Annotated in this window: 47 protein-coding genes and 2 tRNA genes (1 of these 49 running past the window's edge); 19 read left to right on the top strand and 30 right to left on the bottom strand. The window is 66.1% G+C overall.

The window, feature by feature from the left end; translation table 11 throughout:
• Positions 1 to 617: 617 nt before the first annotated feature.
• The 3 genes from H5T73_05705 (at position 618) to H5T73_05715 (ending at position 2,871) form a co-directional block, all read left to right on the top strand.
• On the top strand, positions 618 to 1,100 hold the full coding sequence (locus H5T73_05705) for a zinc ribbon domain-containing protein (protein ID MBC7247255.1): 483 nt from the start codon (positions 618 to 620) through the stop codon (positions 1,098 to 1,100).
• 162 nt (positions 1,101 to 1,262) lie between these two features.
• The gene (locus H5T73_05710; protein MBC7247256.1) at positions 1,263 to 1,985 is read left to right on the top strand and encodes a zinc ribbon domain-containing protein; all 723 of its coding nucleotides are present in this window, start codon (positions 1,263 to 1,265) and stop codon (positions 1,983 to 1,985) included.
• A 214-nt stretch (positions 1,986 to 2,199) separates the two neighbouring features.
• Complete coding sequence (locus H5T73_05715; protein ID MBC7247257.1) at positions 2,200 to 2,871, top strand: hypothetical protein; 672 nt, start codon at positions 2,200 to 2,202, stop codon at positions 2,869 to 2,871.
• A gap of 170 nt (positions 2,872 to 3,041) precedes the next feature.
• On the opposite strand, the gene H5T73_05720 is transcribed toward H5T73_05715, so the two are convergent.
• Complete coding sequence (locus H5T73_05720) at positions 3,042 to 3,530, bottom strand: metallophosphoesterase (GenBank protein ID MBC7247258.1); 489 nt, start codon at positions 3,528 to 3,530, stop codon at positions 3,042 to 3,044.
• 235 nt (positions 3,531 to 3,765) lie between these two features.
• Between H5T73_05720 and H5T73_05725 the strand changes: the two genes are divergently transcribed.
• From H5T73_05725 to H5T73_05740, 4 genes are all read left to right on the top strand, one after another.
• Complete coding sequence (locus tag H5T73_05725; GenBank protein MBC7247259.1) at positions 3,766 to 4,365, top strand: 5-formyltetrahydrofolate cyclo-ligase; 600 nt, start codon at positions 3,766 to 3,768, stop codon at positions 4,363 to 4,365.
• A 147-nt stretch (positions 4,366 to 4,512) separates the two neighbouring features.
• Complete coding sequence (locus tag H5T73_05730) at positions 4,513 to 5,787, top strand: Nramp family divalent metal transporter (GenBank protein MBC7247260.1); 1,275 nt, start codon at positions 4,513 to 4,515, stop codon at positions 5,785 to 5,787.
• Positions 5,788 to 5,865: 78 nt separating this feature from the next.
• Entirely contained in the window at positions 5,866 to 6,441 is a 576-nt protein-coding gene (locus H5T73_05735; protein MBC7247261.1) for a hypothetical protein, read from the top strand.
• 289 nt (positions 6,442 to 6,730) lie between these two features.
• Positions 6,731 to 8,650: a PKD domain-containing protein gene (locus tag H5T73_05740; GenBank protein ID MBC7247262.1), complete on the top strand. Its 1,920-nt coding sequence runs from the start codon at positions 6,731 to 6,733 to the stop codon at positions 8,648 to 8,650.
• Positions 8,651 to 8,813: 163 nt separating this feature from the next.
• On the opposite strand, the gene H5T73_05745 is transcribed toward H5T73_05740, so the two are convergent.
• Complete coding sequence (locus H5T73_05745; protein MBC7247263.1) at positions 8,814 to 9,929, bottom strand: fructose 1,6-bisphosphatase; 1,116 nt, start codon at positions 9,927 to 9,929, stop codon at positions 8,814 to 8,816.
• The gene (locus tag H5T73_05750; protein ID MBC7247264.1) at positions 9,926 to 10,237 is read right to left on the bottom strand and encodes a hypothetical protein; all 312 of its coding nucleotides are present in this window, start codon (positions 10,235 to 10,237) and stop codon (positions 9,926 to 9,928) included. The genes H5T73_05745 and H5T73_05750 overlap by 4 nt, the downstream gene beginning before the upstream one ends.
• A gap of 43 nt (positions 10,238 to 10,280) precedes the next feature.
• Between H5T73_05750 and H5T73_05755 the strand changes: the two genes are divergently transcribed.
• The gene (locus tag H5T73_05755) at positions 10,281 to 12,986 is read left to right on the top strand and encodes a cation-translocating P-type ATPase (GenBank protein MBC7247265.1); all 2,706 of its coding nucleotides are present in this window, start codon (positions 10,281 to 10,283) and stop codon (positions 12,984 to 12,986) included.
• A gap of 213 nt (positions 12,987 to 13,199) precedes the next feature.
• Here the strand turns inward: H5T73_05755 and H5T73_05760 are convergent, their stop codons facing one another.
• The 3 genes from H5T73_05760 to H5T73_05770 form a co-directional block, all read right to left on the bottom strand.
• Positions 13,200 to 14,879 carry a putative glycoside hydrolase gene (locus tag H5T73_05760; GenBank protein ID MBC7247266.1) on the bottom strand — a complete coding sequence of 560 codons (1,680 nt, stop codon included), beginning with the start codon at positions 14,877 to 14,879 and terminating at the stop codon, positions 13,200 to 13,202.
• Between the two features lie 33 nt (positions 14,880 to 14,912).
• Complete coding sequence (locus H5T73_05765; GenBank protein ID MBC7247267.1) at positions 14,913 to 16,058, bottom strand: polysaccharide deacetylase family protein; 1,146 nt, start codon at positions 16,056 to 16,058, stop codon at positions 14,913 to 14,915.
• A 149-nt stretch (positions 16,059 to 16,207) separates the two neighbouring features.
• Positions 16,208 to 16,441: an Lrp/AsnC ligand binding domain-containing protein gene (locus H5T73_05770; GenBank protein MBC7247268.1), complete on the bottom strand. Its 234-nt coding sequence runs from the start codon at positions 16,439 to 16,441 to the stop codon at positions 16,208 to 16,210.
• Between the two features lie 347 nt (positions 16,442 to 16,788).
• On the opposite strand from H5T73_05770, the gene H5T73_05775 reads away from it, so the two are divergent.
• The 4 genes from H5T73_05775 to H5T73_05790 all read left to right on the top strand — a co-directional run bounded on the left by H5T73_05775 (position 16,789) and on the right by H5T73_05790 (position 20,910).
• Positions 16,789 to 16,863, top strand: a tRNA-Ala gene (locus H5T73_05775).
• Between the two features lie 435 nt (positions 16,864 to 17,298).
• Positions 17,299 to 18,354, top strand: a complete 1,056-nt coding sequence (locus tag H5T73_05780; protein ID MBC7247269.1) for an NAD(P)-dependent oxidoreductase — start codon at positions 17,299 to 17,301, stop codon at positions 18,352 to 18,354.
• 3 nt (positions 18,355 to 18,357) lie between these two features.
• Positions 18,358 to 19,809 carry a hypothetical protein gene (locus H5T73_05785; GenBank protein ID MBC7247270.1) on the top strand — a complete coding sequence of 484 codons (1,452 nt, stop codon included), beginning with the start codon at positions 18,358 to 18,360 and terminating at the stop codon, positions 19,807 to 19,809.
• Positions 19,810 to 20,241: 432 nt separating this feature from the next.
• Positions 20,242 to 20,910, top strand: coding sequence for a hypothetical protein (locus tag H5T73_05790; GenBank protein ID MBC7247271.1), 669 nt, complete (start codon positions 20,242 to 20,244; stop codon positions 20,908 to 20,910).
• On the opposite strand, the gene H5T73_05795 is transcribed toward H5T73_05790, so the two are convergent.
• The 3 genes from H5T73_05795 to H5T73_05805 form a co-directional block, all read right to left on the bottom strand.
• Positions 20,907 to 21,992: a hypothetical protein gene (locus H5T73_05795; protein ID MBC7247272.1), complete on the bottom strand. Its 1,086-nt coding sequence runs from the start codon at positions 21,990 to 21,992 to the stop codon at positions 20,907 to 20,909. The genes H5T73_05790 and H5T73_05795 overlap by 4 nt on opposite strands.
• Positions 21,989 to 23,149: a hypothetical protein gene (locus H5T73_05800; protein MBC7247273.1), complete on the bottom strand. Its 1,161-nt coding sequence runs from the start codon at positions 23,147 to 23,149 to the stop codon at positions 21,989 to 21,991. Before H5T73_05800 ends, H5T73_05795 begins: the two co-directional genes overlap by 4 nt.
• 350 nt (positions 23,150 to 23,499) lie before the next feature.
• A complete protein-coding gene (locus tag H5T73_05805) occupies positions 23,500 to 23,799 on the bottom strand; it encodes a TIGR04076 family protein (GenBank protein MBC7247274.1) in 300 nt (99 codons plus the stop codon).
• 569 nt (positions 23,800 to 24,368) lie between these two features.
• Between H5T73_05805 and H5T73_05810 the strand changes: the two genes are divergently transcribed.
• Positions 24,369 to 25,163, top strand: a complete 795-nt coding sequence (locus H5T73_05810) for a GerMN domain-containing protein (protein MBC7247275.1) — start codon at positions 24,369 to 24,371, stop codon at positions 25,161 to 25,163.
• Positions 25,160 to 26,173 (top strand): M28 family peptidase, encoded by a 1,014-nt coding sequence (locus H5T73_05815; GenBank protein MBC7247276.1) that lies wholly within the window; start codon positions 25,160 to 25,162, stop codon positions 26,171 to 26,173. The genes H5T73_05810 and H5T73_05815 overlap by 4 nt, the downstream gene beginning before the upstream one ends.
• Here H5T73_05815 and H5T73_05820 read toward each other — a convergent pair.
• Complete coding sequence (locus H5T73_05820) at positions 26,170 to 27,399, bottom strand: zinc-dependent metalloprotease (protein ID MBC7247277.1); 1,230 nt, start codon at positions 27,397 to 27,399, stop codon at positions 26,170 to 26,172. The genes H5T73_05815 and H5T73_05820 overlap by 4 nt on opposite strands.
• Positions 27,400 to 28,296: 897 nt before the next feature.
• Between H5T73_05820 and H5T73_05825 the strand changes: the two genes are divergently transcribed.
• Positions 28,297 to 29,436, top strand: coding sequence for a hypothetical protein (locus tag H5T73_05825; protein ID MBC7247278.1), 1,140 nt, complete (start codon positions 28,297 to 28,299; stop codon positions 29,434 to 29,436).
• Between the two features lie 288 nt (positions 29,437 to 29,724).
• On the opposite strand, the gene H5T73_05830 is transcribed toward H5T73_05825, so the two are convergent.
• The 4 genes from H5T73_05830 to H5T73_05845 form a co-directional block, all read right to left on the bottom strand.
• The gene (locus H5T73_05830) at positions 29,725 to 30,435 is read right to left on the bottom strand and encodes a response regulator transcription factor (GenBank protein ID MBC7247279.1); all 711 of its coding nucleotides are present in this window, start codon (positions 30,433 to 30,435) and stop codon (positions 29,725 to 29,727) included.
• On the bottom strand, positions 30,432 to 32,033 hold the full coding sequence (locus H5T73_05835; protein ID MBC7247280.1) for a GAF domain-containing sensor histidine kinase: 1,602 nt from the start codon (positions 32,031 to 32,033) through the stop codon (positions 30,432 to 30,434). Before H5T73_05835 ends, H5T73_05830 begins: the two co-directional genes overlap by 4 nt.
• A gap of 32 nt (positions 32,034 to 32,065) precedes the next feature.
• Positions 32,066 to 33,100 (bottom strand): hypothetical protein, encoded by a 1,035-nt coding sequence (locus tag H5T73_05840; protein MBC7247281.1) that lies wholly within the window; start codon positions 33,098 to 33,100, stop codon positions 32,066 to 32,068.
• Positions 33,101 to 33,378: 278 nt separating this feature from the next.
• Positions 33,379 to 33,465: transfer RNA gene (locus H5T73_05845), tRNA-Leu, on the bottom strand.
• A gap of 487 nt (positions 33,466 to 33,952) precedes the next feature.
• On the opposite strand from H5T73_05845, the gene H5T73_05850 reads away from it, so the two are divergent.
• A complete protein-coding gene (locus H5T73_05850) occupies positions 33,953 to 34,237 on the top strand; it encodes a nucleotide pyrophosphohydrolase (protein ID MBC7247282.1) in 285 nt (94 codons plus the stop codon).
• 110 nt (positions 34,238 to 34,347) lie between these two features.
• Here H5T73_05850 and H5T73_05855 read toward each other — a convergent pair whose 3' ends face one another.
• From H5T73_05855 to H5T73_05905, 11 genes are all read right to left on the bottom strand, one after another.
• Positions 34,348 to 35,415 (bottom strand): hypothetical protein, encoded by a 1,068-nt coding sequence (locus H5T73_05855; protein ID MBC7247283.1) that lies wholly within the window; start codon positions 35,413 to 35,415, stop codon positions 34,348 to 34,350.
• A 203-nt stretch (positions 35,416 to 35,618) separates the two neighbouring features.
• A complete protein-coding gene (locus H5T73_05860; GenBank protein ID MBC7247284.1) occupies positions 35,619 to 37,094 on the bottom strand; it encodes a B12-binding domain-containing radical SAM protein in 1,476 nt (491 codons plus the stop codon).
• Positions 37,095 to 37,627: 533 nt separating this feature from the next.
• Positions 37,628 to 38,830: a geranylgeranyl reductase family protein gene (locus H5T73_05865; protein MBC7247285.1), complete on the bottom strand. Its 1,203-nt coding sequence runs from the start codon at positions 38,828 to 38,830 to the stop codon at positions 37,628 to 37,630.
• Between the two features lie 236 nt (positions 38,831 to 39,066).
• Complete coding sequence (gene pknB, locus H5T73_05870) at positions 39,067 to 40,854, bottom strand: Stk1 family PASTA domain-containing Ser/Thr kinase (protein MBC7247286.1); 1,788 nt, start codon at positions 40,852 to 40,854, stop codon at positions 39,067 to 39,069.
• Positions 40,855 to 41,156: 302 nt separating this feature from the next.
• On the bottom strand, positions 41,157 to 42,506 hold the full coding sequence (locus H5T73_05875) for a PASTA domain-containing protein (GenBank protein MBC7247287.1): 1,350 nt from the start codon (positions 42,504 to 42,506) through the stop codon (positions 41,157 to 41,159).
• Positions 42,507 to 42,867: 361 nt separating this feature from the next.
• Positions 42,868 to 44,298, bottom strand: a complete 1,431-nt coding sequence (locus H5T73_05880; protein ID MBC7247288.1) for a hypothetical protein — start codon at positions 44,296 to 44,298, stop codon at positions 42,868 to 42,870.
• On the bottom strand, positions 44,291 to 45,769 hold the full coding sequence (locus tag H5T73_05885) for an FtsW/RodA/SpoVE family cell cycle protein (protein MBC7247289.1): 1,479 nt from the start codon (positions 45,767 to 45,769) through the stop codon (positions 44,291 to 44,293). Before H5T73_05885 ends, H5T73_05880 begins: the two co-directional genes overlap by 8 nt.
• Positions 45,754 to 46,539 (bottom strand): Stp1/IreP family PP2C-type Ser/Thr phosphatase, encoded by a 786-nt coding sequence (locus tag H5T73_05890; protein ID MBC7247290.1) that lies wholly within the window; start codon positions 46,537 to 46,539, stop codon positions 45,754 to 45,756. The genes H5T73_05885 and H5T73_05890 overlap by 16 nt, the downstream gene beginning before the upstream one ends.
• 83 nt (positions 46,540 to 46,622) lie before the next feature.
• On the bottom strand, positions 46,623 to 47,069 hold the full coding sequence (locus tag H5T73_05895; GenBank protein ID MBC7247291.1) for an FHA domain-containing protein: 447 nt from the start codon (positions 47,067 to 47,069) through the stop codon (positions 46,623 to 46,625).
• Between the two features lie 133 nt (positions 47,070 to 47,202).
• Positions 47,203 to 47,946 (bottom strand): DUF3662 domain-containing protein, encoded by a 744-nt coding sequence (locus H5T73_05900; GenBank protein ID MBC7247292.1) that lies wholly within the window; start codon positions 47,944 to 47,946, stop codon positions 47,203 to 47,205.
• A 77-nt stretch (positions 47,947 to 48,023) separates the two neighbouring features.
• Positions 48,024 to 48,500 (bottom strand): hypothetical protein, encoded by a 477-nt coding sequence (locus H5T73_05905; protein MBC7247293.1) that lies wholly within the window; start codon positions 48,498 to 48,500, stop codon positions 48,024 to 48,026.
• Positions 48,501 to 48,761: 261 nt separating this feature from the next.
• Here H5T73_05905 and H5T73_05910 point away from each other — a divergent pair, with 261 nt between their 5' ends.
• Positions 48,762 to 49,940, top strand: a complete 1,179-nt coding sequence (locus H5T73_05910; protein ID MBC7247294.1) for a hypothetical protein — start codon at positions 48,762 to 48,764, stop codon at positions 49,938 to 49,940.
• On the opposite strand, the gene H5T73_05915 is transcribed toward H5T73_05910, so the two are convergent.
• Together H5T73_05915 and H5T73_05920 are read right to left on the bottom strand one after the other, a co-directional pair.
• Positions 49,937 to 50,590: a PHP domain-containing protein gene (locus H5T73_05915; GenBank protein ID MBC7247295.1), complete on the bottom strand. Its 654-nt coding sequence runs from the start codon at positions 50,588 to 50,590 to the stop codon at positions 49,937 to 49,939. The genes H5T73_05910 and H5T73_05915 overlap by 4 nt on opposite strands.
• A gap of 19 nt (positions 50,591 to 50,609) precedes the next feature.
• Positions 50,610 to 51,563: an LCP family protein gene (locus tag H5T73_05920; protein ID MBC7247296.1), complete on the bottom strand. Its 954-nt coding sequence runs from the start codon at positions 51,561 to 51,563 to the stop codon at positions 50,610 to 50,612.
• A 132-nt stretch (positions 51,564 to 51,695) separates the two neighbouring features.
• Here H5T73_05920 and H5T73_05925 point away from each other — a divergent pair, with 132 nt between their 5' ends.
• Both H5T73_05925 and H5T73_05930 read left to right on the top strand, forming a co-directional pair.
• On the top strand, positions 51,696 to 52,364 hold the full coding sequence (locus H5T73_05925; GenBank protein MBC7247297.1) for a phosphatase PAP2 family protein: 669 nt from the start codon (positions 51,696 to 51,698) through the stop codon (positions 52,362 to 52,364).
• Positions 52,365 to 52,367: 3 nt separating this feature from the next.
• Positions 52,368 to 53,651, top strand: coding sequence for a hypothetical protein (locus H5T73_05930; GenBank protein ID MBC7247298.1), 1,284 nt, complete (start codon positions 52,368 to 52,370; stop codon positions 53,649 to 53,651).
• Positions 53,652 to 53,704: 53 nt separating this feature from the next.
• On the opposite strand, the gene H5T73_05935 is transcribed toward H5T73_05930, so the two are convergent.
• The 3 genes in view from H5T73_05935 to H5T73_05945 are tightly spaced (at most 35 nt apart) and all read right to left on the bottom strand, a layout consistent with a single transcriptional unit that may run on beyond the window.
• The gene (locus tag H5T73_05935) at positions 53,705 to 55,078 is read right to left on the bottom strand and encodes a TldD/PmbA family protein (GenBank protein ID MBC7247299.1); all 1,374 of its coding nucleotides are present in this window, start codon (positions 55,076 to 55,078) and stop codon (positions 53,705 to 53,707) included.
• Positions 55,079 to 56,479 carry a TldD/PmbA family protein gene (locus H5T73_05940; protein ID MBC7247300.1) on the bottom strand — a complete coding sequence of 467 codons (1,401 nt, stop codon included), beginning with the start codon at positions 56,477 to 56,479 and terminating at the stop codon, positions 55,079 to 55,081. It lies immediately after the preceding gene.
• A 35-nt stretch (positions 56,480 to 56,514) separates the two neighbouring features.
• On the bottom strand, positions 56,515 to 57,671 hold the end of the coding sequence (locus H5T73_05945; GenBank protein ID MBC7247301.1) for a GAF domain-containing protein. 1,171 nt of this gene lie beyond the right edge of the window; 1,157 of the gene's 2,328 nt are visible here — the last part of the coding sequence; its start codon lies off the right edge, out of view; its stop codon occupies positions 56,515 to 56,517.

Consider the following 57,671-nt stretch of genomic DNA (forward strand, 5'->3'; position numbering starts at 1 on the left):
CGGCCTTGGTCGGGTGGAAATATGGAGGCCGCTTGCGATGTCCCTCGCCCGACCCCCGGACCCGGCCTTGGTGGGTGGTTCAGTAAAGGCTCGCTGCGACCGACCCGGTCGTTCCCGGCCTTGGTCGGGTGGAAATATGGAGGCCGCTTGCGATGTCCCTCGCCCGACCCCCGGACCCGGCCTTGGTGGGTGATTCAGTAAAGGCTCGCTGCGACCGACCCGGTCGTTCCCCCGGGAAGGTTGGGTGGAAATACGTCCTCCTTCCGACGGCCGGGCCGGGGCTCGTGCTCGCTCCGCGACGCGCGGCCTCGCGATGGTTTCTCCTTTTAATGCAGGTGCTCAATCCATGCAAGGGTTTACCATATACCTTCCTGGTCCGGAGGCCGCTTGCGATGTCCCTCGCCCGACCCCCGGACCCGGCCTTGGTGGGTGGTTCAGTAAAGGCTCGCTGCGACCGACCCGGTCGTTCCCGGCCTTGGTGGTTGCGTGTAAGGAGGCCGGGCCGCCGGCTCGGGGTAACGGTTCATGCGGTATCGACCTCCTGGATGTTCTATAATTACGGGGAGGATGGTCGCGGGAAGGGAAGAAGATAAGACGTGAGGAACGAGGTGGGTTGAATGGGATTTTTTGACAAGTTGAAGGAACAGGCATCCAGTATCGGTGCCCAGCTGGACCAGGCACTTGACGGCACCAAGCAGAAATCACAGCTGAACTCCATGCGCAAGCAGAGGGAGGGGATGGTGGCGCAACTGGGGGAGGCCCTCCTGAACCAGTTCAGGGAGGGGCAGGTCAACGCGGAGGCGCTGCGTTCCCAGGTGGAACAGGTGTTCGACCTGGAACGCGAGATGATAGAGCTGGAGAGGCAGATAGAGGCCCAGAAGCAGGCGGCAGCCCAGGCGCAGGCGGCCGCCCAGGCCCAGCCGCAGGCCGGGGCACCGGCTCCCGCGGCGACGGCCGCTCCGCCCCCGCCCCCGCCGACGGCCGCTCCGCCCCCGCCCCCGCCGTCTCCCGCGGCGGCGTCCACGGCCTGTCCGTCCTGCGGGAGCGAGATCCCGGAAGGATCGGCCTTCTGTCCCAACTGCGGGAACAGGATAGCCTGAGGGATAGCGGAAGAAGCGAGGAAACCGCTTACCCGCGAGAAGCGTCTCAAGGTGGGAAGGGCAGGAAGCGCCGGAGGTACTGGCAGGTCCCCTCCCCGAAGGTGCGAAGGTTGAGCCGGGGGAGGACACGGGCGATGGGACGCTGGCGAGAGGAGGTATCGGTTGCGCTGTCCCAACTGCGGTTACGATAACCCCGAGGGTCGCCGCTACTGCGAGGAGTGCGGCGAGAAGATAGCGCGCCTGGAGGCGGAGAAGGCGCGGGCGCGCCGCAAGGCCCTGCGCGAGGCCGCGCGCCTGCGTCTGGAGCTGGAAAAAGAGGGACTGAGCCGGGAGGAGGTGGAACGGCGCCTGCGCAGGGCGAGGCGCCGCACCACCCCCATGATGGGCGTTCTCCTCCTGCTGGGACTGGTGGTCCTGGCGGTGGTGCTGATCGTTGTCCTCTCCGGCGGCGAAAGCGAGCCCGAGAAGGCGGTCAAGGCCTTTTACCAGTCCATAAAGGACAAGGACGTCCTCACCTACCTCAAGCATACCGAGCCTGACGTGTTCAAGATGGCCAGGAGCGGCGAGTACCAGCCGGATCCGTACACGGAAGGGATAGACTACGACTACTACGTGCTGGAGGACCTGCGCACCCGGCTGGTGAGGGAGGAGGGGGAGTACGCCGAGGTCGAGGTCACGGGCGGTTTTTTCGAGGGCTTTTACGACAACGGCGTCAACAGCGGAGGCGTGGATTTCGGGCAACACCCCCGCCTGGTGAAGCTGGTGAAGGTGGAGGGAACCTGGATCGTGCAGGAATACGCCACCGCCAAGCTTCCCTATCCCGTGGAGGAACTGGGCCCCGCCGGGCCGGAATTCCCCGAGGCGGAGGAGGGGGAGGGCGGCTGACATCCAGGCTCCCTTACCCTATACTGGTGAGGATTGCGCTGTAGCGGTGGGGACGCCGCGGGCGTCGGCGCGCCGGTGGCGGGAAGCGCGCCTGCTCGTCCCGCCGCGGGATGGCCCGTGGGCTTGCCGCGGCCGAGCGGTACGGGCGGGACGGACGCCGGCATCGGGAGCGCCGGCGACGTCGGCGCCGTGGAACCGGCCCGGGAGGTAGCTCTTGAGACGCGAGGGTTTACTTGAGCGGAAGGCCGCCGTACGGCGGCGAAAGGCGGGGTGGCGAAAGATCGCCGTATACCTGGCCGCCGCCGTTCTGTTGCTGCTCGCCGCGGGATGCGGGTGGCAGAGCGGGGCCTCTTTCCTGGACGAGTTCGACCCCCAGGACACGAGCCCGGTGGCTGCCGTGAAGAAATGGTTCAGGTCCATGGAGTGGAGGGAGAACGAGGACGGCGTCCGCAACCCCGACAACGGGCGCGATTTCGCGCTCTTCCTGCAGGTGGTTAACCCGGATACGCTCCTGGACAGCAACGGCCAGTTCATCGGGCTCGAGCAGTTGAAGTCCCTGGAGGAAAGGTGGAACTCCAAGGACTGGGAGGTGGAGTTCAAGGAGGTCCGGCTGGAGGAAGGGAGCGTGAGCGGGGACGAGGCGGTGGTCAAGATCGTCGGCGGAGGCATCCGTTACATCGGCAAGGACATGTTCGGTACCGTCGAGTACAAGATGGACAGCTTCGGCGACAAGGAGGGCGAGGTCCGCCTGCGCTGGTACGAGGACCCTGCCAACGATCCCCTCCTCCACGTGGAGGGCTTTCAGGACATCGCCGGCAAGGGGCGCTGGGTGGTCCTGGGGGGGCTCGACCTCTCGGAGAAGGAAAGCTGGGGGGTGGCGCCCTGAGGGCCCCGGGAGGCGTCCGCTGCTCGGGCACGGAGAGGTAATGCCCCGGCTTTAAGCCCCGGTTCCCGGGGACCGCATGTCTGCTGTTCCAGCCGCACCCCTTCAGCGAGAACGATGAGAACGATAAGATATATGTTCTAAACGGGAACCACGAATGCGCAACACGTGGACTAATCCAGCCACACCACTTCCGCGTCCAAGCGTCCGCCGTCGACGACGATGACGGCGTAGGAAAGGCGCTTGGAGAAACGCCGGTCGTTGGGGGTCCCCGGGTTCACCAGGAGCACCCCCCTTCTCTCCTCCACCAGCGCCGCGTGGGTGTGCCCGAAGACCACCACGTCCACCCCGGAGAAGCGGGAAAGCACCCTCCGCTCTATTCCCAACGGGGGACCCCATCCGTGGGTCAACCCGATGAGCTTCCCCTCCACCTCCACCACCCTCTGCTCGGGGAGTACGGCCTTCACGGCCGGGTAGTCCATGTTGCCCGCCACCGCGACCACCGGCGCCAGCCCGCGCAACTCCTCCAGCACGGGAAGGTCTACCAGGTCCCCGGCGTGCAGGACGAGGTCCGCTCCCCGCATGGCATCCAGCAGCGCCGGGGGCAGCTCGCTTCCCACCTTCGGGATATGGGTGTCGGAAACGACAACCACCCTTTGCATTTCCCGTACCGCCTCCTTTCGCGTGCTCCTCCCGTCGTGCAAACTACGCCATGCCTTTGCGCCGTCGCCCTCCGCCGACCACGCTCCCACTTATCGTTGGCCGCCTCCCCTCCTCCCGGGAAGCGGGGCCCGCGCCGCGCCCTTCACGCCTTGCTTGCTTTCGACCCCGCCTTAAATATTATAATCTTGCCGCGGGCCTGGACCCGCTCGTTTCCGCGGACCGAGGGAGAAAAGGATGATCCACAAGAGGAAGAAGGAACTGCGCAAAAAGGTCCAGGAACTGCGTGACGCCCTGCCGCTCGAAAAGAGGGAGGAGCTCTCCGCGCGCATCGCCGAGAACCTTTGGTCGGTGCCGGAATTCGCCGCGGCGGAGACGGTGCTCTTCTTCATCTCCTTCCGCAGCGAGGTGAACACCCTGCCCATGATCGAGCGCGCCCTGGCGGAGGGCAAGCGTGTCTGCGTGCCCTGCACCGACATGAACGACAAGTCCATGACGGCCTCCCGGCTGCGCGACATCTCGCGGGACCTCCAGTTGGGAAATTATGACATCCTGGAGCCACGGCCGGAATGCCTTGACCCCGTGCCCGCGGACGAGATCGACGTCGTGCTCATGCCCGGGGTGGCCTTTGACCTCACGGGAGGGAGGCTGGGGTACGGGGGCGGCTATTATGATCGATTCCTGGAGAAATGCAACCCTCGCTGCCTGCTGGTGGCCCTTGCCTTCGAGCTGCAGGTAGTGGAGCACGTGCCCTGCGCGGACCACGATCACCACATCCACAAGATCGTCACCGAGAGCCGGGTGATCGACTGCCCGGCGTCATGCGCCCTGCACTGAGGAGCCGGCCCCGACGCGGCCTTCGTGACGCCCGGATGGAAGGATTTCCCCGCGTTGTTTTCCCGCTTTACCCCGTGAGGTATAATCAACCAGGACTTTCATCGAAGCATCCTGAAAGCAGGGGTGATAAAGGGTTGGAGGAGAGTCATGCCCGGCAGGCAGGGGCGCCCGGGAAGGCGGCTGGGCCGCAGGGAGATCCTCATCTTCCTGGCCGTGCTGGGCCCCGGCATCATCGTCAACATGGTGGACACCGATGCCGGGGGCATCGCCACCTACTCCGTTTCCGGCGCCCGCTACGGGTATAACCTCCTCTGGGTCCTCACCGTAACCGCGGTATTCCTCGCCCTCATCCAGGAGATGATCGTACGCCTGGGCACCGTGACCGGCAAGGGGCTGGCCGCCTTGCTCAGGGAACGTTTTTCCCTGCGCATCACGGCCTTACTCATGCTGGCCCTGCTTTTCACCAACTTCGCCAACACCGTTTCCAACTTCGCCGGACTGGCAGCCAGCCTGCAGCTCTTCCACCTTCCGCCCCTCATCGCCATACCCCCCCTTGCCTTTGCCGTGTGGTGGCTGGTGGTCAAGGGGACCTACAAGAGGGTGGAAAAGGTCTTCCTGGTGGTCAGCCTGGTGTACATCGCCTATTTCATCTCCGCCCTCATGGCCAGGCCGGACTGGTCGGAAGTGGGGCGATCCCTGGTGGTGCCCCGTTTCAGCATGGAAACCTCATACCTTGTGCTCGCGGTGACCAACATCGGGACCACCATCGCCCCGTGGATGCTCTTCTACCAGCAGTCGTCCATCGTGGACAAGGGGCTGGACGCCGAAAAGATGGCCTACGAGCGGGCCGACACCCTGGTGGGCGTGTTCTTCGCGGTGGTGGTGGGGATGTTCATCATCATCTGTTGCGCGGCGGCGTTCTACTACAAGCCCGGGATCGGGGCGTTCAGCATCACCTCGGCCGAGGAAGCAGCAGCCGGACTGGCGCCGGTGGCGGGAAAATACGCCTCCTACCTGTTCGGTTTCGGCCTCTTCGCCGCCTCCCTTTTCGCCGCGTCCATACTGCCGCTGACCACCGCATACACGGTTTGCGAGGCGTTCGGGTGGGAAGCCACCCTGGACCGCCCCTACCGCGAGGCGTCACAGTTCTACCTCACCTACACCCTGTTTATTGCCGGCAGCGCCCTGCTGGTGATGATCCCCCGCATCAACCTGGTGCTCATCATGGTCGCCTCGCAGACCCTGAACGGGGTGCTCCTTCCCGTGATAGTCACTTTCATGATGATCATGGCCAACGATCGCGAGCTTATGGGAGAATATGCCAACAGCTCGCGTTTTAACGCGGTCATGTGGTTGGTGCTCGCCGTTCTCTATGCCATTAACCTGGCCATGATCGTTTCCACCTTTCTTCCGTCCGGCTGAGGGAGGTGAAGGAAACGGCCGCGTTGCGCTGGAAACCTTCACCGAGGAGTTCTTCCTTCTCGAGGAGGGGGTGATGGCTTGAAGGAAGACGACCACTTCATGCTGGCGTCCCTGCTCAAGCGCGAGGTGAGGGACGCGGAGGACCGCGAGGTGGGACACCTGGAGGACCTGGCCTTCGACATGGGCGCCAGCCCGCCGGTGGCCACGGGTATCGCCGTGCACCTCGCGTGGACCGACCGTATCGGGAACCTAGTGCTCCCCCGCCCGGTGGAGGACATCGTGCTTCTCCTTCCCTGGGAAGAGCTGGAATCCATCGATGACGAGGCCTTCCGCCTGCGTCACGCCCACCCCGACTTCGAGGTGGTTTCCAGCGAGGGGAGACTGCTGCTGCGGCGGGACGTCCTGAACAAGCAGATCGTGGACGAGGAGGGCAACCGCCTGCAACGCGTGGACGCGGTGATCCTGAAGAGGGAGGGTATCCTGCTCTTCCTTGAGGGGCTCCAGGTGGGGATGGAATGGTTTCCGGCCGGGAAAAGGCTGCAGAAGCTGGTCGGCAAGCTGCGCCGCCGTTACAACCGCGCGGGAGAGGTGAACGTGATACCCTACGAGGCCATCCTCAGCGTGGACGAGGAGGCCGTGGTCATAAGGGTTTAGCGTTCAAGCCCCGTCGCGGTTGCCCGCGGATGTAACGCCTCCGGGTAGCGGCGGGAGGACCCGCGGCCGGTTGCGGCGCATCGCGTGCGCGGCATGGCCGCATTGATGCGGCTTGTCCGGCTGTGATAGATTACCCTTGGGCGTTCGCTCCCGTGAAACGGCGCGCAAGGGAGGGAAGCGCGGGAGCAGGGAGATACGGGACGGCGCAATCAGGTTTGCTTGCAAAAACCGCCGGAAAGACATGGGGGAGGGGGATGCGGTGATGGTTCGTCTTCTCAAGAAACGCGGCATGCTTACTTCCTGTGGCAAATCGTTCTCCCTGGCTCTCGTCATTTTTCTCACCTTCGCCTTGCTCGCGCCCTTCGCGGTAGCGAACGCCGGGGTCGTGGCGGCATCCAACCACCGCCCGGTGGCCCGCATATCGGCACCCGCGGAGGCGCTGCAGGGGGAACGGGTGGAGCTGGACGGCACCGCGAGCTCGGACGCGGACGGCGACGCCCTTACCTACCGGTGGTCGCTTGCGGGCAGGCCGGCGGGCAGCGCTGCGGTGATGGAGGAGGCCTCCTCGCCGAAACCCTGGTTCGTCGCCGACGCGGAGGGGCGCTACCTCGTGACCCTGGTGGTGAGCGACGGGAAGCGTGCAAGCCGGCCGGCGACGGCGGAGATCGAGGTTTTATTCGGCCGCCTGTCAAACCCCGTATCGGATGACGACTACCGCCCGCTGGCGCGTTACGGAAGATCGTACCTGGCGCAGAACGGTGCGGGAAAGAAACTTCTCTACCTGGAGGGAAACGCGCGCGAGAGGGGTTACGCCACCGGTTTCCTGTGTCCCCGCTCCGTGCACCGCATGACCCACGATTTCGTCACCAACATCGTGGGGGAGATGCTGCCGACGGTGGGCATCGATCTCGATCCGAAGGTGCTCGGAGAGTTGCTGAGGCTGCTGTGGCCCCTTCTACAGGTGGTGGCGACGGCCAACATGGACGCCGTTCCCGCGGAGTTCCTGGAGGAGATGCGGGGCATCTCGGAAGGTTGCCGGAGAAAAGGATATGATGTCACCTTCCTCGACGTCCTCACCCTCAACCTTGGATTCGACGTGCTGGAGAGCATCTTCGTGTCTTTCGCCGCCCTCTTCTGCAATGAGTTCGCGGTGGCGGGAGGGGCTACGCGCGGTGGGCGGCTGTATCACGGCAGGGATTTCATGTTTCCCACCGGAGGGGGCGTTTTCTCCGACGAGGCCTTGCTCATAGTGCAGAAGCCGGACAGCGGTTATCCTTTCATCGCCTCCGCCGCTCCCGGCTTCGTGGGAGTGCCCACCGCCCTGAACTCCCGGGGGGTGAGCTGCGGCATGGACATGGTGGCCTCCGTCCTCGCGCGGCCCATCATAACCGGGGAGGGTTCCCTGCTCCTCTGCCGCAAGGCGGTGCAGTACGGGGAATCCCTCGAGGAGGCGACGTCGCTGATCAGGGACTCCGACCGGGCGGTGCCCTGGCTGTACATGATCGCCGACGGGAAGCAGGGCGAGGCCGTGGTGCTCGAGACCACGGCCGCGAGCCTCCTCCCCCCGGCGGAGCGGAGCAAAGCGTTTCTGAGTCGCCTCGTCGCGGGCATCCTGCGGGTCCTCTTTCCCTGGCTCGAGGCGAACGGCGCGGGGGCCGGCGCCTCCTCCGGCCGCTCGTGGGAGGCGGCGGTCCCGAACGGCGGTGATGTGCGGGCCCTCCTGGACGGCAAGAACGAGGTCCGTGACCAGCGGGGGGTCATGGTCAGGGGGATGGAATACGTGGATCCTTCGTGGCTGGCCGACTTCATCTCTTACATGGAAAGATTTGGCAACACCGCGATGGGAAAGATCCTTCCCCTGCAGGATGAGAGATACCCGGACCTGGTGGCCATGACCAACCATTACGTCCTCCCCTGGAAGGCCGTCACCTATCCCTCCACGGGTTCGAAGAAGGATGATTCCCTGTGGAGATACGAGACCATGCTCGCCCTGCTGCTGCAGGCCCACGGGAAGATCGACCGTACGAGGGCCATGTGGATCATCGATTTCCTCAACCCCGCCCGCTGCGACTATTACGGGACCGATACCTCGCAGGCCGTCAGGGGGCACCACGTGCTCATGGACAATACGGGCAGGGAGATGTGGTCGCTGCACGGTTACTACGACGAGGCCTGGGCCCACGCGGACCTGGACGATTTTATCAGGTGAGCGCGCAAAGAGCCGGGCCAGCGCGGCCGGAACGCGCCCCGGTCACGCGGAAAGAGAGGAGGGCCGCCTCGCGCGGCCCTCTCATCGTCAAGTCCGTGAGGTGTTCGGACTCCGGTAGCGGGTAACCGGGAAGGAGATCCCCCGGCTCCTCCGCGTCTCGTTCTCAGTGGTCCCTCTCGTCTCCCACCAGCGGGATGAAGCGGTCCTTGAGCTTCTCCACCACCGCCGGCATGGTGGTGTACTCCATCTCGTCCAGGGGCAGGCGGTGCGGCTCGAAGGGACCGTGGCGGCGCAGGTAATCGGCGATGTCCAGGGCCTGGCGCCGCGCGTTGTCGTAGCTGGGGTCGGCGAACATGTCCCGCGGGCCCACCAGCCTGCCGTCCTTGAGCTGGAAGCCCAGGGCCACCACCCGCGGAGGCCCGTCGAAACGCGTGGGGGTGTCCCACTGCGAGCCCACCGGCATGAAGGGACCGTGGTGGCTGCCGCGCATCCAGCCGGCGACCGTGTAGGGGAAGGCGAAGGGCTCCAGCACCTCGCCCACCGCGGGGAGCCCGCTCTGGCAACGCACCGCCATAACCGGGTCGTCCTTGCCCACGTAGCGCCCCGCCATGAGGAAGAGGCGCTGCGTGGAGGTGACCGCGACCGGCTCGTCGTCGCCCTTGCGGAAGACGTGCTTTATCACGTAGCGCGAGGGTGCGCCGATGAAAACGAGCATGTCGTAGAGTTCCTCGGGACAGCTGAAGACGATCTTCTTCTCCTCGATGAGGTCGTGCACCTCGAAGCGGAATCCGTCGTGCATGGAAGGGTCGATGACCAGCCCGGCGGTGTTGAAGGGGTCGGCGAACATCTTGTAGAGGGGGAAGTTCCAGGAGCCGGGCTCCGTCTTGTCCGCCAGGAAGCAGATGACCGGCTCCGACTTGCGCTCCTCGAACTCCATCTCCGCAAAACCGGGGCCCATGCCGCGCAGGTTGCCCGAGAAGGCGTCGGTGAGAAGGTCCTGGCCCGCGCCGTACTGGCCCAGCTCCTTGGCGATCTCGGTGATGGCCTCGAAGGTGTTCCAGGCGAAGCGGTGGATCTCCTCGTTGTCGGGCCCCTTGTCGTGGGTCATGATGAGGGCTATGTCGTCGCCGCACTTGGCCTGGCAGTAGTCGATGAGCAGCCCCTTCTCCTTGGCCTCCGCCAGTGCTTCCCTCGCCTTGCTGAGCATGGCCGGATGGACGTCGGAGTGACCGACGTATCCTCCCACGTCCGCCTTGATTATGCTCAAAGTCACCTTCATGCCGATACCTCCTTCTTAACTCCTGTAACCATCTTCTTGTCTCCCCTTATCTCTCTCGCCTCTCTTCTCGGATCTCCGACCACGCGGACGCGGAGAGCTGTTCCGCGGAAGTCCCTCCGCCCGCCGGCTTCCCTTGTCGATATTACAGGCCGGCTTCCCGTCCGCGCAACCGCATGCGGACACACGTCAACTGGCGGCCGACAAACATTATCAGTAATATCGTTGTCGGTGACAACAACCGGCGACACCGCCGGCGGACGTGCAGCATCGGCGCCCGGGACCGGCGCGGTGTCCTCGGTTACCGCCACCCACCCATCTACTATTAATACCCTGCCAGGGGGGAGGTGAAACTTGCAGGTCGAGCGGGGCAGCGTGCGATGGCACCGGCTGGATGCGGCCGAGGCGGCAGAGCTCCTGGGCAGCGATCCCGTGCGGGGTATCGGCGAGGCAGAGGCGGAAGCGAGGTTGCGCCGGTACGGTCACAACAGGTTCCGCGAGGAGAGGCCCGCCCGTCCCCTCGTCCTGCTGCTGAGGCAGTTCCAGGACTTCATGATCTACGTCCTCATCGCGGCCGCGGCCGTCTCCGGGTTCCTCCTGGGGGAGCTGCTCGATGCCGCGGTGATCATGTTCATAGTGGCGGCCAACGCCGTGCTGGGTTTCGTGCAGGAGTACCGGGCGGAGAAGGCCCTGGAGAGCCTGCGGCGGCTGAGCGCCCCCACCGCCAGGGTGGTCCGCGGTGGGAGGGAGAGGGTGATACCGGCACGCGACCTCGTGCCCGGGGACCTCGTTCTCCTGGAGGCCGGCGACCGCGTGGCGGCGGACGCGCGGGTCCTGGAAGCCCACGGCCTGCAGGTCGACGAGGCGTCCCTGACGGGGGAATCCACGGGCATGGACAAGAACGCCGCGGCGCTTCCCGGCGAGGATATACCGATCGGGGACCGCAATAACATGGTCTTCGCGGGTACCCATGTCGTGCACGGACGGGGATCCGCCCTGGTGGTGGAGACGGGAAGGTACAGCGAGCTGGGGCGCATAGCGGAGATGATAGGCGAGGCGGAGGAGGAGATGACGCCGCTGCAGCGCGAGCTGGCCAGGACGGGGAAGAGGATCGCACTCCTCTGCCTGGCCACCTGCGCCGTGATCTTCCTCCTCAACCTGTGGCGCGGGCACGAGTGGTCGGAGGTGTTTCTCTTCTCGGTGAGCCTCGCGGTGGCCGCCATACCCGAGGGCCTGCCCGCCATCGTCACCGTGGCCATGGCCCTTGGCGTGCGGCGCATGGCGGAGAGGAACGCGCTGCTGCGGAGGCTTCCCGCCGTGGAAACGCTGGGCTGCGCCGACGTCATCTGCACGGACAAGACGGGGACCCTCACCCTCAACCGGATGGAGGTGCGGGAGATCCGTCCCCCGTACGGCCGCGCGGTGGAGATAGGAGACCTCCGCGAGGGCGATGAAGCCCTGCGAGCGGCCGCCTGGCCCGTACTGGCCACGGCCGTTCTCTGCAACGACGCCCGCGAGCAGGAGGGGGAGTTCATGGGGGAGGCCACCGAGGCCGGCCTGCTGCGCGCCGCCCGCGATCTCGCCTTCCCGCGGGAAGAGGTCGCACGCCTGCTGCCCCGCCGGGAGGAGATCCCCTTCGAAAGCGAGCGCAAGATGATGAGCACCGTTCACGCCGTGGAGGAACCCGGCGAAGCCGCCCTCTTCTTCCCCCCTCCCGTCCCGCCCTACATCCTCCTCGCCAAGGGGGCGCCCGAAGCCATCCTGCGCCGCTGCAGCAGGGTACTGACGCCAGGGGGTATCCATGACCTTTCCGGGGAGCAGCGCGCGCGCTTCATGGAGGAGGCGGAGGCCATGGCACGGCGTTCCCTGCGCACCCTGGCTTTCGCCTGCCGGCCCCTGCCGGACATGCAGGGAGAGCAGCCTCCGGGCGAGCTGGAAAGCGACCTCGTTTACCTGGGGATGGTGGGGATGATGGACCCGCCGCGGCCCGAGGTGCGGGAGGCGCTGGAGAAATGCCGCCGCGCGCACATACAGGTGGTGATGATAACGGGCGACCATCCCGCCACCGCCCGGGCCATCGCGGAGGAGCTGGGCATCCTGTCGCCCGGCAAGGAGCTGGTGAGCGGGGAGGAACTGGCGCGCATGAGCGACGGGGAGCTGGCGGATAGGGTGGAGAGGATCGCGGTCTACGCCCGCGTTTCCCCGGCGGACAAGGTTAAGATAGTGCGCGCCTGGAAGGCGAAGGGCAGGACGGTGGCCATGACCGGAGACGGGGTGAACGACGCCCCGGCCCTGAAGAACGCGGACATAGGCGTGGCCATGGGCATCACCGGTACCGACGTGAGCAAGGAGGCTTCGGACATGGTGCTCGCCGACGACAACTTCGCCACCGTCGTGGGAGCGGTGGAGCAGGGGAGGATCATCTACGACAACCTGAAGAAGTTCATATATTTCCTCCTCTCCTGCAACATGAGCGAGGTGGTCGCCATGTTCCTGGGCATGCTGGTCACATCGGTATCCCCCCTGCGCGCGGTACAGGTACTGTGGATGAACCTGGTGACCGACGGCCTGCCCGCCATGGCCCTGGGAGTGGACACCCCCGCACCCGACGTCATGAGCCGCCCTCCGCGCGATCCCGCACAGGGGATCCTTACCTGGCGGAAACAGGTGCACGTGATCATGCAGGGAGCCGTCCTCGCCTCCGGGGCGCTTGCCGCCTTCTTCGTCTCCCGTTACGTGCTCTTCCCGACACGCCTGGACGTGACGCAGACGGTCGTCTTCACCACCCTGGTATTCTCCCAGTTGCTGCACGCCTTCAACGCGCGGTCGGAGACACTTACCTTCGGCGAGATGTCCCATACAGACAACAAGGCCCTCATCGCCGCGCTTCTCGTCTCCGCAGCCATGCAGCTCCTGGTGGTGCTCTCTCCCCCCTTCATGCGCCTTTTCGGGACGGCACGCATGAACGGAGCGGCATGGGGCCTGGCCGTCGCGTGTTCCTTGCTGCCGGTGGTCCTCGCCGACCGCCTCAAGCTGCTGCTGCGCCGCCGCTTCGACTGACGCGCTTTTTGCCACGGGCCGGGGGCGACCCCCGGGGACGGGGGCTCCCGCTGCGATAAGAGCGACAGACCTTGGCGATGAACGGAGATCCGGTGACAAACGCGGTCTGCACTGAAAACATCCCCGCAGATAAGGGGGCCCGGTTTCATCTTCCCGCGGCGCGTCGTGCGCGTGGAGCCGGTTCCCGCTCCCGGGGCATGTCCGTAGGGCGCCCTATGTCTGGGCGGGCTGCAGGGCTTCCTCGGTGAAGGTGCAGTTGGGGTCCCAGAGTAGCCACTCCTTGATCCCCAGCTCGTAACAGGCGCGTATCTGCGCCTGCACCTCGTTCACGCCGTAGTTGATGCGCAGTGAGAAATCCTGCAGCCACGGGCGCAGCTTGCAGGCGGTGCCCTCCAGCTTTTTCTGGAAGTCGACCAGGCTCAGGTAAACGGTGTCATGCGGGTTGGCCTCGGGGTTGCCGATCTTGTACTCCCCCGGGTTGTAATGTGACGGGTAGACCATGGGGCAGAGGTAATCCAGTTGCCGGGCCATGGCGGTGATATCCTGCCCGATGCCCATGGAGCCCTGGTCGGAGGCGGTGAGGCCGAAGACGTCCGCGGAAAGGACCACGCCCATGGGCTTCAGGCCCTCGCGCATGTATCCCAGGAAAGCGACGATGGTTTCCTCCATGGGCCTGCCGTCATTGGCCGGGTAGACGCAGGTCGTGGTGTTGCCGTCGGAGGGAAAACGCACGTAGTCCAGCTGTATTTCCTTGAACCCCTTGCGCGCCGCCTCCTGCGCCAGGCCCAGCAGGTAATCCCACACTTCCCGGTTATAGGGATCCAGCCACTGCCCGTTGCCCCACAGCCCGCCCCCCGCAGAGTGCACCGCCAGGTCCGGACGCTTGGAGGCCACGATGGGGTCCTTGAAGCAGACTATGCGCGCGATGGGGTAGATGTCGTTGTACCAGCACTTGTCCATCACCCTCTCGATATCCACGCCGCCCCTGGTCAGCGGGCTTCCCACCTCCAACCCCAGGGGGACCTGGCTGGGATAGGCCACCCTGCCGCTCTCGTCCTTGACGTCTATCTGCATGCCGTTCAGCTCGCTTTTCTTCACCAGCTCGACCATCTTCTTGAAGAAGGGACGGTCGGCCGCGACCCAGATGGAGACGTGTATGCCCTTGATCTCGGGGGGCGGCGAGGTCTCCACCAGTAGCTCGCGGCGGTTGCCGGCGCCGTCCACGGCCACCAGGGTCACCGAGGAGCGCTCGAAGCGGTCCACCTCGAGGTGGAAGGCACCGTCGGGGCCGACCTTCACCCTGTGCCCGTCCAGGAGGAGTTCCTGCGCGCCCTCGACCTTCCCGTGCAGGACGGTCTTCCCGTCCTCCCTCAGCTCCCACTCGTCCACCTGCAGCACGGGAGGGGTGTTATCCACGCTGAAGCGGGAGGAGGCCTCCGACTTCCCTTTCACCTGCACCTCGAGCGAGTGCTCTCCGTCCGGCAGGGGGACCTCGAGGTGCAGCAGGCTGCCCTCCATGACCGCCTGCCCCGTCACATCCTGCCCGTCCAGCAGTACCGTGAGCTGCTCGAGGCCGACGCCTCCGCGCAGGGAAACTTCCATGCGCACGGGGGAGCCGCTCACGCAGGAGCCCTCCGCCGGCCACAATCCCTTCACGGGGGGCGAGTTCAGGAGCAGGGCGAGTAGGACGACGAGGAAGACGACCGTACCCATGCCCAGGAGGGCCCACACGGCTCGGGGCGTGAGCTTGAGCCTGCGCCGCCGCATGCGTGGCTGGGCGGAGCGGCCGCCCCCGCCAACACGTGCGCCGGTTATCTTGGCGCGTGGGACCAGCCGCGAGCGCAGGCGCCTGCGGGTGAAGATCCTGCTGCCGCCTCTCGGATAATGCGCCATTCGCGTCCCCTTAAACACCCCGGTGTCTTCGGGTCAATAGGTCCTCAGGCGCTTGTTCCCCAGCTTCTCCTTATCCACGCGTTCCTCCATGTGCTTGGGGATGGTGACCGTTGTGGGGTCGCCGTCGCTCACGTAGCGCCTTTCCGGGTTCTCCATGAAATACTGGACCCACGCGTAGAGTCCGCAATCTCCCGTATCCAGCGAGGGGTCGAGGGCCTGGATGCGGGGAAGGCGCAGCGGATCGAAGGAGCGGTCACAGGGGGCGGGGGCCGGATTCGCGCCCACCAGCAGGGAGGCCAGGAAGTCGATCTTCACGCCCTCGTAATCCCCGTACCTGAGGACGTTGTAGTCCTTGGGCTCCGAGCCGTTGGGGAGGGCGATGCTCGTCTGCTGGTATGCCGGCAGGTACCGCTGCACCATGGCGATGTTTCCGGAGAGCTCCTTCAGTATGGTTTCGGTCGAGGCTTCACCCAGGGAAACGTGGTTCATGGTATGGTTGCCGATGTCGTATCCGTGCTCCACGAGATAGGCTAACTTCGTCTCAGCGTACTCCTCCTGCCCGAAGAGCACCGGCAGCACGTAGAAGGTGGCGGTCATGTTGAAGTCGGGATGTTCCCTGGAAAACTCTTCCATGACTCCCACGGCGCAGCGGGGGTCGATCACCAGCTCTCCGTTCTCCTCTATGTAACGGAACTGGCTGGGATCGGAATCGTCGAAGGTTATCACCAGGGGGGTGTATCCCGCCGGAACGGAGATGTTGTTGGTGACCAGGTCCTTGAGGCTGATGCAGCGGTACCCCTGTTCGTAGAGGTACGCGAGGTCGGAGCGGAAGTTTTCCGGTGTGCGCGACCACCTTCCCTCCTCGGCGATGCGGTGGTATTCGAGTATCATCACCGCCCCCAGCTCGTTGACCTTCAGGCGGTGAAGCTCGCTCTCCATGAGGCCCACGGTGCCGGCGAGCTTCTCCTGGAAATCCCCGCCTCCCCCCGAGGAGGCCAGGGCCGCGACCAGGATGACGACCAGGACGGACAGCCCCAGGGATCCCACGAGGATGTAGAAACGCCGGGTGAACTTGAGGCGCTTGCGCGTGCGCCTGCTGCGCGATCTCGCGGGCGAAACGCGCCTCCGTGCATTGCGAGATGCGCTGTCAACCCGCGTCCCGCCTCTCTCCTCCGACATGTTTCCTCCCAGGCCGCCGGATCGTTTGGCCTGCATTTCCTGCAAGAGATTTCTTGCAAGAGTTTACCATCCAGCTCCGCTGAGCACCAATGATATGTGCCGGTTGTGACATGGACGTCGTTCCCGGGCCGCGTGTTCCAACGGGATACCTACGGGATATCCACAACCAGCCGCGTGTCCGTGGCCTGAATGCCCTCCACCCCGTGCAGGCCGCTGATGACCACCTCCGATATGCCGCGGGCGTCGTCGGAGTCGAGCACGGCGATGATGTCGTCGGGCCCTGTGATGCAGTGCACCTCGCTCACCGCCTTCATGCCGGACAACCTGTCGAGCACCTCCCGCAACCTTCCCGGCTCCACCTTGATGAGGACGAAGGCCTTCATGCTCTCACCTCCTGTCTGTCATGGGGTCGCGCCGCGAAAAGGTGTCCCTGTGCCGTGAAAGGTATCCCGTTATTATATTAGCTCAACGCGGGACATGCTTATACCGGAGCATGCTTGCAGAGGACGGGCTCACACCGGATGTCACCTGTTTGCGGTGCCCCGCCCCCGGGCACCGCTGCTCACGGGGCGGTTGCCGGCCCCCTGGCTTGGCCGGTTGAGCTGGTGCCGCCGCGGACGGGCGCCGCTTCGGCGTGGAGCGGCACCGCCTACGCCCTGGAGGACGCCCCCCATGGTATATAATCCCCTTAGGCCGGGCTTTCGTGGAGGAACCCGGCAAAAGTGGACGCGGGGATGTAGCTCAGTGGGAGAGCGCCTGCCTTGCAAGCAGGAGGTCGGCGGTTCGAATCCGCTCATCTCCACCAGGTGGATGACCTGGCCGGGAGGCCTCCCCCTTCCGGCCAGGTTTCTCTTGGCGAGGTTGGGTCCAAAAAGGGGTTATATATTTTTTGGCCTTCTTTTTGGCCTTCCAAAGACAATTTTGAGACCCCCAAAGGCCGCCGATGACGCCTTTCATACATCCCCTGCCTGCCCCTTCCCCGCCTGCCTCGCAACAGTCGAAGATCAAAGGCGTGACCCCGCCCGGGCCTGCTTCCTCGTGATACCGGCCGAATGCCCTTCGCTGCCCCGGAAAGCCGCCCGGTGACCGGCAGTCGGAGCGCCGCGTGCCCGACCGGCGAACATGCCGTTGAGCCTGCGATTGGAATAAGCCGGTTCGAACAGGTATGTTATAATCACCCAGAATCACTCGCGGTAGTATTGCGATTTCATGCCGTTTTGACGTGGGAGAGGATGGCTGGATGAGGGGAGAAACGGGATCGAAGACCGTGATGGTAACCGGGGGCGCCGGTTTCTTCGGGGAATTGCTGAAAAAGAGGTTGCTGGATGAGGGGTATTTCTGCGTCAGCATCGACCTGGTGAAGGACGACTACCGGCACCCCGACCTGGTCTCCGTGCAGGGGGACATCAGGGACGCCTCGCTGCTCGAGGGCATTTTCTCGCAATACGCTTTCGACGCCGTGTTCCACTGCGCGGCGATCCTCGCCCACGCCGTGAAGGACAAGGGTTTCCTGTGGTCCAGCAATGTCGACGGGACAGCCCGCATCGCCGGTCTCGCGGAACGGTACGGGGTACCCCGGGTGATCTTCACCTCCTCCAACTGCCTGTGGGGAAAGAGCTTCGGGCGGCCGGTGAGGGAGGACGACGTGCCGGAACCGGTGGAGGTCTACGGGAAGTCCAAATGGGAGGCGGAAAAGATCCTGCTGGACCACGGCGACTCCTTCAAGGCCGTGATCATCAGGTGCCCGACCATCATCGACTGCGGCCGCCTGGGCCTTCTGGCCATCCTCTTCGACTTCATCCGCGAGGGGCGGAAGGTGTGGGTGGTGGGGGACGGGAGCAACAGGTACCAGTTCATCTATGCACAGGACCTCGCAGACGCCTGCATCAGGTCGCTCGCTTACCCGTCGTCGGCCGTCTTCAACATAGGGTCGGACAACGTCAAGAGCCTGAAGGAGGTCTACCAGTACGTCATAGACAGGGCGGGGACACAGGCGAGGATCGCCCATCTTCCCGAGAGGACCACCCTCCTGCTGATGAGAGCGGCCTATCACCTGAGGTTATCCCCGCTCGGCCCCTACCAGTACCGCATGATCTCCTCCGATTTCGAGTTCGACACCTCGAAGATCAAGAGCGAACTGGGTTGGAGGCCGACCCTGACCAACGAGGAGATGCTCTTCGAGGCATACGATTATTACCGTAGAAACTATGAGGAGATCAAGCGGCGTTCCGGCGTCTCGGCCCACAAGAAGAGCGCGAGCATGGGGATCATCAGGCTCTTGAAATGGATCTCTTGACCCGTGGAAAGGTTATCTGATCACCTCAGGAAGAATTGGCTGGCCTACCTGGTCACCGCTGTCTACGCGCTGTTGCTGGCGCTGGTCATCTCCCGGCACGAGCCCTGGTTCGACGAGGCGCAGTCATGGCTGCTGGCCAGGGACACCAGCCCCATCACCCTGGTGACGAAGTACCTGAGGTACGAGGGCACCCCCGGTCTCTGGCAGCTGACCCTCATGGTCCCCGCCAAGCTGGGCCTGCCCTACGGATCGCTCAAGGTCGTATCATGGATCGTGGCCGTCGCGGGGATCTACGTTTTCACGCGTTTCGCCCCCTTTCCCAATTACGTGAAGGTCATCCTGCCCTTCTCCTTCTTCCTCTTCTACCAGTACGCCGTGGTGGCCAGGAGCTACGTCCTCCTGCCCCTGCTGCTCTTCCTCATCGTCGTCATCTATGACCGCAAGATGGAGAGGATCCCGGCTTTCACCGTCCTGGCCTGCCTGCTGGCCAACGTCTGCACGCAGGGCCTCGTGATGGCCGCGGTCCTCTTCGGGGTGCACCTGCTGGACCTGAGGAAGGCCTGGCCGGAGCTCGACGGGGCGGCACGGAGGAGGCAGGTATATGCCGTGCTCGCCTTCGCCGTCGTCTGCCTGCTGGTCGTGGCGATGATCTTCCCGCCGCGGGACCTGGACTTCCCGGCCTTCAAGTCCGCCGGCATATCCGCCCTCTTCCACTCCCGGACGAAGTGGAAGATGCTCAGCACCTCCCTGACCGGCGTCCCCTTCCTCTCCGCCGCCGTCCTGCTGCTCAGCGCCCTCTGGTTCTGGCGCAGGAGGGTGCTGCTGCTCTACCTGGCCCTGACCCTCGCCCTGCTGGCGACGTTCATCTTCGCCTACGCCAACGTGTGGCACGAGGGCATCCTGCTCCTGGCATGGCTCTTCGTGACGTGGATCAGCTTCCAAGACAGGGAGGAGCGGGCGGCATGGAGCAGGGAATTGCCCACACGCGGGCTCAGGCAGGTGATGTGCGGGGCGCTGGTGGTGGTGGCGATCATCCAGGCGAACTGGTCCTTCAACAGCGCCAGGTATGACTGGTCCTACAAGTACTCCGCCAGCCGCGAGATAGCCGATTACATCAAGGAAAACCACATGGAAGGCGACGTGATCTACGCCAACGGCTGGCATCCCATCTCCATACTCCCTTATTTCAAGCGCAACATCTTCGACAACTACAACGGCAAGGACAACCCCTCGTTCTGGTTCTGGTCCGAGGAAAACAACATGGTCAGGTCGCTCGACCTCATGGTCGCCGATGGCCCCGACTGGATAATCTGGGGGGTGAAGTTCCCGGGGGAGGACATCCTGCCCACCATAGCTGGTTACGAACTCGTGCGCTACTTCGACGGCGCGCTCTACTGGAAATATTACGTATTCCAGAAGGACGCCTTCGCCCTGTACCGCCGGATAGAAACATGACCGATCGCCGAGAATGCGCGCCATGAAGGTCGCGAGGTTTAAAGGAATGCTTGAGCCCTCGACGTGGATGAATCCGCCTGGGCATTGCCCGTCCCCGGACGGCTCTCCTGTTTTCCACTCCGCGCGATCTTATGCACCGGCAAGATTCCGACATGCTGCAAGCGGGAGCCCGGCGGTTCGCACCTGCTCGCCTCTACCGGTAAACGCCCGGGCGAGGCATCCTTTTTCATGCGGGCCTTGTTCAAGGCCTCTGCGGGCACCCGTTTGCCTGCGGCGCGCGGGGAGGAATGCGCTTCCGGGAAGCGAAGGCTTTCATGGCATATCCCGAAAGGCTTCCCGGCGGTACGACGGAGCGCAGGGATGAACGCCCCGACCGTATAGGAGTGCCGCTGCGGCCACGGGAACGCGTCTGCCTTTACGCGGAAAAAGGAGGTGGCCATGTTTTTCCAGCTCACGGAGGCATCGCAGAAAGCGCTGGAGGGTCTGCGGGACCTGCATTCCTTGAAGTGGTATGCGATCCCCCTGCTGGCGCTGGTAGCCTATATCTACGCCCGGGAGGTGAAACGTTCTCGGGAGACGGGGAACTGGGACCCCCTCCTGGCGGCGCTGCTCGTCTTCGGCTGCGACTTCTTCAACGAGACCTGGAACGGCTGGGTCTTCCACCTCACCAAGCGGTCGGCGGTCTGGACCACCCCCGGGGACACCGCCTACCGCATGACGGTGGGCTGGAACATCGAGATTATCTTCACCTTCCTACTGCTGGGCCTCGCCTATTACCATTCCCTGCTGCCGGACAAGGAAAGGAAGATACTGGGAATACCCAACCGGTGGCTGCTGGCCGTCTTCTTCGCCGCCTTCTGCGTCTTCGTCGAGGTGCTGCTGAACATGGGCGACCACCTGGTGTGGGAATACCCGTGGTGGAACCGCACTTTCGGCGGAATCTGGCTCATCTTCATCCTGGGGTACTTCTACTGGTTCGCGGCGGTCAACCTCATGCTGGAGATGAAATCACTCAAGGGCAAGTTGGCCCTCCTGGGGAGCATATACGCCGTCCCCCTGGTCATGACCTTCATCGCCTGGGGCGCGGGCTTCCGCTATTAAGAAGCCGCGCGGAGAATCCGTGACCGTACCAGGTCCACGAAGGCTTCCAGTCGGGTGTCCACCCCCGCCGGCGAGGTGTGTTCGTCGAAGCACAGCTCCAGGTAGGGCAGGCGGCTGCGTGAGAGGATGGCGGGCATGACGGTGCGGCATATGTTCTCCGGCATGCAGGTGAGGGGATAGGCGTGGATCACGCCCTCGAATCCCTGCCGGGGCGCGTCCAGGATGCCGCTGACGGTCATGTGTTCCTCCCCGCCCAGCACGTAGGGGAGGTAGGGGCGGGTGCGCCTCCTCGCCAGCCATGCGCCGAGCTGGATGCGCGGGTCCAGCCACAAGGGACCCAGCAGCCACCGGTAGGTGGAGAGCACGGGGTGTACCTCCACGCGGAAGCGGCTGCCCAGCCTCCTCACCAGGTCGCAGCTCAGGGAAGGCTCCAGGAGCACGTATAGCTCCCCCACCAGGCGCACCCTGGTCACGCCGCCGTCCCCGTCAAGGGGCAGGGAGAACAGCTCCTCCCGGAAACGCTCGCTCAGCTCGCGCACCGCCCGCAGGGAATCCGCCTCGTCCAGCCTTTTCAGGTAGCGCGAGAGGAGCGCGTCCGTATCGCCGGGCTTTTCCCCGCGGGGACGTGCCCATCGCGCCAGGCGCTCGAGCTCGTCCACCGCCACCGCCTTACTCTTGAAGATGGCAAGGGCTCCGGGCAACCTGCGGAAGATGCCCGGCCCCAGCCTGGTGCGGAACTTCTCCGCCACCTCGGCCGCGTTCTCCCGCCCGATGAGCACGGAGTCGAACTCGTACCCCAGGTCCTTGAGGATCATGTGCTGCACGCGCCCGTAGTTGCCGAAGCGGCAGGCCCACATGCCGCAGACCATGGCCAGCGTGTCCGCCCCCCGGTCGAGGGCGGACAGGCAATCCCCCAGAGTGACCTTGAAGGGGAGGCAGACGAACTCCGGCGAGTGCTGGAGCCCCCTCTTCAGCGTCTCGGCATTGGGCCTCTCCGGGACCACCGCCTCCGCCCCCAGGCTCTCCACCAGGGCCCGCAGCGGAATAAAGGCGTTCCCCATGTGGGGAAAGGCTATCCTCATGTCCTCCCTCCCGCTCTTGCGCGCGCTACCGCCTCCGCTCCCAACCTGCCTCCCGCTTTCTTCGTCTCCCGGTAGCGCAGCATGTCGACGAAGGCCTCCGCGCGCGTCCTCACCCCCGACTCCGCGCTGTGCTCGTCGAGGACCACCTCCATGAAGGCCTTGCCGTCACGGGGTAGCGTCTCGCGCCTGAACATCTCCATGACCAGGGAATCGGGGCCGCAGCCGAAGCTGGTGAGGTAGATGATGCCGTCCACGTCGCATCGCCGCGAGAACAGGGAGGCGGCGGCCAGGAGCTCCCTCTCGAAGCTCCACGAGATGTCGGGGAGGAGGCGCGCCTCCCGCTCGAGATCCTCGTCGCTGAAGGCGCTGTTGGTCAGGACCCTGGCGCCGCTTTCCCGCAGCCATCGGAAGAGGTTCTTGTTCAGCATCCCGTCGCCCAGGAGGTAGGGGTGGCCCAGCACGGCCACCGTGATGTCTCCCGCGACCTTTCCCTGCCCGGCCTGCGGTGGGAGGCAGCCGCCGTTCCCCCCGGCGCCCCCGTTCCCGCCGCGGGCCTCCCGCGCTCCCGTTGCCGCGGTCTCCCCTGCCGCCCTGCGAGGGCCCGCCCCTCGCGTTATCCCCGCGGCCTCGCCCGGCCCGCTTTCCCATTCCTCAATGGCTTCGTGGGGAAGCGACCCGCCCCGCAGCAGCGCCTCGTACCTCGCCTGCTCGCGCCGCGCCTCTCGGTAGGCCCCGAGGACCCTGCAGGGCGTGGCGCCCAGCCGCCCCCCCAGCCTCAGGCATCCCCACCACCAAGGGGCCCTCTTCACGTCCAGCACCCATTCCAGGAGCAGGGGAGGGCGGTGGGGGAAGAAGCGCACCATGTCCGGCGCGGCGATGAGCTTGGGACAGGTGAAGGTGTCGTATCTCCGCTTCTCCACGCTGACCAGGCGGGGGACCAGCAGGGCATCCACCCCGTCCTTGAGGTGATCCACGTGCCCGAAGAAGGCCTTGACGGCCACGCAGATGTCATCGACGCAGCACTCGGTGCCCTTCTCCAGGATCCCCAGGTCCGTGGGCGGGGATGTCACCACCTCGTGGCCGCACCCTTCCACGAAGGTCTTCAGGAAGGGATAGTAACGGTAGAACATCAGGGCGCGTGGAATGCCGATCCTCAAGCGAAAACCACCTCCCATGGCGAGGGCGATCCGCCCGCTTGCAAACCACCGTGACCGCCGCAGACGCGCCCCCCGAAACCCGTGCAGCAGTGCCCTCGCCCGGCGATCCCCCCGGCACCGGAGTCATCTATAAGGGGGCGCGGTACCCACGAAGAGTATCGCGTGCACGTTGAAGCTACCATCGCTTACCCGAGGCCCCGGCGGCGAACAGGGATCCCCTGCCTTTATTTCCTTTCCCCCGCGGGGGGAACTTCAGCTCCTTAGAGCGACTTGAACAATATTTCATTGTTTCCTTTTATCCACGGGAGAAACCTTCTGCCCCGCTCCGGCGCTACGCCGGTGGTTTCACTTCACGGTTCGGCTTCAAGCCCCGGGCTTATCCTTTTCATCTCCAGGGTCACGGTGTTCGTCCTGTCCAGGCAGTCCAGCACCAACACGTCCGGGTTCCCCCATTCCGGCGGGAACCCTCCCCCGAACTGCAGCATGATGAGGTAGGGGAAGATGTCATGGTAGAAGAAGCCGCACAGCCCCCCCGAACTGTAGCCGCTGAGCTCGAACTGGTCCCCGACCTTGTGTCCCGCGGAACAGAAGCCCTTGACCGCCTTGACGGTTCCCACCACGCGGAAACCCACCTGCACCTCTTCCTCCATCTTGCGATCCCCCTTGGTCGAAAGGCACTCCCATGCCGTCTGACCATGTGCGGGCCGTATGGCTCGCGTCCCCGCCCCACCGGGCGGCTTTCCTTAATATACAACATCCCGCGAGTGCCATCCCGTAAAGGGTGCGGTTGGCCCGGGCGTGGGACCGGCTTTCCCGCGGACGGCCTCGTGTGACGCGAGAACAAGGCGAGGATGACGTCCCTCCCGGGCGGCGTTTTGCTGTGTGCGAGGGACCGGTTACCCGTGCGGCGTTCCCGGGTGGCGAGGAGGAGGGCCGGCGAAGAAGGCGCAGGTAGGTGACGCGTTGCGCGTCCGGTCCGTGAAGCATGTCGGCGCCCGGTTCGGGCTTGAGAAGGGCTGGTTCAGGGTGGAGTCTTGACAAGGGGAGAGAGCCCGCGCACGCGGCCGCCCTCCCGCGTCCGCGGCGGCTTGCCCTCGCCCTTGCGTGATCAATAAAATGGATGGGCGGAATGGGCGGTCCCCGCGCTGAAGAGGCGGGGAGGCCTGGTTCGGAAAGCGCAGCGGGGCGCGCCCCGTGCGGCGCGCGAAAGGAGGTGGCGATGAGAAGGGCCGCTCTCGCCCTGGGCCTGTCGTTGCTTCTTGTCCTCGCCCTGTGCGGAGGTGCGGTACGGGCACAGGAAGAACTCCCGCAGGAGGGGGAGACCGCGGGGGAAGGGGCTCCGGAAGCGGGACAGGTTTACTTCTATCTTAACGGAGAGCTGTCTCCCGTGCCCAGGGATATCGCTGCGGGGGGGCAGACGCTGGAATTCGCGGTCATGGAGCTGCTCAACGGGCCCAGCGAGGAGGAGCGCGCCGCGGGCTACGTCACCTACATACCGGAAGGGGTCAAGCTGCAGTACTCCACCATAAAGCAGGACCGCAGCGAGTACAGCGTCAACCTCTCGCGCGACCTCCTCTCCCTTGCCGGGAACCGGGAAGCGGCGATAAAGGCCCTGGCACAGCTGGTGAAGACGGTTCGGGAGGCCGGCGACATCCCGGTGGTGGGCGTCACCGTGGCCTCCGAGGACCTCTCGGGCATGCCCGAGGACGCCTTCGCCGCCCTCGGCGCCACAGCCCAGGAGGTGGAGGCGGAGATCTCGGGTGTCGAGCCGGAAGGCGGCAACGGCGGTGACGGGTCCGGCAAGGGGCTGGTCCTCCTCCTGGCGTTGGGCATACCGGCCCTGCTCATCCTCGCCGCGGCGGCTTTCTATACCGCGCGGAAAAGGAAAAGGGGCGATGGCGAGGGCGATACTTACGTGCGTAGGGGCGGCGCGGGGAAAGCGCGCCCCCGGGCGGCGCAAGGCGGTGGCAAAAAGGGCGCCGCGAGGGGCGGCGCAAAAGGGAAGGGCAGGTGAGCATGGATGGCGCGGACGGTGCGACGCGGCGGTTACTCGTAACCTGCACCGCCGTACTCCTCTCCCTCGCGGTGGCGTGCGGGTGCGGTGCCTCTCCCGCGCCGGAGAACGGCGACCCCTTCCTGCTCTCCCTGGCCGACCGCGTGGATGCCTCCCGCATGATGGGGACCATCGAGTACCTGTGCGGCGATGAGCTCGGAGGGAGGCCGGCAGGGTCACCCCAGAGCGCCCTGGTGGAGGAATACCTGGCCGGGCGGCTGGAGGAGCTGGGGCTGCAGCCCGTGGCGCCCCTCGGCATCTCCGGCTACCGCCAGGACTTCCCGGTTCCCGCCGAGAGGTGCTTCCTCGAGGAGGAGACAAGGGCGGACCAGGCGGTCACGGCGAGCAATATCCTGGGCATGATACCGGGAGAGGGCGATGAGATGGTGATCATCACCGCGAACTACGACGGCATAGGCAAAGATCCCGAGAGCGGCGCCGTCTATCCCGGGGCCGATTACAACGCTTCCGGCGTGGGCGCGCTCGTGGAGGTGGCGACCATCCTCTCCTCGCTGCAGGAACCGCCCCGGCGTCACGTCGTCTTCGCCCTGCTGGGAGCCGAGGAATGCGGCTCCTACGGGTCCTCCGCCCTCGCCTCCCTCCTGGAGGAGAAGGGCATGCGCGAGAGCGCGCGCGTCATCAACCTGGAGGGACTGGGAGCCGGTGACGGCGATTACATGGACGTCTGGGACCTCAACTACCGGCGCAACCGCGAAACGGTGCGGGCCCTGGAGGACGCGGCGGACCTGCTGGGGGTGACCCTGGAGCTGGGAGGGGAAGACCCGGGGTCCTCCGCGGGCACCTTCTTCCTCTATCACATCCCCGCCGTCACCTGCGACTGGTCATGGTTCAACCGCGATGAACACCCGGATTTTCACCTCACCACCGACACGCCGGAAAGGATAAACCGGGAGGGCCTGCGCAAGGCCACGCGCGTGGTATCCGTCGCCGCATGGATGCTCGCGGGTTAGATACGGTGGTGCTGCACCCTCCTGCCCTCGCTTTCCTCCATGCGTTCGATCCACAGGAAAGCGTGGCGTATCTCGTCCGCGCCGGGGAGGTTTTCCTCCCTCTTCCAGGCCAGGTTGAGGAAATCCAGGCCCTTCTTCTCCATCACCTCGCGGCAGAATAGCTCCCCCACCTGGTACTGCTGCAGCTTGAGGTCGAAGCCCAGCATCCTCTCCACCAGCCTTTCCGCCCCCGTCTTCGCCTCCCTGCGGTGGCGGAAGGCCACGCTCATCTCCCGGAAGGTGGGGATGACGTCCTTTCCCACCATGTCCATGACGAGGTTGCTGTACCCCTCGACCAGGGACATGAAGGCCTGGATACGCGCCAGGATATCCCGCTGCTCGGGGGTGTGCACGATGGACATGAGGCCGCCCTGGTTGATGATCTCGTTGAGACGCCCGGCGTCGCGCAGCTCCTCCGGCTTGAGGCGCAGGCTCATCTCCTCGAGGCGCAGGGAGACGCTGCGGAAATACCTTTCCATGAGGGACCTCAGGTAGCCGCGCAGCCACGGATGGGCGGCGAACTCGAAGCCGTGGGTGACCTCGTGCAGGGTTATCCACAGGCGGAAGTCGCCCGGGTCAAGGCGCATCCTGCCCTCCGCCTTGACCAGGTTGGGGTAGACGATGTACAGCTTGCCGCTGTCCTCCAGCCTGGGCAGTCCCAGGTCGAACTGGCCGAGCACGTTGCGCGCGAGGTAACCAATGACCATGCCCAGCTGGGCGGTGAGCAGGCCCCTGGTGAGCCTGCGCCCCAGGCCGGAGCGCCGTTTCCTCCGCTCCTCCAGTCCCCGCAAGGCCTTATCGTAGCTTTCCGCGAGCGGCTCGAACATGAGCTGGAAGCCGGAGAGGTTGGCGTCGATCCACTGCGGGCGGTCGAAGACGAAGAGCGGCCCCACCTCCTCCAATGGTTGCAGGCGCGAGTAGCTCCGCACCAACTCCTCGCTGTGCCGCCTCATCTCCTCGAAAGCGCGCTGCACCTCGGGGCCTGGCGGGGTGTACGCCACCATGTCCGATTGCGCCACGATCACCGCGATCTCCCTGGCCTGCTCCCAGTCGATCACCAGGTCGCCCTGTTCCCGGAAGGCCGCACGCAGCGATCTCAGCACGGGTATCTTCCTGGCCACCGCCTCCATGAACTCGTTTACTTCCCGCAGGCTGCGGTCCCAGGCGTTTTCCCTTTCTTCATCCACCTCGTTAACCTCTCGACCAGGTCAGCGGCGCCTGCAAGGCGCCCCTTTTGCTCTCTCGCAGGCCACCGGACCCACTCCCGGCCCATCCAGGCCTTTTTCGTATCGCCCGCTCTATCGTACCATGCTTCGGGCGGAACGGTATTGCGCGTACCGCAGCATGACCAGCGCACGTTTTTCCTGTTCAGAGCCCTTTTCCGTCTTTGACTAATACCAGGGTATTAGGCCCGCGATCAATTACTACCGGCGGGGAATGGTCGTCCGTGGCCCCATCGCCTATGTTTGTTATCGGAAACGGTTCCTTGAAAAAGGCCCCAAGCGGACGCCGGGGATATAGAGCCAGAGAAGAAGCAAGCACGTCGTGGGCGAGCCGGTATCAGCAACAGTCGCAGCCCCCTTAAGTAGACGCAGTAGCATTCCCCTAGCACCATCCGAAGCCGACTAGCCGAGACAGCCATCTACCCCATTTGCAATCGAATGCAGCCCAGACGGACTACTTACAGCCCTCGCCCATGACGCAAGATTTTGCAGCAAATACGCAGCATATACGCAGCAAAGAACGCAACAGCATACGCAGCACGGATGCAGCACAACCGATCATCCCTGAGGTATCCCCTGAATCCCCAATGGAGTCCGCATTTGCGGAAGGCCCCGTTCCCCCTGCGGGGCCTTTTCCGTTTCCGCCTGCCGACGGCAATGACGCGCCGGCGCCCGCGGTTTCCCCGCCATTGCAGCCTCTCTATCACGGCGCCATCGCGGAAGACCGCCCCCTCCCCCGGCTAAACGGCGGTGAGGCGGGAATAACCCGAAAGGTAGCCGCGCTGTTCTTCCCCTCGATGCACCGTTTTGGTGGTTGCGGCCTCCCTCCCTCTTCAGTAACCTTTGGAAAGGAGGATGCGCATGGGCGACGTGGAGCGATGCAAACTTTGCGGGCTGCCCCGCCCCCTCAACCGCAAGCTGGTGTGGACGAGGAACGGCGGGCTGTATTTGCGCAACCGCCGCTCCGAAAGGCTCGTCTTCCTTTCGGAGGAGGAAATCGACGCCGTGATGCGGGAGGGAGTGCGCCTGCGCGGCGAGGAGGTGCTGGATACCCTGTGCGAGGTGCGCCGCGGCTTCACCCGCGAGAGGGTGGCGTCGCAGATGGGAAGGGTGCGGGGGTTTTTCATGCGCCACCGGCCGCTGGCGAGGCGCGTCATCGCAGACGCCTTCAGGGAAGCCGCTTACTACGGTTGTGGGAACGTCGAGGTTTCCCGGCTCAAGCCGGGGAAAGAGATAACCGTCACCGCGCGCCGCCCCTATCATCCCCACCTGCTCGCCGGCGATATATGGGGCTTCTGGGAGGGTTTTTTCGGGGTAGAGGCCCTGTTCTCGCTGGAAAAGGTCTCGGAGACGGAATGGTCGATCACGGTGAGGACGGTGGGGAAGAGGAAGACGGGGCCGGGGGGAGAACCCCTACCGCGCCGGCCCGAGCGGGATTATGACCTCGACGTGTGCGAAAAGTGCCGCCTCCCCTCCTTCACCTACGAGCTGCGCTGGGATCCCGACCTGGGCACCATCTACCACCCGGGCACCCACCGCCACCTGGTCATCACCTCCGTGGAGGGATGGGAACGCGTTATAGGCGAGATAAACGGCTCGCGCGCCGGGGAGCTGCCGCCGGGCATGAGGGAGGCCCTGGAAGCGTCAGCGGCACGCGAGTACGCCTCCCAGGGCGGCGGCAATTACAAGACCGCTTACCGCAATTTCTTTCTCGGGCTTCCCCTGCTGGGTTGGGGAAAGCCGAGAAGGGTCATGCGCAAGCCCTTCCTCATGGAGGCGCAGATCGAGGACGTGCCCTTTCCGCAGCTCCTGGCATGCAGGATAGCGGGGGTTTTCCGGGCCCTGGAGAAAGAGGCGGCGGAGATAGACTGTTCGCGCGAGGGGGACAACGCGTGGAGGTATGCCGTGGGCCCGCGGCTGGAGGGGAGCTTCCTGGCGCCGTCCTCGCTTTTCCGTGGCGACATGTTGCGCTCCCACCCCGGGATCTTCCTCCCCTTCTGACAAGCGCATCCACCGGAAACCACTCCTCCTGGGACCGTGCTTACCGGCCACCGCCGGAGCGCGGCTGGGCCAGGCGAGCGAGATCGAAAGCGCCCTCGGGTCATGGTATGCGAGGCGGCAGACCCTCACACGGGTGGAGCCCTTGCATGAAAGGAAGCGGCCATGGCGAGGCCGCGGCGTCGAGCGATGCCGTTACCCTGAGGCCCCGGGCGGGATGAAGGACGGAACCGCTCCCAGCCGGAGGGAAAAGGGGCCAGGCCGCGTCCATGCCTGACCCGGGGGCATTTCTCAGACGGGGGGTTTGTCGGGCTTCACGCTGTCCTTGTCCTTGAGCACCAACCCTCTCTCGATGGCCCAGAGCACCGCGTTGGTGCGGTCCGCAACCCCGATCTTGCGGAAGATGTTGCGGATGTGGACCTTCACGGTGTGCTCGCTGATGAAGAGGATATCGGCGATCTGCCGGTTGTTGTATCCCCGCGCCATGAGCTTGATCACGTCCACCTCGCGCTGGGAGAGGTTCTCGAAACCCTCTTCCTTCCTGCGCTTCTTCGCCGCGGGCTCGGATATCTCCTCGAGCAGTTTCCTGGCCACCGAGGTGGAGATGAGGGACTCGCCCCTGGCCGCCGCCCGCACCGCCTTCACCAGCTCGTCCTTGGCGGCGTCCTTGATTACATACCCGATGGCCCCCGCTTTTATGGCCTGCTTGGCGAACTGTTCGTCGTCGAAGACGGTGAGGGTGATGGCCTCGATCTGCGGGTAGTCCGATTTGAGGCGCCGGATGAGCTCGATGCCGTTCATCCCGGGGAGCTGGATATCCACGATGATGACGTCCGGGGGAAACCTCCCAATTTTTTCCATGGCCTCCTCGGCGCTCCGCGCCACGCTGACTATCTTTATCCCTCCCTGCTTCTCCAGGATGCGGATGAGCCCCTCCAGGACCACCTCGTGGTCGTCGACCAGCATGACGTTGATGGAATCTCCCCGCGCGCCCACTCTCAACCACCGCCCTCGGCGACCATGGGGATCCTGACCGTCAACTTCGTCCCCCTCCCGGGGGCGGATGCGATGGTCAGCTCTCCGCCCAGCAGCTCCGCCCTCTCCCGGATGGCCATGAGGCCGAGGTGCTTTCCGCTCTCCTGCTCGGCGGCCAGGGTATCGGGGTCGAAGCCCACGCCATCGTCCTCCACGGTGAGGATGAAATCCCCGCCGCGCGTCTCCGTCCTTATGCTCACCGACTCGGCGTTGGAGTGCTTGCGCACGTTGGTCAGTTCCTCCTGCAGTATGCGGAAGACGGCCAGCTCCACGGCGGGGGAGAGGGTATCCAGGCCCTGCAGGTCCACGCTGGTGGTGATGGCGTACTCCTCCTCGAACTGCTCCGCGTAGCGCACTATGGTCTCCCGCAGGCCCAGGATGTCAAGGGAAGTGGGCCTCAGGTTGGCCATGATGGCCCGCAGCTCGCGCAGGCAGTCCTTGGCGCGCAGCTGCACCTCCTCGATCTCCTCCACCGCCAGGCGCGGGTCCTCCTTGAGAAAGTCGAGGGCGAATCCGGCGGTGTAGATGATCTTCAGCAGCGACTGGGCCACGGAGTCGTGCAGCTCGCGCGCGATGCGGGCGCGCTCCTCCTCGTGGGCTGTGTTGATGCGCGTCATGAGGTGGTCCATGACCTTGCGTTTCGCCGTCACCTCCCGGTAGAGGTGTATGTTCTCCAGGGTCAGTCCCGCGGTGTCGGCGAAGGAGCCGATCATCTCCAGGTCCCTTTCCCCCACCGGCTCGCCAGCGTCCGCCTCGATGTAGAGGAGGCCGCGCATCGATCCTCGCGGGTTCACGGGCACGAGGAAGTAGTGGGCGTCCGGGCGCGGGGTGAGGAATGCTATCTGCTCGCCCTCCCGGGCCCGGCTCGTCCTTATCTCCCCTCCGTAAAAGGCCCGGGCTTCCGCGTTGCCCGCCATGGGGGATATGGGGTAAGCCCTTTTCTCGCGCAGCACCTCCTCCTCCCAGGAGGGGTCCTCCCTGTCCCGGGCGGAAACGGGGATGAGCATCTCGTGTTCGTGGAGGAAGAAGACGGCGCGCCGGAATCCGAGGACCTCGCAGACGCCCTCCACGATCTGGCGCACCAGGAAATCGTAGTCCTGCACAGCCCGCACGCGGTTGAGCAGGGAGTTGAACTCCTGCATGCTCTCCTGGCGCTGCCGTATGAACTCCGCGGCCACGGAATTGGCGGCGGCGAAGTACGAGTTCCATATCACCTCGGCCGCCGCGACCAGTTCCTCCACGGGATAACCCGCCTCCCGCCAGGTCCTCTTCACCCAGCCCCAGACCACCTCGCTGCCCACCTGGAAGGCGCGCAGCACCTCCACCAGCTCGAAACCCTTGAGGACGCGCATGTCCAGCTCCCCCCGGCGCGGGAGCTTCCCTTCCAGTCCCTGGAAGAGGATGAGGCATGCGTCACGCACCACGCCGCGCAACACAGGGAGGTAGGATTCCGGCATGTCGGTGAAGACACCGGACTCCGCGCGGATCCTCTCGACCACCTCCTGTACCATCTCGTCAAGGTGATCCCGCAGGAGCTCGACGGCCGGCGAATTTAACGGGGGCAAGCCATCCACCTCGCAACGTAAGGGGTCGTCGTTCATCCTATGGTGAAGTATATCAATTTCTGGTTGTTCTGGATAAAGGCCTCCCGGGGAACGGGCTCCACCTTGATCTCGAGTATGTTGCGGACGCCTCCCGTGGTCGGCACCAGCCCGGTGAAGGCCACCTGCACCTTCTCGCCGGGCCCTATGTTGTCGATGGTCTTGTCCTGCCGGGTGGGGGTGGTGTTCACGGTGGAATATAGGCTGAGGGTGACCACCACCCCGCTCTCGGGACGGTTTCCCTGGTTCTCGATGGTCACCGTGACGGAGACCTCGCTGACCGAGGGAAGGCGGTGCACGGTCTCGCCGCCCTGCTCGCTCACCGTTCCCTTGGGTTCGAGCTGCACCTGCCCCACCGCCAGGCCGTGCACTTCCGTGCCCCGCAGGGAGATGAGGAAGGAGCGCACCTTGTCCTTGCCCGCGTTCTCCCAGTCGGGCAGGCACACGGAATCGGGCATGGTTATGTCCTGGATGTTGTTCGCCGTGAGTGCCTCGCTGACCGCCCGCTTGAAGAAAAGGTACGTTCCGTCGGAGTACATCATCTCCCGCAGGTCCTCGGAGAGGCTGGCGGCGTATACGTCAAGGTCCACGGCGGTTACGGCGTTGATGATGTCGGGACGGAAGCCCCTCAGCGCGCGGTAGCGTTGCTCCATGCAGATGGTCAAGGCCTGGTGCGCGACCTCCAGGCTCTCCGGCGGCACCATCGCCTTTACCTGGCCCAGGAGGTCCAGGGCCTGGTTCTCCAGGTTCCCGAGGCTGGCGTCGAGGGCTTCCGTGTCGGCTATCAGCCGGTCCAGGGAGGAGCGGATGTTGTTCCATTCCTGGCCTATGGCGTTCGATGCCTCCACCAGGGTGCGGGTGCGGTTTGCGTACTCGCTGAGGGAGGAGGCGTCCTCCTTCTTTCCCTTCCCGCAGGTGAGGTTGAAGAGCCAGCAGGCGAGGAGGAGAAGGGCGACGCCCACCACTATCGCCGGGGCGGGGCTCCTCCGCCGGCGCCTGGAAAACCTCGGTGCGTTCGTCTGCGCGTACAACTTACCTTCCTCGCGATCCCGCCCCCTCCTCGCGCACCCACGGAGCGCCGTTCGACCACCGGGTATCCTCTCCCGCGGAGCCGTCACGGAACCCCAGCGGATCGTCTCCTTCCTCCGCGGCGTCGCCGGCACCGGTCACCCGCGGCATCAACCCCGGGAGCGGGCCCTCGGCGGCGTCCGTCCCGCGTGGGCGGCGTACCCTGAAGATTCTTCGGTCAACGGGAGGGGACTCCTCCCCCACAAGTTTGAAGGACGACCCGCGGCCGTCCTCCCGTTCCTGGTGGGCGAGGCGGGACTCGAACCCGCATGCCCGTACGAGCACTGGACCCTGAACCCAGCGCGTCTACCAATTCCGCCACTCGCCCGTTTCGTCATACCGTATAAGGGCAGAGATATTATACCAGACATCGGACGATACCAGGCATCGGACCGTTGCCGGGTCGAATACTTACCGGGTTGAATACTTGAGAGGTTGCCCCTTTCTTTTTGTTGATTTGTTTTAGCGGGATTATAGGGTGGTCTCCCGACCTTTTTCAACGCTGAAAACGACCACCGCAACGGCACGGCATCGTTGCCGGCGACGTTGTCGATGACGGGACGGCCGTCCATGTTCCCGCAGGGGAGGTCCTTCGGGGATACCCGCCTGGGCGATTGGTCGGGGATGCACGTCGGGGTGGTCCGGTGGCACGGCCAGTGGAGGCGTGGAAGGCGAGCCCCTTCCCGGGCGAGAGGTCCCGCGGCGAAAGGGTTACAATCATTGGGGCCGGCCTTCGGCCGCCGGCGAAGGGTTCGCGCCCGGGGACGCGGGCACGGCGGGTCACCGGGGTGGATTCCGGGAAAAGGAGGAGGCGCTTGGAGATAGGAAGGCTTCAGGAAACGGTAAGGGAGGCTTTCTTCGCGCGGGACGAAAGGCGCGGCGTGTGGGGCACCTACGCGTGGCTGGTCGAAGAGGTGGGGGAGCTCTCGCGGGCGCTGCGGAGGGGCGGACGGGCGGAGCTGGCGGAGGAGTTCGCCGACGTCCTGGCGTGGCTGGCCAGCCTGGCCAACCTCTGCGGGGTGGACCTGGTCGAGGTTGCGGAGAAATACGCGCGCGGATGCCCGAAGTGCGGCGGCATACCCTGTGCATGCCCCGAATAGAGGGCCCGAAAACCGATGCAATGCGCGGAACGCCGGCACTGCGTGAAGCGAGGGAACGGCCGTCCTTCCCGGCGACGGGGTGCGCTGCCGGAGGGGGCGCGACGCAGGGCTTACACCTTGGGGGTCACCTCGACCACCAGGTCCCCGTCCTCCCTTATCTCCCATTCCGCGCGGGCGTCCACCCCCGAGGCCAGTTCGTAGACACCCAGGATCAGGCCCACCATGGGCAGGTAAAGGCACGGGTTCTCCATGCGGAAGCGCAGGCCCCTCTCCCCCCAGTCCATCTCGCGCAGGTTGCCCAGGCCGCGCAGGGCCAGGGCGCGGCGGAAGTCGTCGAAGGTGCGGGCCTCGCCGAGGGAATAGAACTCGCCGCGCACGAAGCGCCGCTGGGCCTCGATCACCACCTCGGGTATGGTGTCGCCCAGCTCTTTCTGCAGCTCGTCAACGATGGTGTCTATGGTCGAGGGACCGAGGATGACCATGCGCCTGCCGCTTTCACGGTGCAGGATCATGCCGCTCGCGAGATCCCAGCGGTATTCCGCGAGGGCCCTGGGCCCACCGCACGTACCGCACCTCTCGAGCTCGATGTCGCCTTCCTTGTGGGTGTAGGCGATGGGGCGCAGGCGGTCCGCGAGCTCCAGGGGATGGATGGAGATGTGGCCCGTTATCTCGTGCTCGTCCGGTCCCAGCTCGCGGTAGCTGACCGCCACCTCCCGGCGGTCGATGGCGTTGAAGGAGCCCGCCAGGTCGCCGCAGAAGAGCGGCAGGCTGTAGATGCCCTTCGTGTGGATGGTCACGTAATCCCCCTCGTCGCGCACCCGCCTCAGCTTGGCAAGCTCGATGTTCCCGTATCCCATGACCTTCCCCAGGGCGGTTATGTTCCGGATAACCGGCTTCACCCCGGTAACCCTCACCACCGCCTTGACCACTCCAGGGAGGATGTGGTCGACGAAATCGAAGGTGGCGCGGCGCTTGGCCTCCACGATGATGCGCTCGATCGGCATGCCGATGATCTCCTCGACGTTGCGGAAGATGCCCGCGATGTTCTCGTTCTCGATGAAGATCATGCGGTGATCCGGGTTCTTGCTCTGTACGATGGTGCCGTCGCTCAACCAGCGATGTTCCCTCACTATGCGGAGTGAAGCGCCACATGCGCTGCAAAGTCTCCTGCCGGACATCTCCTCCCCCCTACTCGACCTCTGCGTTTCGGACCTACCGTGCGGTTTGTTCCCCGTCGATTTTTTCTACTCAATACTATGCGATTCCTGCCGATACGGGAACCCCGAAAAGATTCCGCTACGGACACGCCCTGCAATATCGATAAACGGCATGTCAACAATGTTGACAGGCCCGATACCGGGAACGCCCGGCAGCAGGGCCGTCAGTAGTATATCCATTCGAAACGCGAGCGCCTGTCCGCCCAGTCCACCATCCTGGCAAGCAGGGGACGGCGCCACCTCCAGGGTACCCTGCGCAAGGTGAAGAGGGTGTCGACGACCCTCGCCGCCGCCTCGCCCGGCAGGCCCCGCTCGAAGAGCCGCGAGTAGAGCTCGGCCAGGGGGTAGAACTTCTCCCTGGCGAAGGCGAAGGCGGGCTCCGAGAAGGCGGGGATGTCCAGCGCGCTGCGACCGTCGAAGATGGTGTCCACGTGGCGACCGCTGAGGTAACCCCTTTCCTCGCAGTAGGCATAGAGCCTGGTGTTGGGGTAGGGGTGATAGGTGGAGACCTGCAGGCAGTGCGGCCTGGCTTTCGCGTTGAGTTTCACCGTGTCCAGGAGAGCAGGCAGGTCCTCGTCCGGGAGGCAGGTCATGTTGGTGGACACCGTCTTGATGCCGTATTTCCTGCAGAGGCGGAAGGCCCTCACGATCTCCTCGTTGGACATGCGGCGCCCCAGCACCCTGCGCCGCAGCTCCTCGTTGCCGCTCTCGATCCCCATGCAGATCACCGAGCAGCCGGCCTCCGCGAAGGCCCTCACCGTCTCCTCGTCCAGCACGTTCACCCGCGAGTTGCAGATGAAGGGCAGGTCCACCTCCCGCCGGTAGCGGGAGGCCAGTTCCCGGAACCACTCCGGGTGCAGGGTGAGGATGTCGTCGTCGAAACGGATATAGCGCAGGCGGCCCTCCCTGTCCGCGGCGATTATGCCGTGGATTTCCCGCATGACGCTGTCCACGCTGCGGAAACGCACGTAGCGGCGGCGGTTGGGGTAGATGCTCCTCTGCGCGTGGTTGGAGCAGTAGGTGCAGCTGTAGGGGCATCCGCGGGAGGCCATCAGGGTGCCGCGCTCGTGCTGCTGGGGACAGAAACAGGACGGGTCGAATATGTCGCGGTCGGGAAAGGGGAGGCTGTCCAGGTCCTCGATGAGCGGCCGCACCGGGTTCCTGCGCACCGTGTCACCGACGCGGACCCAGAGGGAAGCGATGCCGCTGTGGTCCCTTCCCTCCTCCAGGGCTGCGCAGAGCTCGGCCAGCGCCTCCTCGCCCTCCCCGAGGCACACGGCGTCCAGGGGAGCCTCCTCCAGCGCGCCCGCCGGGTCGAGGGTGGTGTGGGCACCGCCGCAGATGGTAAAAATATCCATATCATCCTTGACCCAGGCGACCCACTTGCGCACGTGCGGGAACATGTGGGTGGTGCTGGAGAAGGCCAGCACGTCCGGGGCCTCCTCCCGCACGCGCGCGAGGAGCTCCTCCCTTGACGCCGGCCTCACCAGGTGGATGAGGGAGGTCTCGTGCCCTTCCCGCCGGAGGTAGGCGGAGAGATAGCCGATGCCCAGGTAGATGCGGCCTTCCGGGAGATAGCGCTCCTCGTCGTACTGGAAGAAGTCCGGGTATACGAAAGTGACCTTCAAAGCCGTTCTCACCCGCCTCGCGTCCCGCGCCCGCAAGCGGCCTTTCCCGCGGCGCCCGTTCACGGCGCCTTGGTGCGGAGCGAGCCGCCGGGCGTTCTTGCCGTCTCACGCCTCATTTTCCGCTCACGGGTTCACCCTCTTCACTCCACCGCGCGGCCGTCAAGCGGCCGGCACCTCCCCGTGCCGCGGCGCCCGCCGCCGCGCGGCATGCCGTGACCACACCATGCCGTGACCACACCATGTGACCACACCATGATATATTCCGAGAGGCCCCGGCACCAACCCGGCGGGGACGCGGCCGCGCCGCGTGCGGCCCGGGTTGGTGCCCGCCTTCGCGGTTCGCGTTAAGAATAGGCAGGTTTTAGGGGAAAGCAAATCTTGGGAGGTTTCTCCACGCAAAGGTGGAGAAACCACGGCGTTCCGCCTGTGAGCGGCCCTTTCTGTCCTCAAGATTGTCGTGGCCATTGTGGTCGTATCCAAGGTTGCGGTCGGGACCGGCACCGCTCTTCGGCGGTTCTCGTGATGGCGTCCCGGCCGCGGACGGCCTATCCCGCGCCCGTTGGGGCCCGGGGAGGGAATTCTCCCCGCCTGCAGTTCACGAGGAACCGCCCCATCTTGTCTCCCAGGCGGGGCAGCCTGGAGGTGGCGAAGAGCAGGGGGTTGATGAACCACGGGGTGTTCCCGTGGCGTATGGCCCTGGCGCCCGCACGGAAATATTTCCCGTAGTGCCGCTCGAGGGCGCAGGGATAGGCGGCGAGCAGGCCGGGGTCGTTGCCTCTCAGGGCGGAAGCTATGGCCTCCGCGGCCCAGCGCCCGCTCTCCAGGGCGTAGGCAATCCCCTCCCCGCTGACGGGGTTGGTGAGGGAGGCGGCGTCTCCCACCAGCACCACGTTGGCCCGCCGCGGGACGGCCCCTCCCATGCCCACCCGCAGCAGGGCGCCGCGCGGCTTCGTGACGGGGCGCGCCCCGTCCAGTTTTCCCGCCGCATGGCGCGTGCGGGTGCAGAAGCTCTCGAAGACGCGGTTGAGGTTCATGCGCCGCCTTTCCCGCGCGTAGAGCATGAAGCCCACGCCCACGTTGGCCGTTTCCCCGTCGAGGGGAAAGATCCAGCCGCAGGCGGGCGAGATGGCGTCCTCGGGGTAGATCTCCAGGAAATCGGACATCCCCCTCACCCCCTGCATGTAGCAGCGCATGGAGACTCCCAGGTAGCGGGGGTCATGACGCAGTAGCCCCAGCTTACCGGCCACCAGGGAGGAGGGGCCATCCGCGCCCACGATGTAGGTGGCGTATACCTCCCACCGCTCGTCCCCGGCAGCGACGACCACCCCGGGTACGGACCCGTCCTTCCAGGGAAGGAGGTCCACGACACGCCAGCCTTCCCGCACCTCGACCCCCGCCTCGCGCGCCCTGCGCAGCAGGATGGCGTCGAGTTCCCGGCGGGGCACCACGTAACCGCGGTCCGGAAAAAGGCTGCCCATGGGAAAGCGTACCTCCGTGACTCCGCCGTGCGTGGCGAAGAAGCGCATGCCGACGGTGCGCCGGAACCCGGCCGCCAGCTCCTCCTCCACGCCCATAGCCTGGAGCGAGTGCACCGCCCGTGGCGTGATCCCGTCGCCGCACACCTTCTCGCGGGGGAAGACCTCCTTGTCCAGCAGCAGGACGCGGAATCCCCCCGACGCCAGGAAGTATGCGGCGGAGGAACCGCCGGGTCCGGCGCCCACGATGACGGCGTCGTAACCGTTTTTCATGTTGAGGATTATAGCAGTAGGGTGGAGAAGCAGGGCGTAGCGGCAGGGCGGCGGAGGGGAGGCGGAAGGTCGCCGTGCGCCCCCGGGGGTCGGGGCTCTCCGGCGGCTCTCGGGCAGGTGTTCGGAAGGCGGGTGTTCGGAAGGCGGGTGTTCGGAAGCGGTCGGCGGCGGAAGGTCACAGGCGGCACCCCGCTGCCGGCGAGATCATCCTCCTGCGGCGACGGCGCGGCCGCACCCTACAAGGTACCCACGTATATGTGCACGTTACTACCTGATTCCACCATCGTGCCCGCGGCGGGGTTCTGGCTCACCACCTTGCCCACCTTGGTGGGATCCACGACCACCTGGGTATGCTCCACGGCGTGCAGCCCGGCATCCTCCAGGATGTCCTTGGCGTCGTCCGCCGTCTTGTCGATGACGCTGGGGACCTCCACCATGGCGGGGCCCTTGCTCACCACTATGGTCACCTGGCTCCCCTTGGCGACCTTCAGGTTGGCCAGGGGACTCTGGCGTATGACCTTGCCCTCCGCGACCTCCGAGCTCGCCTCCTCCCTCACCGCGACCTGGAAGCCGGCGTCGCGCAGCCTGCTCTCCGCCTCGTCCCGGTCCAGTCCCACCACGTTGGGCACCGTCACCTTTGTCTGTTCCACGCCCACCACCAGCCGCACGCTGGTCTTAGGGGATATGTACTTGCCGCTGGCGGGGTCCTGCGAGATGACGATGCCGACGTCGTCCTCGTCCTCGACCTCCTGGTTGGATATCTCGATGACCTTGACTCCCAGCTTGCGCAGGGCCTCCTCCGCCTCGTCCTTGTCCATCCCGGTCACCTTGGGCATCTTCATCTCCCGGGTGACGGTGATGTTCACCTTCTCGCCCTTGGCCAGGAGCGTGCCCCACTCGGGGTCCTGGGAGACCACGACCCCCACCTTCTGCGAGGCGTCCTCCACGTACTGGTCCTCCACATCCCCCAGGGCGAGGCCGAGGTCCTCGAGTGTCTGCCGCGCCTGCTCCTCGCTCATGCCCTCCAGGTTGGGGACCTCCACCTTCGCTCCCCCTCCCGAGAGGACCAGGGCGAGCACCACGCCGAGGACCACCAGCAGGGAGACGATCCCCGCCACCACCCAGGCCCAGCGGTGTCCCGGGGCGGCGGCGGACGGAGCCGCGACCGTCACGCCCTCCGGCAGCACGGGGGTGGCGGTGACCGGCATTCCCTCCAGGAAACGCAGGAGGTCCGCCTTCATCTCCTGGGCCGTCTGGAACCGGTTGGCGGGGTTCTTGGCCATGGCCTTCATGACGATGGCCTCCATGGTCGGGGGTATCTCGGGATCGATGACCGAAAGGGGCACGGGGTCCTCGCGCACATGCTTGTAGGCGATGGTCACCGGGTTGGGATCGTCGAAGGGCACCCGGCCCGAGAGCATCTCGTAGAGCACCACCCCCAGGGAATAGATGTCCGAGCGCCCGTCCACCTGCAGGCCCTGCGCCTGTTCCGGCGAGATGTACTGGGGGGTCCCCATGACCATGCCGGTCTGGGTCATCCCGCTCCCGTTGCCCTCTCGGGCGATGCCGAAGTCCATCACCTTCACCTGTCCCAGGCTGGTGATGAAGATGTTGTGGGGTTTGATGTCCCGGTGCACCAGGTTATGGCGGTGGGCGAACTGCAGCGCGGCGCAGATCTCGGCCGCTATCTCCGCCGCCCTCTCCGGGAGGATGCGGCCCTCGTTCTTCAGGATGTCCTTGAGGTCGCGGCCCTCCACGTATTCCATGACGATGTAATAGAGGTCCCCCTCGTTTCCCCAGTCGTAGATGTTGACGATGTTGGGGTGGTTCAGGTTGGCGGCGGCCTGCGCCTCGTGCCGGAACCTCTGGATGAAGGAGGGATCGGCGGCATACTGGGGATGGAGCACCTTCACCGCCACCTCCCTCCCCAGCAAGAGGTCATCGGCGAGGAAGACGTCGGCCATGCCTCCGCTTCCGATCTTTTCCTTCAAGCGGTAACGCTCATTGAAAACCCTGCCGAGCATCGAACCTCCTCGTTCCGGTCCCGAGTTTTCCTCCCCGGCCCACCTGGATTACTTCCATGGCCGCCGGGAAAATCCCTCCGTCGCGCCGTTTCCGGGCCCGGGCAACCGCCCGACGCGGGTTGTTCACGGGCGGCACCATGGCCACCTCGGGCGGCGGGAAACCTCGAACAGCGTGAAGCGGCGCTTCTCCCCGCGCGCCCCGGGGCCCGCGTCGCCGGCCCACTGCGCGCCCGCCGTATTTGAAGGTCTCCCGTCACCGCCCGGTTCCCGTTACCCCGCTGCACGTTACCGGAGCGATGCGCTCACGACCCCTTCCTGTTCACCACCAGGTTCACCGTCGCTCCCCCGGAGAGCTTGGCGCCGTACGGGGGGTCGGTCTCGACCACGCGGTTCTCGCTGTAACCCGGCGCTTCCCTGTAGGTCACCTCTCCCACGCGGAAGCCCCTGCTCTCCAGCACTATGCGCGCATCGTCCAGGGTGAGGCCGATGAGGTTGGGCACGGTGAGCGGGCCGAGGCTCTCCAGGACCTTGATCACCGTTTTTCTTTCCACCATGACCCCCACCATGGGGTCCTGCGAGATCACGTGGCTCGCTTTAACGTCCATGTCGTATTCCTTGCCCACCACCAGCAGCCCCAGGTCGCGTTCCCCGGCCACCCTGCGCGCCTCCTCCACGCTCATGTTGACCAGGTTCGGGACCTCGACCTTGCTGCCGCCGATGAAGGTGGAGATGATCCAGAAGAGAAGCGTTACGGCCGCGAGGCCCAGGAAGGCCGCGCCCGCCCAGATCTGCCAGCGTCGCAGGCGCGGCAGGGGAAGGGGCATCGCCGGCGCGGCGGCCTCGGCCTCCGCCACGGTCTCCTCGGGAACCACCTGGGGGATGGGTGCCATGGGCAGTTCCTCGCGCAGCGTGGAGACCGCCTCCCACAGGGCCTGGCGGGCGGTGGCGAAGCCCTTCCCGCCGGAGCTCTCCATGCACAGCTGCGCGAAGCGTCGCAATCTCGGGGGCACCTCCGCGTCCCAACGCAGCTTCCCGCTCCTTATGTCCCCTATCGCCTCGGCCTTGCTCCGTCCGGTGAGGGAGCGGTAGAGGAGGTATCCCAGGTCGCGCAGGTCCTTCTTGGCGTCCGCGAGAAGGGGAAAAGGGGTATCCGCCCCTCCCAGCAGGGTGGGGAACCCGGCATCGGAGACCTTGGCCCTTCTTCCCGGGAAGACGAAGACGTGCCTCTCGTCGAGGGAACCGTGGGCCACCCCCTGTTCCTCCAGGAACGCCAGTATCCTGGTCATCTCCACGGCGAAGTAGAGGGCGCCCAGTGGCTTCATCCTCCTCCCCATCTCCAGCATCTCGTGGAGGGTCTTGGCGTGCAGCATTTCCATGACCACGAAGGGCCTGTCCTCCTCCACCCCGTAGTCCATGACCTCCACTATGCCGGGATGGCGCAGGCGCGTCGCCCGGTGCGCCGCGACGCGGAATTGATCGCAGAACTCCCGGTCCGAGAGCAGGTGCAGCAGGGGAAGCTTCACGGCGACCTCCCTCTCCTCGAGCAGGTCGAAGCCGCGGAAGACCTCTACCGTGCGCCCCAGGGCTACCCGCTCGTCGAGGCGGTAGCGTTTCCTCAGGACCCTTCCTCTCCAGTCCTCGGACAGTTCCATCTTCACTCCTCAGGAAGCCCTTCCGCGATCCTCCGGGGTCGTTCTGGTTTCCATAACACTATCTTAATGAAACGCGCCCGCGCAAACAGCATACCCCGCGAAGAAAGGTCGGACGCTTGGGGCACCGCCCCTTTCCTGCTCGCCCGGCTGTTTTATCGGGATCGACGGGGTTTTTCCCTCGATCCCTTGCTGCCCTGGAGCGCCTGCCGGGACTTTACGGCATCCCCTTTACGGCATCCCCCTAGCGGAGGTGTGCGCGGAGACGCACCCATCGCGCCCCGGGGGGCGGCCGCGCGACGCCGTCGAGCCCACGGCGCGGAAAACGCCGCGTTCACGCGGTTCCCCGGCGGTGCGGCCTCCCCTACTTGAGGGCGGCTTTCAAGACCTCGCGGGCGACGGGGGCAGCCGCGGCCCCGCCGCTCCCGCCGTTCTCGATCACCACGGCGACCACCACGCTGGGGTTCCCGGCCGGGGCGATCCCCAGGAACCAGGCGTGGGGCGGCTTTCCCTCCACTTCGGCTGTCCCCGTCTTTCCGGCCACCGTCACCCCGGAGATGGCCGCCTGGGTGCCGGTGCCCTTCTCCACCACCTCCACCATCATCCGCAGAACTTCCCCCGCCGTTTCCGCCTTGATGGGGCTTCTCCACACGGAGGCCTCGTAGCGTTCGAGGATCTCGGCTCCCCGGCGCACCTCCTTCAACAGGTGGGGCACCATGATCTTTCCGCCGTTGGCCACAGCGCAACCCGCGAGGCAGAGCTGTAGCGGGGTGAGGAGAAGCTCGCCCTGTCCCACTCCCGTCCAGGCGAGTGAGACCGCGTCCATCTCCCCGGGCGATGGGATGGTGGAAGTGGAGACCGCGGGGTGGTCGAGCGGGGGCCTGTCGTTGATGCCGAGACGCTCGGCGCAGTCGACGAGCGCCTCCGCGCCCATGCGCACGGCCAGCTGGGCGAAGTAGGTGTTCACGGAGTAAGCCAATGCCGTTTCCATGGCTATGCTGCCGAAGCTGCGCGGGGGGTTCCCGTAGTTGGTCACGCGCGAGCCGCCCACCGACCACACCCCCGGGCAGTCGAAGGCGGTGGAGGCGGGGAGTCCCTCATCCAGGGCCGCCGCGGCGGTCACCACCTTGAAGCTCGAGCCCGGCGCGTACAGTCCCATGGTGGCGCGGCTCAAGAGGGGACTGTTCGCGTCCGTGGAGTAAGCCTCCATGGAGGCCTCGGCGGATGACGCCCCGCCCTCCCCCTTCTCCCGGCCCACCAGCGCGTTGGGGTCGAAGGTGGGCCAGGAATAGAGGGCCAGAACGGCGCCCGTCTTCGGGTTTATGGCCACCACCGCACCCTTGCGCGGACCCAGGGCGGAGGCGGCGGCCTCCTGCACCCGCGAGTCGAGGGTGAGGTAGAGGTCGTTGCCCTCCTGCAGGACGGCGGTCATCTCCTGCACCCAGCCGCGGGCGGGCTTCCTTCCCAACAGGTAGTCGTTGTACTGGTCCTCGAGGCCGGTCCTTCCGAACTGCGGGCTGTCGTAACCCAGCACGTGCGCGAAAAGGCCTCCCGCGGGATACCTCCTGCGGTAGCGGAATGGCCCTTCCGTCTCCTCGCTCTCCGCCAGCATCACGTCGTCGCTGGTATAAACCCTCCCCCGCGCGATGGAGTACTCCTCGACCAGCCTCCTCGTGTTGGCAGGATTTTCCATGAGACCCTTCTGCCCCCAGACCTGCAGGTAGCTCAGGTTTATCACCAGCACCAGGGTCACCACCACGAAGAAGCCCCCCAGGCGCTTGATGCCCCTATGCAACCTCCCCACCTCCCGCGGAAACGCACAACAGCAGTCCAAGCAGCAGGAAGTTGCTCACCAGCGAGCTCCCCCCGTAGCTCACGAAGGGGAGCGTTATGCCGGTGAGGGGAAGCAGCCTGGTCACCCCGCCCATGATGATGAAGGATTGCAGGCCGACGATGGCCGACAGCCCCACCGCCAGCAGCCTCCCGAAATCGTCGGGGCAACGCAGGGCCACGTACAGTCCGCGGCAGGTGAAGGCGAGGTAGAGGAGGGCCAGGGCCACCGCCCCGAAGAGGCCGAGTTCCTCCCCCGCCGAGGCGTAGATGAAGTCGGTTTCCACGAAGGGTATGAGGTCCGGGCTTCCCCTTGCCAGGCCGGTTCCCGAGAGGCCGCCGTCCGCGAAGGCGAAGAGGGACTGCGCTATCTGGTAGCTCTCGCCGTTGACCGTCTGCGGGTCGAGGGGGTCGATCCAGCTCTTGACCCTGCTCTCCACGTGCCCGAAGAGGAAGAAGGTCAGGGTGGCTCCCGCCAGGAAGAGGACGACCCCCGCGAGCACGAAGGCGGGACGCTCAGTGGACACGTAGATGACGGCCAGGAAGATGCCGAAGAAGAGGAGGGAGGAGCCGAGGTCGCGCTGGAAGATGAGCAGGAGGAGGGACAACGCCCACATGGTGAGCAGGGGGCCGAGGTCCCGCGGTCGGGGAAGGTTGAGCCCCAGCACCTTCTTGCCCGCGGAGGCGATGAGCTCCCTGCGCTCCGCCAGGTAGGCGGCGAAGAACACGGCGAGCAGTATCTTGGCGAGCTCCGAGGGTTGCAGGCGCAGGGGCCCGAAGACCAGCCACAGCCTCGCCCCGTTCACCTCCCGTCCCAGGATCATGGTGGAGAAGAGAAGCGCCAGACCGAGCAGGGCAAGGGTGTAGCGGTACCTCTCCATGAGCCTGTAGTCGCGCAGGAGGGCGACCAGGAGGAGCATGGCGAGCATCCCCACCCCCATCCATATCAACTGCAGCCTGGCCATGTGCGCGTTGAGGCGCAGGAGGAGGACCATGCCCACCAGGCAAAGGGCGGCGGCGAGCGGCAGGAGGACCGGGTCGGCGTGCGGGCGCAGGCCGCGCAGAACGAGGTGGGCGAGGAGGAAAGCCGCGCAGAGCAGCAGGGGATATGTCACGTTCGCGGCCACCACCCTGCCCTCGCGGGCCAGGTCCAGGGAAACCCATCCCAGGAAGGATACGGGAAAGGCGGCCCCGAGGAGCAGCAGTTCTTTCCAGCGCGCCCCCGTGCCGGGAGCAGCCGTTCCCGCGCCCCCGCCTGACGCTCCGCCTGCCGCTCCGCCGCCCGCCCGCGCGCGGCCCGCACGTGCTCCGCCGGCCGGCACGCCGCGCGCGCCGTCGCTCCCGCCCTTTCCCGCCGCGACCTTCATGCCCGCATCGGCCCTTCCGCGCCCGTACCCTCCGGTCTCCCTTCCGGGGCCGCTCATCCCCGTTTCCACCGCCGTACCTTCCTCGCTCGCTCGTCGGGGCCGCCCCTCCCGCCCGCGGGTTCACGAGGCAGGTCGCCCTCCTCCAGGTCGATGACGACCACGGTGACGTTGTCCTCCCCTCCCCTGGCGTTCGCCTCCGCGACCAGGTTGCGGCAGCATTCCTCCGTGTCCCGCACGCCCAGGAGTATCTTTTCCAGTTCCTCGTCCTCCAGGTGCGACGTCAGGCCGTCGGTGCACAAGAGGACCCTGTCACCCGCGCGCAGGTCGGGAGAGGAGAGGTCCACGACCAGGCGGCTTTCCATGCCGAGAGCCCTCAGGATAACGTTGCGACGTGGGTGTACGCGCGCCTGTCGCGGGGTGAGGAACCCCTCCCTCACCATCTTCGCCACCAGCGAGTGGTCGCGGGTCAGGGAGGCCAGTCCTCCCTCGCGTAGCAGGTAGGCGCGGCTGTCCCCCACGTGCCCCAGGAACGCGCCCTCCTCCAGCAGGAGCACGGTGAACGTGGTGCCCATCCCCTCCAGGGAAGGGTTTTCCGCGGCCATGCGGGAGATGAATTCGTTGGCCGCCAGGATGCCCTCGTGAAGCCTTTTCAGGGGAGGCAGACGCCTGTTCTTTTCCTCGAAGTACAGGAAACGCTCCACGGCGGCGGAGCTGGCCACCTCCCCCGCGCGGTGGCCCCCCATGCCGTCGGCGACGATGAAGATGCGCCCGTCCGCATGCCAGCTGTCCTCGTTGTTCTCCCGGACCCTGCCGACGTCAGAAAGGCCCGCGTAGCGCATTCCTTCTCCTCTCCGGGGAAATCCCCGCGCCGTCCCCGTTCCCTCCCGCGTAGCCACGTCGGCCGCGGGACGGCGCGCGGGTCCTAACGCCTGAACTCCATCAGGGTGTTCCCTACCTTGATGCTGTCGCCTCCCCGCAACTCGGTCGGGTAATTGATGCGCCGACCGTTGACGTAGGTTCCGTTGGTGCTGCCCAGGTCCTCGATGTAAAACCTCCCCTCTACCTGGTAAAGTTTGGCATGCAGGTTGGAGGCGAATTCGTCCTGCAGGCAGAGGGAACACTCGGGCGCGCGCCCGATCAGCATCTCCCTGCTCGCGTCCCAGTCCACGCGGCGCCGCCGGCCTTCCCTCTCCGCGAGCAGGAGGAAGGGCCCGCGCTTCCCGCTCACCTTGCGTGCCGGCCGGCGCTCCCCCTGTGCCTCCCGGCCCGGACTCAGTTCCCGGTAGATGGTCCTCGCTACCAGGAGGACGAAGACGTAAAGCAGGAAGAGGAAGGCGTATCTCAGGGTCACGTAGACTATCTCCGGCAAGACCTGTCCCCTTCCTTTCCCATCTTTTCCCTGTCCCGGAGGAACACCCGGCGCCCGAGCTCGCCGATGGAGGCCGCCGGCAGGGCTCGTCCCCCTCCTCTCCCCCGTCCGATCCCTTGCGGCGTCGTATTCATCACTCTCCCGGGGGCGGGCTCGCCGCATCTCCGAGGAGCCCGAACCCCATTTCCACGTCGCCGCACCGCAGGATATCCCCCTCCTCGAGCAGCCTCTCCCGTATGCGGCGTCCCCCCACCAGGGTCCCGTTGGTGCTGCCCAGGTCGCGCAGGACGTAACCCTCGGGGAGTCGCTCTATCTCCGCGTGGAACCGGGAGACGCTGGGATCCGGGAGCACGACGTCGTTCTCGGCCGCCCTTCCGATGCGCGTCCTCGTCCCCTCCATGACGTGGCGCGAGCCCGCCGCGCGCCCGTTCAGGACGGTGAGCACTCCCGGCCGCGTTTCCCCGCCGCGGCGGGCGGGCGCGCCCGCCGCGCCCTCGACGCCGCGCTTTTCCTCGCCGAAGGAGGAGCGCACCTCGAACTCCCCCTTTCCCAGCCCCTCCTCTTTTTGAAATGCAAGGCGGGGGCGGCTCGACAGGTGGTAATGCTCCCGGTTCGCGTACCCGATGACCAGGGATTCCAGCTCCGCGGCAAGGGAGGGTAACACCCCGGAGAGGTGTTCGTAGTCCACGGGGCTGAGCAGCACGGTGAAGCGGTGCGGCGCCTGTACCCCGTTCACCCCCAGCACGCGGGCGTCGTCCATCTCCTTCATCACGCGGCGCGCGATCTCCAGGGGATGAACGTCTCCCTTGAAAACCTTTGCGAAAGGCCCCTCGAAGGCCTTTTCAAGGCTCTTCTCGAAGCGGCGTAACAGTCCCATCACGGCATCTCCCTCAGGATCCCCCTCCACGCCGCGAATTCGCCCGTACCATCACCATGCCAGGAAGTCCCATCACGTCATCTCCCTCGGGATCCCCCTCCACCGATGACGTCCTCCACCTCCGCGATGCGGCCGGGGAACCTGGCCATCTCCAGGACGATCAGCCCCAGGGACACGGCCGCGACGACGACCCCCCGGAGCATCTCGCCGGTGAAGAGGTAAAGGAACATCCCCAGCACCGAGGACATGCTGGTGCCCACCCCCTGCAAACCGAAGACCCCCTCGGCGTAGGTCCATCCCTTCTCGCTGTCCCCGATATATGGAAAGAGTTTCCACAGGCGGCGGTAGAGGTAAAGGTTGAAGAACGCCCACGCGCCCAGGCCGACGGCCACCAGGGCGGCGGTGAGCGCGTTGAGCGAGGCGCTTCCCATGCCGGTGCGCCGCACGGACCATGGAGAGAGGGCGAGGAAGACGATGAAGGCCAGGAGCACGGCGGGTATTCCCCATCCTATCATGCATAACCTCAAGAGGACCCTCTTCTTCTCCTCCGCCATAAACCCGTCTTCCCTCGCGCCGCGCATGAACCCGCGCTCTTTACAGGACAAGTGCATTATACCAACAGCATCGGCGGCCTTAAAAACCCGCGGGCCGGTGCCGATAAGATAACTTGTGCGGGCCGCGGGGGTTTTCCGCTGCGGCGGGTTGACCGGCAGCCGCGTGGGGTGCGAGCTGCAGTGTTGCGGAAAGGTTAACTGGCGAGTGATAGAATTAGGTTAACGGATGGCTTTCGTTTCAACGCCATGGAGGTGGCCGTGATGGAATGTCCTTTCCATGCCGGAACCGAAGCGATAACCGCCTGCGTGCAGTGCGAGACCCCCATCTGCCCGCTCTGCGTATCGGAGAGCAACCAGGTACACCTCTGCCTGAACTGCTACAGGTCCCGCGTGGAGGAGCTTTCAGCCGTGCTGGGAAGCGCTTCCGTCCGCATGGCCAAGGAGCGCCGCAAGGCGGAGTCCAAGGTGGCGGTCGGACGCCGGGCGAAAGGCAGGGAGAAGGCGGCGGAAGCCCCGGTCGAGGCGCGCCCGGTCTTCAGCACGGAGGCGGCGGAGCCCATCTGGGAGAAGGAGGGCTTCGAGCCCTCCGCCGGCGAGGAGGCGGCGGAAGTCGCCGCGGGAATCGCTGCGGGGGTCGCGGCCGCCGAGGTGGTCGCCGAGGTGCCCCTTTCCAAGAAGGAGCTCGCGCGCCTGAAGAAGGAGGAGGCCAGGCGCCTGAAGGAGGAGAAGAAGCGGGCGCGCAAGGGAGCGGCGCCGGAGATGGCGGAAGCGGGAGCCGCCGAGGTGGTCGCCGAGGTGCCCCTTTCCAAGAAGGAGCTCGCGCGCCTGAAGAAGGAGGAGGCCAGGCGCCTGAAGGAGGAGAAGAAGCGGGCGCGCAAGGGAGCGGCGCCGGAGATGGCGGAAGCGGGAGCCGCCGAGGTGGTCGCCGAGGTGCCCCTTTCCAAGAAGGAGCTCGCGCGCCTGAAGAAGGAGGAGGCCAGGCGCCTGAAGGAGGAGAAGAAGCGGGCGCGCAAGGGAGCGGCGCCGGAGATGGCGGAAGCGGGAGCCGCCGAGGTGGTCGCCGAGGTGCCCCTTTCCAAGAAGGAGCTCGCGCGCCTGAAGAAGGAGGAGGCCAGGCGCCTGAAGGAGGAGAAGAAGCGGGCGCGCAAGGGAGCGGCGCCGGAGATGGCGGAAGCCCCGGTCATGCCCGAGCCGGCTCCCTTCTTCGAGCCGGCGCCGGAACCACCCTCCTTCGCGCCTCCCCCCGAGGCCGGCCCCGTTGCGGAACCCGGTAGGAAAGCGGCGGTCACGCCGGACATCACCTTTGAATTCCCCATAGAGCCCGCCACGGAGGGCATCAAGCTGCCGCGGCTCGAGGACAGGCTGGAATCCCTGCCGCCGCTGGAGGAGGAGGAAGGGCCTCCTCCCGGCATGGAACCCCCCGAGGGCTTCTTCGACTAGTCGTTGCGGCGCAGGCGGGCCTTCCAGCGTGAGAGCTGCGAGGCCCAGGGGCTGTAGCGCGAGCCGTGCAGCGTCGCTCCGTGCAGCGAGGAGAGGAATCCGTCCGGACCGGCAAACTCTTCCATCTCGACGAAGACCCTTCCCACGTCCTCCGCCCTGTGGGCGTCGCTGCCCGCCGACACGAGCAGGCCCTGCCGTGCGGCGAAGGCGGCCGCCCTGCGGTTGGCGCCCCAGTATCGGGGTTTGCCGTTGAGGGCCTCCAGGGCGTCGATATGGCGGGAGAGTTCCCGCAGGCGCCGTGCAGTCATGCGTTTCAACTTCACGTAGTCGAAGGGGTGGGGGACGACCACCAGCCCCCCCTGCCGGTGTATGAGCTCCATGGTCTCGTGGGCCGGGAGGCCGGGCGGCACCTCCTCCCGCAGGAAAAGGCCGATGATCTCTCCCTCCACCGACCTTATCTCCTCGCCGGGGATGATGATGAGCTGCGGGAGAGCGGCGGCGAACTCCAGCCCTCCCCGCAGGGAGTCGTGGTCGGTGACCGCCACGCCCGCCAGTCCCTTGCGGCGGCAGGCCTCCAGCAGGCCGGCGGCGTCAAGGGTGCTGTCGAAGGAATGGACGGTGTGCACGTGCAGGTCGAGCCGGATCCTCATCGCGGCCGCGTCCCGCCTCTCAACGGAATTCCTCCGGCACCGTGCACAGCTCCTCGATGGAGTCGACGAGCAGGCGGAGCCTGGCCTCGTCCAGGAGGTAGACGCTGGCGCCTCCCACCGCGCCCAGTCTACCGGGAGCGACGCCGCCCTGCACGTCCACCACCGGGAAGGCGGCGAACTCCCGCGCCAGGCCGATGACCTCCTCCCGGGATAAGTCGCTCTCCAGGGAGTCGAGGGCCACGCTGAGGAACCACGCGGCTCCCGGGTATGCCGCCATCTCCTTGCCCTTGTAGAGTATCTGCATTATGAGGCGCTGCTGCTGCCGCACCCTCTCCAGGTCACCCTGCGGGTAATTGCGCGACCTGGCCATGACCAGCGCCTGGTTTCCGTCCAGGAGGGAGCTCCCGGCCGGTATGTACCCCGTCTTGGGATCGGATATGGCCCTGTCCAGGGTGACCTGCACCCCGCCGAAGAGGTCGACCAGCCAGCGCAGCTCGTCGAAATCCAGCACCAGGTAACGGTGGATGTCCATCCCCGTCACCTCCTCCACCGTGCGCACGGCGAGCCCGGCCCCGCCTACCGCGTAGGCTTCGTTGATCTTGCTGCGGCCGTGGCCGGGTATCTGCACGTAGGAGTCACGCGGGATGGAGAGGAGGCAGGTCTTCTTCCGGCTGCCGTCCACGTGGGCGATCATTATGACGTCGCTTCGCTCGTTGCCCTGTTGCGGCCTACCCATGCCGTGATCCAGCCCCAGGATGAGCACGTTCAAGGTACGCGACCCCAGGACCTCGCCGGGAGGGTAGAGGGGAGGTTCCTCCACGCCTGGGAAGGCCTCCCGGGGGATCTCGCCGCCGCTCTCCTCCCGCCACCAGGCGAGGGGGTCGATGAGGAGAAAGGAGCATGCCGCGGCGATGACGAGGGTCACGCACAGCGCGAGGACGCCCATCCCTTTTCTCTTCTTCCTCCCGGTCATCGCGCCTCCTCGGCCTCTCCATCCTTGCCGGGTCTCAAGCCACGCATCTTATTTCTCACCCTCCTCCCCCATGTCCTTCCCCGGGCTCGGCCCTGCGCGGGCTTCCCGCGAGTGCGCGCGCCTGCGGGCTGCGTGTATGATACCATCATCCCTGACAAGGTGGGCGACGAGGTCACTGGACGGGAGGGTACCTTGCTGGACTGGCTCCTTAACCTCGATTACACCCTGTTCACGTGGATCAACGGCCTGGCGGGCCGGAATGTCGTCGCCGATTCCGCCATGAAGGCCTTCTGCAACGACCACCTGGTCCCCTTCACCATCGGTTTCCTGGCCCTGGTCATGATGTTGAAGGGGCGCGACAGGGAAGACGACCGCCGCAACATCGCCGCCGTGGTGCGCCTGTTCCTCACCGTGGCCCTCTCCGCGGCGCTCATGCAGCTGGTGATCACCCTCGTGCACCGTCCGCGGCCCTTCGTCGACCACCCCGTGAACCTGCTTTTCTACAGGCCCGTGGACTGGTCCTTCCCGAGCAACCCCGCCACCGCCACCTTCTCCTTCTTCTTCTCCGCCCTCCTCTCGGACCGGCGTTTCGGCTGGTGGTTCCTCCCCCCGGCCTTCCTCATGTCCTTCGCGCGCATCTGGTGCGGCGTTCACTATCCCGGTGACGTGCTGGCGGGGATCCTGCTCGCCTTCGCCGCCGCCTACGCGGTGCACCGCCTCGATTTCCTCAGCCGCCCTTTCGTGTCCCTGGCCCAGGGCGTGGAGAGCAGGCTGCGCTCAGCGCTGAGCATGAGGGAGTGAGGGATGGAAGTCTTTCACGAGGACATCCTGGAGACCTTCCTCTTCTGTTTCCTGGCCTCGCTGGGGGTCATCCAGGTGATGGCGGCGAGGCGCGGGTGGCACGGGCTCTCCGTTTACGGGGGCCGCCTGCATAGGGGCGTGAATAACGCACTCGGCGCCGCGCTGCTCGTCTTCTCCTACGCCTGGTACTTCAGCGACCCCCTGCACCGCAACGTGCGCAACATCGAGGCTTTCATGAGCCTGGTCTGCCTGCTGCTCGGGATACTGGCGGCCTGCGCCGCCACGGCCGTCCTGGCGTCCCTGAGCGAGTCGCTACGGAGGCGCTTGCGAGAGCGCGCCGGGGCGGGTGAAAGGCCCCGCGGGGATGCGGGGGTGCAGCCGCGGGAGCTTGCCCTGCCCGCCGCGAAGGTCCTGCTTTCCCCGGGATGGGAAAAAATGGAACGCAAGGCCGTGGTCTTCGCCGAGGCGGGGAGAGGGGGCGAGAGGCTGGCGAGACGCCTGCTCCCCCACCTGGAACGCCATGCGGGATATATTTCCATTCACCCCCGGTGGCAGGGCGGGACGGCCGAGACGCATGGGCGGGGGGGTGGACCGGCGTTGCCGGAGATCCTGCGCGAGCTCGGGGAGCGGGGAGTGGAGGTACCGCCGGGCGCCGATCTCATCGGCCTCGGGTGGAGCGGCAACGCGCTGCTGCGGGAGCGCGGCCGCATCGAGGAAACATACCGGCCACGCCGCCTGCTCGCCGTCGCCCCGGTGGTGCCGGACCCCGAGCGCGCCATCCTGGGAGACTCCTTCCGCTCCGTTACCCCGTGGGACGCGCTGTGCCGCCTGGCGGGAGGAAGGCCCTGGAGGGAGGAGCCCTTCCGTGCCCTGCTGCGCCTGTGGGCTCCGCTCTTCCTGGCGTGTGTCGCCGCGGCCGTAGCGCTCACCACCGGGTTCGACATCCGGTGGAGCGTCCTGTCCGGCATCGCGGGTGGGAGCGTGGCCTCGCTCTGGTTGGCCTACTTCCCCGCCGCGCGCCGGGGCATCGTCGCCGGCGGGAAGGGCAGGGAGGAGAGGATGGTCCACGGCCTCTTCTGGGAGCACCTGCGCGGCGGGGGCTGCCCTCTCGAGGTGGTCGTCTGCGGGGACGACGCGCGCCTCTTCCGCGCGCGCCTTTCCTCGTGCGGCGCGTTGCGTGAAGCGCGGGACGGGTTGCGCTTTCACGTCCTGCCCGCTTCCCTGCGTGGCAAATTCTTCCTGGACCGCGAAGGAGTGCGCCGTCTCCTGGAACTGCTGGCGGAATAGCGCCCCCTGGTATGAAAATGTGCCCGGGGCGGGGTTGCGAGAGCGGGCGGGAGTCAACCGCGCCCCGCCACCATGACGTTCTCCACCGCAACCGTGGGAGCGCCCAGGCTCCCCTCGAAGGGCAGGACGCGCAGGTCCTCTCCCACCGCCACCGTGTCGCGCAGGAAATCGAGGGCCTTGCCGGCCAGGGTGATCTCCCGCAGGGGCTGGCGCAGCTCCCCCTTCTCGATGCGCAGGCCGAGGGCACCCAGCGAGATCTCCCCGCTCACCGGGTTAGCGCCGGCGTGCGCCCCCACCACCTGCAGGATCAGCACCCCGTCGTCCACCTGGCGGATGATGTCCTCCCGCCTGCCCCGCCCCGGCTCCAGGAGGAGGTTGCTGGCTCCCACGCGCGGCCTCTCGCGGAAGGAGGAACGGCTGGCGTTGCCGGTGCTCTCGACGCCTGAGCGGGAGGCGGTGTAGGTATTGTGCAGGTAACCCTGCAGCACGCCCTCCCGGATGAGTTCCTTGCGCCGCGTGGGCACCCCCTCGTCGTCGAAGGGAGAGGTGGAGGGGAGACCCGGGAGCGTGCCGTCGTCCACGAGGGTGACCAGGGGCGAGGCTATGGTTTCCCCCAGCCTGCCGGCAAGGAAGGAACGCCCCTTGAGCACGGCTTCCGCCGAGATGGCGGACGCCAGCATGGCCAGGAATTCCGCGGCCACGAAGCTGTCCAGCACCAGGGTGGTGCGCCGCGAGGGCATGCTGCGCGACCCCAGGAGGCTGAGGGCCATGTCCGAGGCCTCCGCCGCCACCGCGGCCGGGTCTAGGTCGGAAGGCTTCACGCCAGTGCCGAAGGAGAAGCCGGTCTGCGATTCCCCGCCCTCGACCGCTATGGGGAAGACGTAGCAGTGGCAGTGCGTGGAGCGGTAATGGCCGCACACCCCCAGCGTGTTGGCCACCGCCACGGTGGATACGGAGTCCGCGAAGACCGCCGTTTCCACCCTGGCGATGCGCCCGTCGCGCGCCAGCGCGAGCTCCTCCAGGAGCAGGGCCATCTCCACCTTGCGCTCCGAGGCGGTCTCCTCCGTCTCGGGATGGTATATCCCCAGGTCCTCGGCGGGGTAATCGCCCGGCTCCGGCAGGCGGTTGTGCTCGTCCGGCTCGCTGAAGCGGGAGTTGGTCACCGCCTCCTCGACGGCCCGCCTCACGTCCTCCCACTCCAACCCGCTGCAGTACGCGTAGCCCAGGCGCCCCTCCCGCAGGGCCCTCACCCCCACGCCGCGGGAGTGGGAGTAGCGCAGGCTCTCCACCTCACCGCCGTACGCCTTCACCGTTAGTCCCCTCTGCTCCTCGGCGTACAGCTCCAGGTCCACCCCCTTCCCCGCCAGGCGCCGTCCCGCCTCCAGCCATTCCCCGGCGAGATCCCGCAGACGCGAAGCGTCTTCCATTCAGACCACCTCCGAGGTCCCGCCGACCACCATCTCCCTGACCCGCAGGGTGGGTTGCCCGGTACACACCGGCACCGCCTGCCCCTCCTTGCCGCACATTCCCGTGTCGAAATCCAGGTCGTCGGCCACGGCGTCGATGTCCGCGAGCACGCGCGGCCCGTTACCGATGAGGGTTGCGCCCTTCACCGCCTCGGCTACCTTTCCCTTCCTGATCATGTAACCCTCGGTGACGGCGAAGATGAAGTCCCCGGTGACCGGGTTGACTTCCCCGCCCCCCAGCTTGCGGGCGTAGAGCCCGAGGGGCGTGTCCGCGATGATGTCCTCGCGGCTCGTCCCGCCCGCCTCGATGTAGGTATTGGTCATGCGGGGGATGGGCACGAAGCGGTAGGACTGCCTGCGGCCGTTGCCGGTGGGGGCCGTCCCGTCCCGCAGCGAGCGCTTGCGGTCGTTGATGAAACCCATCAGCACCCCTTCCTCTATGAGGGGCGTGCGCGAGGCCCTCACGCCCTCGTCGTCGAAGCAGAATGAGCCCCAACGGTTGGTGAGGGTGGCGTCGTCATAGGCGTTGACCAGCCGCGAGGCCACCCTTTTCCCCAGCTTGTCCGCGAACACGGAGGCCTTTTTGTAGACGGCGTCCGCCTCCAGGCTGTGGCCGCAGGCCTCGTGGAAGAGGACGCCGCCGGTCCCGTTGGCGATGACCACGGTCATGGGGCCGGAGGGCGCCGGCCTGGCATCCAGCATGGTCAGCGCCTGCAGGGCGGCGGCTCTGCCCGTTTCCTCTGGTGGAAATCTCTGGAAGAGCTCATACCCGCCGAGCATGCCCGGGCTCTCGTGGCCGGTCTGGATCTCCCCGTCCCTGGCTGCCACCGCCTGCACCACCATGCGCACGCGCACCCGGTTGTCCTCCACCATCTCTCCCAGCGAGTTGGCGATGAACACCTCCTGGCGGGCGTCTCCCAGCATCACCACCACCTGGACGATGTGCGGTCCCGCCTCCCTTGCCGCCTGGTCGGCCCGGCGCAGGAGCTCTATCTTCTCCTCGCGCGCGTACGAGGCGATGTCCAGCAGCACCGGATGCTCCTCGCGGCGCGCCAGGGCGCGCAGGGGCTTTTCCAGGCCGACCGTTTTTGCGCCCCCGTTGCGCGCCGACGCCGCGGCGACGAGGGCGGTTTCCTCGAGGGCCGCGGGGTCCAGGTCGTTGGTATAGGCGTAGGCCACCGACTCGCCGCGTATCACGCGCACCCCCGCCCCCACCTCGCAGCCGGAGGCGTTATCCTCCACCCTGCCCTCCTCCAGGCGCAGGTTGTACACCGACCTGCGCTCGGCGAAGACCTCGGCGAAGTCGCCCCCCCGCGACAGGGCCCTGGCAAGCACCCGCCGCGCCGTTTCCCCGTCTATCATCGTCATCGCCACCTCCGTGTTCCGTTGCGGCCGCGTCACGTCGCCAGGGGGATCTCGAAGGTGAAGACCGCCCCTCCGCCCGGTCTGTTCTCCGCCCAGATCCTTCCCCCGTGGGCCTCCACCAGCTGGCGGCAGATGAAGAGCCCCAGCCCCACGCCGGCATAAGAGCGGCGCAGCGAGGCGTCCGCCTGGTAGAAACGGTCGAAGATGCGGTGCAGTTGCGCGGGGTCTATCCCGATGCCCTCGTCCATCACCTTCACCTGCACGCGGTCGTCCCCGACCAGCCCCTGTATGCGTATCTCCCCCTTCCCCCGGGAGAACTTCACCGCGTTCGAGAGAAGGTTGGAGAGGACCTGCTCCAGGCGCCGCGCGTCGGCGACCACGGGGGGGAAATCCCGCGGGAAATCCACCACGAGGGGTTGTTCGGTCACCTTTCCCGCGTACTCCCCGGCCACCCTGCGCGCCAGGGCGGGAAGGTCCAGCACCTCCTTCTGCAGCCGTATCCTGCCCATCTCCAGGAGGGAGAGGTCGAGGAGGTCGTCCACCAGCGAGGAGAGGAAGCGGGTCCTCTCCATGATAACCCTCAGCGAGTGCAGTTCCTCGTCATAGGTCAGGCTCTCGTAGTAATCGTAGATGGTCTGGGCATGGCCGGCGATGAGGGAGAGCGGCTGCTTCAGCTCGTGCGTGACGGCCGATATGAAGTTGGACTTCATCTCGTCGAGGCTGCGCAGCTCGCGGTTGGCCCTCTCCAGCTCCTCCACGTGTGCCTGCAGTTCCCGGTAGAGAAGGGCGTTTTCCAGGGCGGTCCCCACCTCATCCGCCAGGGTCCCGAGGGTGCGTTTCATATCTTCCGGGAGCGGCCGCGCGTCCCCGGCGGCCAGGCAGAGGAGACCGAGCGTGCGGGTGGGCGAGCGGAGGGGGAGGGCCGCGAAAGAGCCGACGTCCCGTGGGATGCCGATCTCTCCCGCCACGCCCTGTGGCGCGTCAAGGATGGCCGCCTCGCCTTTCCTGGCAATTTCTCCCAGAAATCCCTCCTGCAGGCTGACGGTCTCGGGCATGTCCGCAGCCCTCTCCGCCGGGCAACGCCGGTAAAGCAGCCGCAGTGACTCCCCCGACAGCAGGTAACACCATCCTATCTCGTAAGCGGTGATGTCCATGCCGGCGCGCAGGGCCCTCTGCAGGATCTCCTCCG

It is taken from the genome of Actinomycetota bacterium (assembly GCA_014360655.1).
Classification (GTDB): domain Bacteria; phylum Actinomycetota; class Geothermincolia; order Geothermincolales; family RBG-13-55-18; genus JACIXC01.

Bases quoted from the DNA above. Each gene is read 5' to 3' on its own strand.
- H5T73_05705 (MBC7247255.1), top strand. From the start codon at position 618: ATGGGATTTTTTGACAAGTTGAAGGAACAGGCATCCAGTATCGGTGCC.
- H5T73_05720 (MBC7247258.1), bottom strand. From the start codon at position 3,530: ATGCAAAGGGTGGTTGTCGTTTCCGACACCCATATCCCGAAGGTGGGA.
- H5T73_05725 (MBC7247259.1), top strand. From the start codon at position 3,766: ATGATCCACAAGAGGAAGAAGGAACTGCGCAAAAAGGTCCAGGAACTG.
- H5T73_05730 (MBC7247260.1), top strand. From the start codon at position 4,513: ATGCCCGGCAGGCAGGGGCGCCCGGGAAGGCGGCTGGGCCGCAGGGAG.
- H5T73_05740 (MBC7247262.1), top strand. From the start codon at position 6,731: ATGCTTACTTCCTGTGGCAAATCGTTCTCCCTGGCTCTCGTCATTTTT.
- H5T73_05745 (MBC7247263.1), bottom strand. From the start codon at position 9,929: ATGAAGGTGACTTTGAGCATAATCAAGGCGGACGTGGGAGGATACGTC.
- H5T73_05760 (MBC7247266.1), bottom strand. From the start codon at position 14,879: ATGGCGCATTATCCGAGAGGCGGCAGCAGGATCTTCACCCGCAGGCGC.
- H5T73_05765 (MBC7247267.1), bottom strand. From the start codon at position 16,058: ATGTCGGAGGAGAGAGGCGGGACGCGGGTTGACAGCGCATCTCGCAAT.
- H5T73_05770 (MBC7247268.1), bottom strand. From the start codon at position 16,441: ATGAAGGCCTTCGTCCTCATCAAGGTGGAGCCGGGAAGGTTGCGGGAG.
- H5T73_05780 (MBC7247269.1), top strand. From the start codon at position 17,299: ATGAGGGGAGAAACGGGATCGAAGACCGTGATGGTAACCGGGGGCGCC.
- H5T73_05795 (MBC7247272.1), bottom strand. From the start codon at position 21,992: ATGAGGATAGCCTTTCCCCACATGGGGAACGCCTTTATTCCGCTGCGG.
- H5T73_05805 (MBC7247274.1), bottom strand. From the start codon at position 23,799: ATGGAGGAAGAGGTGCAGGTGGGTTTCCGCGTGGTGGGAACCGTCAAG.
- H5T73_05810 (MBC7247275.1), top strand. From the start codon at position 24,369: ATGAGAAGGGCCGCTCTCGCCCTGGGCCTGTCGTTGCTTCTTGTCCTC.
- H5T73_05825 (MBC7247278.1), top strand. From the start codon at position 28,297: ATGGGCGACGTGGAGCGATGCAAACTTTGCGGGCTGCCCCGCCCCCTC.
- H5T73_05855 (MBC7247283.1), bottom strand. From the start codon at position 35,415: ATGTCCGGCAGGAGACTTTGCAGCGCATGTGGCGCTTCACTCCGCATA.
- H5T73_05865 (MBC7247285.1), bottom strand. From the start codon at position 38,830: ATGAAAAACGGTTACGACGCCGTCATCGTGGGCGCCGGACCCGGCGGT.
- pknB (MBC7247286.1), bottom strand. From the start codon at position 40,854: ATGCTCGGCAGGGTTTTCAATGAGCGTTACCGCTTGAAGGAAAAGATC.
- H5T73_05875 (MBC7247287.1), bottom strand. From the start codon at position 42,506: ATGGAACTGTCCGAGGACTGGAGAGGAAGGGTCCTGAGGAAACGCTAC.
- H5T73_05890 (MBC7247290.1), bottom strand. From the start codon at position 46,539: ATGCGCTACGCGGGCCTTTCTGACGTCGGCAGGGTCCGGGAGAACAAC.
- H5T73_05900 (MBC7247292.1), bottom strand. From the start codon at position 47,946: ATGGGACTGTTACGCCGCTTCGAGAAGAGCCTTGAAAAGGCCTTCGAG.
- H5T73_05905 (MBC7247293.1), bottom strand. From the start codon at position 48,500: ATGGCGGAGGAGAAGAAGAGGGTCCTCTTGAGGTTATGCATGATAGGA.
- H5T73_05910 (MBC7247294.1), top strand. From the start codon at position 48,762: ATGGAATGTCCTTTCCATGCCGGAACCGAAGCGATAACCGCCTGCGTG.
- H5T73_05915 (MBC7247295.1), bottom strand. From the start codon at position 50,590: ATGAGGATCCGGCTCGACCTGCACGTGCACACCGTCCATTCCTTCGAC.
- H5T73_05920 (MBC7247296.1), bottom strand. From the start codon at position 51,563: ATGACCGGGAGGAAGAAGAGAAAAGGGATGGGCGTCCTCGCGCTGTGC.
- H5T73_05930 (MBC7247298.1), top strand. From the start codon at position 52,368: ATGGAAGTCTTTCACGAGGACATCCTGGAGACCTTCCTCTTCTGTTTC.
- H5T73_05935 (MBC7247299.1), bottom strand. From the start codon at position 55,078: ATGGAAGACGCTTCGCGTCTGCGGGATCTCGCCGGGGAATGGCTGGAG.
- H5T73_05940 (MBC7247300.1), bottom strand. From the start codon at position 56,479: ATGATAGACGGGGAAACGGCGCGGCGGGTGCTTGCCAGGGCCCTGTCG.